Origin of the sequence: Amycolatopsis sp. NPDC052450 (genome assembly GCF_044547565.1) — a bacterium.
Taxonomy (GTDB): domain Bacteria; phylum Actinomycetota; class Actinomycetes; order Mycobacteriales; family Pseudonocardiaceae; genus Amycolatopsis.
Genome location: NZ_JBIUAQ010000009.1, coordinates 84450 through 140993, shown reverse-complemented (window position 1 = coordinate 140993; position 56544 = coordinate 84450). Strand labels below are relative to the sequence as shown.

The window sequence follows — 56544 nt, the reverse complement described above, 5'->3', positions numbered from 1 at the left end:
CTCGACGTCGTCCGCGATCTGGCAGGAGAAGGCGTCGCGGTCGGCGTGGTACTGCACGACCTCGACCACGCGGCGATCATCGCCGACGAGGTCGTGCTGCTGAGCGAGGGAACCATCGTGGCCACGGGTGACATCGGGCAGGTGCTCACTTCCGAGCACCTCTCCCGGGCCTACGGCGTCACCGTCCACGTCGCGAACGACCCGGTGACGGGCGCGATCCACTGCAGGCCACTCGGGCGGCATTCGCCCAGGCCCGCCTGAGAAATCCAGGAAGAACCATGCGTTTGTCAACCCCTGCCGTCCTCGTCACGGCGACGGCCTTGCTGCTGTCCGCCTGCGGCACCACCGAGAACACCGGGAACACCACTGCCGCGCCGAGCGACACCGCCGCCGCGAGCGGACCGGTCACGGTGACCGACTCGCGCGGCAAGGCCGTCAACCTCAAGGCCCCCGCCAAGCGGGTGGTCGCGCTCGAGTGGGGCGAAGCCGAAATGGTCGCTTCGCTCGGGGTCATGCCGGTCGGCGCCGCGGACGTCGCGGGCTACAACGTGTGGGACAAGGCCGCCCCGCTGACCGCCGAGGTCAAGGACGTCGGCAAGCGCAACGAGCCCAGCGTCGACGCCATCGTCGGGCTGAACCCCGACGTCGTCATCATGGCCGAGGAGCGCGACTCGACGCTGGTGCCGCAGATCGAGAAGTACGTGCCGGTCGTGGTCACCAAGTCCAGCGACGCGAGCCGCAACTTCGACCGTCTGCGCGAGGACTTCAAGCTGATCGCGAAGACGGTCGGCAAGGAGTCCGAGGCGGACAAGCAACTGTCCGAAATGGACGCCAAACTCGCCGAGGGCAAGAAGGCCGTCGAGGCCAAGGGCGCCGCGGGCACCCCGTTCCTGATGGCCGACGGCTACCTCGAAGGCAGCACCGTCAGCATCCGCCCGTTCGGCAAGGGCTCGCTGGTCTCCGACACCGCCGAAGCCGTCGGCCTGAAGAACGCCTGGACCGGCAAGGTCGACCCGCAGTGGGGTCTCGGCCAGACCGACGTCGAGGGCCTGACCGCGCTCACCGACCCGAAGACCGTGCTGTTCTACAGCGCGTCCGAGGAAGACGTCTTCACCACCGGGCTCGCGCAGAACGCCGTCTACCAGCGCCTGCCGTTCGTGGTGTCGAAGAAGATCCACAAGCTCGAAGCGGGCACGTGGACCTTCGGGGGGCCGAAGTCGATCATCATGACCGCCGACCAGATCGTGAAGGCAGTCACGACCTGATGCGTGCCCGCACCTTCGCGGTGTCGGCGGGGCTGGTGGCGCTCATCGTCGTCCTCGCCGGCGTCCACCTGACCCAGGGCACCTCGACGTCCGGTCCGCTGGACGTGGTGAAGGCGATCTTCGGCCAGGGTGACGCGCAGACCCTCGCGGTACTGGAGGGTTCGCGCGTCCCCCGGCTGCTCGCCGCGTTGCTGCTCGGGGTCGCGCTCGGTGTCGCGGGCGCGGGAATGCAGTCCGTGGCAAGGAATCCGCTCGCCTCGCCCGACACGCTCGCGGTCAACGCGGGCGCGCATTTCGCCGTGGTGGCCATTTCCGCGTTCGGGCTTTCGCTGCCACTCGTCCCGGTCGGCGGGGCGGCGTTCGCGGGCGGGCTCGCCGCGGCCGTCGTCGTGCTGGGCCTCGCGGGCGGCGGTTCGGCGAGTCCGCGGCTGGTGCTCGTCGGCTCGGCCGTGTTGCTGGCGCTCCAATCGGTGACCATCCTGCTGCTGCTCCTGTTCGAGCAGGAGACGTCCGGGCTGTTCGCCTGGGGCAGCGGTTCGCTCACCGTTTCCGATCTGCGGGCGACCGCCCAGATGACGCCGATCGTGGTGATCGCCGTGGTGGCGCTCATCGCGATGGGCCGCAAACTCGACGTCCTCGCCCTCGGCGACGACAACGCGACCGTGCTCGGACTGCGGGTGCGCCGGACGAGGGTCGGCGCGGTCGTGCTGACCGTCGCGCTGACCGCGGCGGCGGTGACCGTCGCCGGACCGGTCGGGTTCGTCGGGCTGAGCGCGCCGGTGATCACGCGGCTGCTGTTGCCGATCGCCAAACACCGCGCGCTGCTGCCGGTGTCCGGGCTGGTCGGCGTGGTGACGGTGCTCGGCGCCGACGTCGTCCTGCGGGCGATCATGGGGTCGGCCGCCGCCGTGCGGGTGCCGACCGGTGTGGTGACCACGATCGTCGGCGCCGTCGTGATGGTGTGGCTGGCGCGGCGCGGGCGGGGCAGCGGCTCACGTCGTCCCGCTCCGGCAGGACGGGTCGGGGTCGCCGGATCGACCCGGCGGCTCGTCGTGATCTCCGTCGTGCTGGTGGTGCTGCTCGCCGTCATCCCGCTGGTGGGCCTGATGCTGGGCGACCGGTTGGTGCTGCTCGGCGACCTGGCGAACTGGGTCACCGGCAACACCGGCACCGCCTTGACCTTCGTGCTGGACCAACGGCTGCCGCGGGTGCTGGCCGCGCTGCTCGCCGGCGCCGCGCTGGCGGTGTCGGGCTGCGGGATCCAGTCGGTCAGCCGCAACCCGCTCGCCGAACCCGGTCTGCTCGGCATCACCGCGGGCGCCGGGCTCGGCGCGATCACGCTGATCACCATCGTCCCCGCGGTCGGCGCCTGGTCGATCGCCGGAGCCGCCGGCGTCGGCGCGGCCGTCGTGTTCGCGCTGGTCTACGGGCTGGCCTGGCGGTCGGGGCTCGATTCGGACCGGCTGGTGATCATCGGCATCGCGGTCTGGTCGGCCGGGATGGCGCTGATCACGCTGCTGATCGTGGTCTCCGACCCGTGGAACTCGGCCAAGGCGCTGACCTGGCTTTCGGGGTCGACCTACGGCCGCACGCTGGAACAGGTCGCACCCGTGGCACTGGCGCTGCTCGCGCTGACGCCGTTGTTGTGGATCAAGCACCGCGAACTGGACCTGCACGCCCTCGACGAGGACACCCCGCGCGTGCTCGGGATGCGCATCGAGCGGTCGCGGCTGATCGTGCTGGCCGCCTCCGGGATCCTGGCGGCCACCGCCGTGTCCGCGATCGGCGTGGTCGTGTTCGTCGGGCTGGTCGCGCCGCATCTGGCGCGGTCGCTCGTCGGCGGACGGCACGGCCGGGTGATCCCGGTGGCCGCGGCGCTCGGCGCGCTGCTGGTGAGCGTCGCGGACACCCTCGGGCGAACGGTCATCGCACCGGCCCAGATCCCGGCGGGCCTGGTCATCGCGATGGTCGGGACGCCGTACTTCGTGCTGGTGCTCTGGAAGACCCGGCCCTAAAAGTCCGTGAAGGACTCCTTGAGGGACTCTGGGTCCCTCAAGGAGTCCTTCACGGAACTACAGGGTTGAGCTACAGGGTCTTCTGGAGGTGGGTGGCGAGGAGTTTCGTGAAGCGGGCGGGGTCGCCCAGTTCGCCGCCTTCGGCCAGCAGAGCCATGCCGTACAACAGCTCCGCGGTCTCGCCGAGCCCGTCGTTCTCCCCCTGCGAGGCGAAGGCGTCCCGCAGCCCGGCGACCAGCGGGTGGCCCGGGTTGAGTTCCAGGATCCGCTTGATCTGCGGCATTTCCTGGCCCATCGCGCGGTACATCTTCTCCAGCGTCGGGGTGACGTCGTTCGTGTCGCCGACGATGCAGGCGGGCGACGTCGTCAGCCGCGACGAGAGCCGCACCTCCTTGACCTGCTCGGAGAGAGTCTTCGTGAGCCAGGTCAGAAGCCCGGAGAACTCCTCCTTCTGCTCGTCGGTGGTGTCGGAGTCGAGTTCGACCTCGCCCTTCGCGACCGACTGGAACTGCTTCTCCTCGAAGCCCGGAACCGCGTCGACCCACATCTCGTCGATCGGGTCGGTGAGCACGAGCACCTCGTACCCCTTGGCCTGGAAGGCTTCCAGGTGCGGGGAGTTCTCGATGCTCTGCCGCGACTCGCCGGTCAGGTAGTAGATGTGCTCCTGGCCGTCCTTCATCCGCTCGACGTACTCGCGCAGCGACGTCAGCTTCTCCGGATCGTTCGTCGAGGCGAACGAGCAGATGTCGAGGATCGCGGTGCGGTTCTCGTGGTCGTCCAGCAGGCCTTCCTTGACGGCGCGGCCGAACTCCTTCCAGAACGTCTCGTACTTGTAGGGGTTCTCGGCCGCCATCAGGGTCTTGACGGTCGAGAGCACCTTCTTGACCAGGCGACGGCGGATCAGCTGGATCTGCCGGTCCTGCTGCAGGATCTCGCGCGACACGTTGAGCGAGAGGTCCTGCGCGTCGACGACGCCCTTCACGAAGCGCAGGTACTCCGGCATCAGCGCTTCGCAGTCGTCCATGATGAAGACGCGCTTCACGTACAACTGGACGCCGCGTTTGCGCTCCCGCATGAACAGGTCGAGCGGCGCGTGCCCCGGCAGGAACAGCAGTGCCTGGTACTCGAAGGTGCCCTCGGCCTGGAGCCGGATCGTCTCCAGCGGGTCGTTCCAGTCGTGCGCGACGTGCTTGTAGAACTCGTTGTACTCGTCTTCGGTGACGTCGCTGGAGGAGCGGGCCCACAGCGCCTTCATCGAGTTGACCGTGACGACTTCTTCGCCCTCGGTCATCCGGATCGGCCAGGTGATGAAGTCCGAGTACTTCTTGACGATCTGCTTGATCTTCGTGGCCGAGGTGTAGTCGAAAAGCTGGTCTTCGGCGTCCTCGGGCTTGAGGTGCAGTACGACCGACGTGCCCTGCGGCAGGTCCGGGACCGTCTCGATGGTGTACGTGCCTTCGCCCTCGGACTCCCATCGGACGCCTTCGTCCGATCCCGCGTGGCGCGTCAGCAGCGTGACCTTGTCGGCCACCATGAAGCTGGCGTAGAACCCGATGCCGAATTGGCCGATCAGGTCCTGGGAGGCCGCGGAATCCTTGGTTTCCTTCAGTTTCTTCAGGAATTCGGCGGTGCCGGATTTCGCGATCGTGCCGATCAGCGCCACGACGTCGTCCCGGCTCATCCCGATTCCGTTGTCGCGCACGGTCAGCGTGCGCTTTTCGGTGTCGGTCTCGATCTCGATGTGGAGATCGTCGGTATCCGCCTTCAGGTCCTTGTCGCGGAACGCTTCGAGGCGGAGTTTGTCCAGTGCGTCGGAGGCGTTGGACACCAGTTCCCGCAGGAACGTGTCCTTGTTCGAGTAGATCGAGTGGATCATCAGCTGAAGCAGCTGACGTGCCTCCGACTGGAACTCGAGTGTTTCGGCAGAGGTTGTCACGCGGCGATATTACCGAGCGCGTGGCCGGGTCAAGCCAGCCTCTGCCTGGCCACCTCGATCAGCCCGTCGCCGGTGGCCTGTTCGATCGTCGTGACGGCGGAGCGGCCGGCGGTCTCGACCGTGGCGACCACGTTGCCGAAATGCGGTCCCGACGTCTTCCGCCAGTCGACCGGCAGGGGTTCGACACCGCCCCGCGCCGCCCACCGGCGGGCGAGCGTGGCCAGCGAGGCCGACCAAGTGGCGCCGAACGCGAGCCGGAGCGGCCGCGGCATCGCGTTGTGCACCGGCGAGCAGGTCAGCTGGTACACCGCCGACGTCACGGGCTCGGGGTAGCGCGCCTCGGCGATGTAGGCGTGATGGACGTCGCCGGAGAGCACCGCGATGGTGGCGGGCGGATCCTCCCCACGCCCCTCTCGCGCGATCATAGCGGCAAGCCTGTCGAACGAGTCGCGGAACGACGCCCAGTGCTCGAGGTCGCCCGCCTGCCGGATCTTCTCCGCGAGCCTTCCTCGCCATCCGGGGCGCGTGCAGGCCCGTTCGTTGAGCGACTGGAGATGGGAAATGACCGGCGGCAGCAGCCACGGCAGCGAAGAGCCGATGAGCAGGTGGTCGCAGGCTTCGGCGGCGTTGTTTTCGATCCAGTCGAACTCGTCGTCGTCCACCATGCACCGGGCGCCGCCTGCCAGGATCCGGCCCGCCCGGCTGTCGATGACCAGCAGCCGCACCTTGCCGAAGTCGCGGCGGTAACTCCATCGCGCGCCCTTGGTGCCGTCGCGGTCGTCGTCGGCCTCGTCGGCGAACGCGACGAGCAGGTCGGCGTTGTCACCACCGGAGGTGAGGGCCTTCTGGAAGGTCGCGTCTTCGGCGAGTTCGGCGGGGCCGAGGTTCCCGAGATGCTGGTAGACCCAGTACGACATGATCGCCCCGCGCAGGCGCTCCTGCCACCACGGTTGCGCACGCATCTGCTCGCGCCAGGTGTGCGAGGTGTTCCAGTCGTCGCGGACGTCGTGGTCGTCGAAGATCATCGACGTGGGCACGGTGGAGAGCAGCCAGCGGATCACCGGCTCGCCCCAGGCTTCGAGGTAGAGGTGCGTGTACTCCTCGAAGTCCGTCACCTCGGTGCCGGGCGGCTTCGAGATGTCACGACGCCGGGAAAGCCATTCCTGCGTCTCGTCGGTGGTTTCGTCGGCGTAGACCTGATCCCCCAGCATCAGCAACGCCTGCGGCCACTCGGACTCCTCGCCGTCGGCCATCCGGCGGGCGTACGCGGCCAGCGCGTCCGGGCCGAAGGTGTCGCCGTCGTGCGGTTTGCGGCAGGAGCCGAACACGAGCCGGACCCGGGACTCGTTCCCGGGCAGGGTCCGGATGCGGCTCGGCGGGAACCCGGAATCCTCCGGAGGCCACACCTTTTCGCCGTCCACGCGCACGTCGTACTCGGTGCTGGTGCCGGGTTCGAGCCCGGTCAGCACGAGCAGGGCGTAGTGGTGACCCCGGATCTCGAACGTCCTCGCGGTCGTGCCGAGGACTTCGACCTCACTCGCGGTGCCGGTCTCGACCCACACCGTCGCCGACGTCTCGTCGACGTGGCGCAGCAACGGACCCAGTCGCAGACTCATTCCCCGAACGGTGCCACACCGGAGCCAAGATCGTGCGCTGAGCGGAGTCTCAGCCGAGCCGCGCGAAGATCGCCCGGATGTCGGCCAGCGCCTTTTCCCGTTCGGCGTCGTCGTCTTCGTACCAGCCGTCGGCGGCCCGGCTCCTCGACGATCGCCTCGGGGGTGAATTCCTCGCCGAACAGGTAGGGGCCGGCGCAGTAGGTGAACCCCGACTCGCTCAGCGGGTCCAGGCCTTCCCGGCGGCAGTGCTCCAGGAAGCCTTCGGCCTGTCGCCATCCCTTTCCGTCGAACCAGAACACGCCACCGGCGTAGTGGATCGCCGCCCCCGTCTCGGCATCGACGAGGTTCAGGGATTCGTAGTTCTCGGGGCGGTTTCGCACCAGCGCGACGAGGTTTTCGGGGACGCCGCCGTAGAGCGCCTCCTGCACCGAGTAGTCCTCCTCGGCGTACAGGTTCAAGTCCGACTCGTGGTCGAAGGTCAGCAGCAGCGCTTGCTTGTCCGGCGTGAAGTACCAGACCGCCGACTGCCCGCCACCGTCGTTCCAGGCGAACCGCTCGGCGCCGTCCACCGCGATCGGCGTGATCTCGGCGATCGCGTCGATCACCGCGGTCCGCCGCCGCACCTCTTCGAGGGATGTCGCACCGAGGGCCGCCCAGATCGCTTCGCTCACCGGCGAAGACTACCGGCCGGCGGGCCCCGTCCAGCCTTCGGGCACGTGCCCGATCCGGATGCGCTGCGGGTGGTCGCCGACCGGGACGGACTTGACCTTCGCACCGGTCGCGAAGTCGATCGCGGTCACCTGGTCCGACGCGCTTTCCGAGATGACGCAATGCTTTCCGTCACCGCTCACCGTCGCCCAGTACGGCTTCGCGGCCGTCACGAGCTGTGCCTCGCGCAGGCTCGCACGGTCCACAATGGTCGCGTAGTCGTCCATCGTCCCGGCGACGCACAGCTTGTCTCCCGCCGGGCTCATCGACAGCCCGTGGTGCCGCGAGTCGTTGACCCAGGTCGTGCGGTCCTCACTCGTGTTCGGGTTCTTCGGCAGCGTCTTCGACCGCGTGATCCGGTCGGTGGCGACGTCGTATTCGAGCAGGCCGTTGAAGAACGAGACCTGGAAGTACAGCTTCGACTCGTCGGGGGTGAACGCCACCGGCCGGACGGCGTCGGACAGATCGCCGCGCCCGAAAGCGTCCAGGCGCTGGCGCATGTCGATCACCTTGACCTGCTGGAAGGTCTTCGCGTCGACCACGGTGAGCTTCCGGTCGCCCTTGGTGAAGTCCTGCCACGGCGCGTCGAGCGCGGTGTTCACCTCGCCGATCGAGCTGTTCCAGAGGTACCGGCCGCCGTCGGTGTAGGTGTTCTCGTGCGGTTTGTCGCCGGTCTTGAACGAGCCGAGCTGCTTGCCGGTCTCGATGTCCAGCACGTGGACGGTGTTCGACGTCGAGGCCGAGACCGCGATGCTGCGGCCATCCGGCGACACCGCCATGTGGTCGGACCGGAAGCCGGACACCGGGAAGCGCCAGTTGACCCGGCCGGTGGCGAGGTCGATCGACACGACGTCGGCGAAACTCGGGCGGGACGCGACGACGGAACGGCCGTCCGGGGTCGTGTAGAGGTCGTCGACCAGTTGGTCGTGCCCCTCGCCGACGCCGTTGCGGATACCGAGGAAGAACGCGAGCTTGATCGGGTTCAGGTAGATCTCGGTGAGCCGCTCCTCCTTGTCCGGCACCATGTTCACGCGCGCGATCTTCGCGTAGTCGCCGGAGGGCCGGATGACGTCCGCGGTCCCCTCCCAGTTGTTGCCCACGAACAGGACCTGCCTCAGGGCCGCGCTCGCACCGGCGACGGGCACCGAGCCCAGCGCCGCGACGGCGAGGCAGGTCACGAGGACGGTGTTCAGCAACCGGCGTTTCCGCATCGGGCGCACCTTTCGGCGAGGGCCTGTTACCTTTCGGTAGCTCACAGGAAACCAACCGGCCGGACACCCTCGGTAGGGGCCGGTCGCCAAGGACCGCCGGCTTCGTTGTGCACCGGGCACAATCCGCGCGGGAAGGCGGTGGCGATGGCGCACCGGTCGCTCCACGACGTGCTGGCCGCGATGGCGGCCGACGCCGGCGTCGTCGACGAAGTGGTCCGCGCCGCCCGCACGGAGTCGCCGGAAGTGGCGCGGTTGCCGGTCGACGAGAACCGGCGGCACGTCGCGATCGTGCTCGCCGCCGGCCTCGCCTCCTTCGACCGGCCGGGTGGGGCCGGGGAGCAGGACTACGCCGCGGCCGCCGTCCTCGGCGCGGACCGGGCCACGCAGGGCGTGCCGCTCGCCGCGCTGCTGCGCGGGGTGCAGGCGGGCCGCAGCCGCGCGGTCGAGATCGCCGTCGAACGCGGCAAGGCGGCAGGCGTTCCGGACGACGTCATGCTGGCGGCGCTGGTGGACTTCGACCGGAACACCCGCGCGCTCGAACGCCAGGTGATCGCCGGCTACCACGAAGCCGAACTCGAACTCTCCCGGACGGTCCACGACAGCCGGGCCCGGCTGCTGCGGCGACTGCTGAGCGGGGACACGACGCCGCCTTCGGCCGAGGAGGTCGCGAGCACCGGGCTGAACCCGGGCGGCCGCTTCCACTGCCTGCTCTCCGACGTCGGCGATCCGTACCAGGCCATGGTCGTCGAGCGACGGCTCGGCGCGACGGGTGGCGTCTTCGGCCTGGTCGAGGGACGGCTGACCGGGCTGGCGCCGCGGCTGCCCACCGCGTCGGCGCTCGGGGACGACGTCCTCATGGTGGTCTCCCCCGCCGTCCCGCTCGCCGAGGTCCGCGCGATGCACGCGCTGTGCGTGATGGCGCTGCCGACTCGCTCCCGCGGTCTGCACGCGGTGGCCGATCTGGCCGTGGAGACCGCGCTCGCCGCCCAGCCGGGGCTCGCCGCGCTGCTCGAAGGCACCCTGCTGAGCGCGCTGACGCCAGGCGACCCCTTCCACGAGCAACTCGTCCAGACCGCGCTGGCCTACCTCGACCACGGACGGCGGCTCGACCAGACGGCCGCGGCACTGCACGTCCACGCGAACACCGTCAGGTACCGGCTTTCCCGGCTCGGCGAGATCACCGGGACGTCGCTCGACCCGCCGGAAGACGACGGCGGCACGCATGTGCGGCACACCGTCGGCTGGTGGTGGGCGCTGCGCACCTGGCGCTCGGGCTGAACCGCCGGGGTCCGCCATCCGTGTAACCCGATGAAGGCAGTCCACCCCGGAAGGAACCCGCCTTGTCGGTGTCACAAGAAGCGCGCGTGTCCCCGCCCGACCAGCAAGCCTCAGTTCGGGAGACACGCCCTTGTCGGCTTTGATCCGTCCCGCCCTGGCCGGCCTGCCCGGCGACCGGACGACAGCCCGCGAAATCGCGTCCAGCGCGGCGACGACGCTGTCCGCCGTCCTCGTGCTGTTCGCCTTGCTCGTGCCGAAGGACCTCGAGGGGCTGACGCCGGAGGCGTTCGTGCGGCTGCCGGTGGAGGCGCTGCTCGGGGTGGCGGTCGTGCTCATGCTGCGTGACGGCGCGAGGCGGATCGTCGCGGTGTCCGCCGGCGCGGTCCTCGGGCTCCTGACCGTGGTCAAGGCCATCGACATCGGCTTCGGGCTCGCGCTGAACCGGCGGTTCGACCCGGTGTTCGACTGGGGTGTGCTCGGCAACGGCGTCGATCTGCTCGGCACGTCGATCGGCCAGGCGGGCGCGATCGCGTCGTTCGCCGGGCTGACGCTGCTCGCCGTGGTCGTGATCGTGCTGATGGCGCTCGCCGTCCGGCGGCTGAGCCGGGTGGTGGCCGGGCGGCGCACCACGTCGACCAGGGTGACGGCCGTGTTCAGCGTGCTTTGGATGGTGTGCGCGGTCTCGGGCGCGCAACTCGCTCCGGGGCAGCCGCTCGCGTCGCGCAGCGCGGTCGCCTTCGCCTACGAAGACCTCCGCCAGGTCCGGGCCGGTATCCGCGACAGGGAGGCCTTCGCCGAGGAAGTCGCCGTCGACGCCTTCCGGGACACTCCGCCTTCCGGGCTGCTGAACGCGTTGCGCGGCAAGGACGTCCTGTTCACCTTCGTCGAGAGTTACGGGCGGGTGGCCGTCCAGGACTCCGACATCGCACCCAAGGTCGACGCGGTTCTCGACGCCGGGACCGCACGGCTGAAGAACGCCGGATACGGCTCGCGCAGCGCCTTCCTGACGTCGCCGACGACGAGCGCGGGAAGCTGGCTGGCGCACTCGACGTTCCAATCCGGCGTCTGGGTCGACAGCCAGCATCGGTACGACGACTTCGTGAAGACGGACCGATTCACCCTCGGCGGTGCGTTCAAACGCGCGGGCTGGGAGACGGTCGGTGTCGTCCCGGCGCATACCGAGGACTGGCCGGACGGCAAGGTCTACGGCTACGACCGCTACTACGACTCACGCGGCATCGGCTATCGCGGCCCGCCGTTCTCCTACGCCACGATGCCGGACCAGTTCACGCTTTCGGCTTTCCAGCGCGCCGAACGCGCGAGGCCGGACCGGCCGCCGCTGATGGCGGAGATCGACCTGGTCACCAGTCACTGGCCGTGGACGCCGCTCCCCCGGCTGGTCGACTGGACCGCCGTCGGCGACGGGTCGATCTACAATCCCATGCCCTCCCAAGGGAAAACGCCCGAAGAGGTGTTCACCGACCCGGCCAAGGTGCGCGGCGCGTACGGCGACTCGATCGTTTATTCGCTGAACTCGCTCATCTCGTACGTGGAGACGTACGGCGACGACGACCTCGTGCTCGTCTTCCTCGGCGACCACCAGCCGAATCCGATCGTCGCCGGCACGGGCGCGGATCGCGACGTGCCCATCACCGTGGTCACGCGGGACAAAGCGGTACTCGACAAGATCACCGGCTGGAACTGGCAGGACGGCCTGAACCCGGACCGGAACGCGCCGGTCTGGCGGATGGACGCGTTCCGGGACCGCTTCCTGACCACTTTCGCCCACTGAGTTCCCGCAATTCGTCACCTACTTGCGGTCGCGTCGCGGTACCGGTCGGCCAACTCCCGCAAGTAGGTGACTAATTGCGGGGGTTCGGTGACCTGGAAAGGGAAGTTGAGTAGTCCTAAGTGGACAGCCAGGGTCTCGATGGTGTCCGCGCCGGTGTGCAGGACGCACGTGTTCGCGTCGACGGCCTCCACCGTGCCGACGGCCGGGTTGATCCGCGCGGTCACCTCTTCGGCGGACGCGTGCACGGTGACGTCGGCCCGGTATCGCCACGCGGCGGACGAGACGCCGCGCCGCACCCGGTCCGTGACGTCCTCGGGCAGCTCACGCGCGGTGAACCGCGGACCCGTCGGGACGCGCGGCGTCAGCCTGTCGACGCGGAAGGTGCGCCAGTCGCCGCGGTCGAGATCCCACGCCACCAGGTACCAGCGGCGGCCCCAGTTCACGAGACGATAGGGCTCGACCTTCCGGACACTTTCCGAACCGTCGTGGGCGCGGTAGCCGAACCGCAGCACCTCGCGATCCCGGCAGCAGGCCGTCAGCACGGTGAGGGTCTCGGCGGCGACGCGCGGACCGGGCTCGTCCCTCGGCACCGGGATCGTGTACGCCTGCAAGGCGTTCACGCGTCGCCGCAACCGCGACGGCAGCACCTGCTCGAGTTTCGCGAGCGCGCGCAACGACGTCTCCTCCACGCCCGCGATGGTGCCGCCCGCCGCGGTGCGCAGGCCGATCGCGACCGCGACCGCCTCCTCGTCGTCCAGCAGCAACGGCGGCAGCTCGGCACCCGCGCCGAGCCGGTAGCCGCCGACCGAACCGCGGGTCGCGTTCACCGGATAGCCGAGCGCGCGCAGCCGCTCGACGTCGTTGCGGATCGTCCTGGCGCTGACCTCCAGGCGTTCCGCCAGTTCGGTGCCGGTCCAGTCACGGGGAGTCTGCAAGAGGGAGAGCAAACGGAGTAGTCGTGCCGAAGTTTCCAACATTTCTGCAGACTGCTCCTCCATTAGGAACGAGGTGTTCCTAATGGGACTCTACCTTGGTCTTATGAACGAGAACACGGAGATCAAGCCCTTCCGCATCGACGTCCCGCAGGCCGAACTGGACGACCTGGCCGACCGCCTTGCCCGCGTCCGCTGGGCGAACGAACTGCCCGCCGACCAGGTGACCGACGGGGTGCAGCGCGGACCGGTCACGCCGGGCTGGGAGTACGGCGTGCCGCTGGACTACGTGCGGCGTCTGGTCTCGTACTGGCGCGAGGGCTATGACTGGCGCAAGTGGGAGGCGAAGCTCAACGAGTACCCGCAGTTCACCACCGAGATCGACGGGCAGAACATCCACTTCTTGCACGTCCGCTCGCCGGAGCCGGACGCGACGCCGCTGATCCTCACGCACGGCTGGCCGAACTCGGTCTTCGAATACCTCGACCTGATCGACCGGCTGACCGACCCGCGTTCGAACGGTGGCGACGCGGCCGACGCGTTCCACGTCGTGATCCCGTCGCTGCCCGGGTTCGGCTTCTCCGGCCCGACGCGGGAGAAGGGCTGGAACCGGTACCGCACGGCTCAGGCTTGGGCCGAGCTGATGCGCCGTCTCGGCTACGAGCGTTACGGCACGCACGGGAACGACGCCGGTTCGTTCGTCGCCCCCGAGGTCGGCCGCGTCGACGCCGAGCACGTGATCGGCGTGCACGTCACACAGCTGTTCTCGTTCCCCAGCGGCGACCCGGCGGAGTTCGAAGGCATGACCGAGAAGGAACTGGAGTACATGCAGTTCCTCCAGACCTTCAACGACGACATGTCCGGCTACGCGAAACTCCAGGAAAGCGCCCCCCAGAACCTCGCGCACGCGCTCGCCGACTCGCCGACCGGGCAGCTGGCCTGGAGCGCGCAACTGCTGGCGGGCACGAGCGACGACCACGTGCTCACCAACGCCACCCTGTACTGGCTCACCAACACCGCGGCGTCGGCGGCGCGGTTCTACTACGAGGACAAACACACCGAGCACGCAGGCGAGCCGACGACCGCGCCGACCGGCCTCGCGAGTTTCGCCTACGACTTCCGGCCGCTGCGGCGCTTCGCCGAGCGCGACCACGCGAACATCGTTTCGTGGCAGGAATTCGACCGCGGCAGCCACTGGGCGACCCAGGACGCGCCGGACCTCCTGCTCGGCGACATCCGGGATTTCTTCCGCAAGCTGGCCTGAAAGCACGAGTGAGCGACGGGTCCAATGGGTCGCGAGTGGCGATTCGGGTTCTGGCGAGCCTCCTCTTAGGTACCTACTCCTTGACCTGCGGCGTTTCTTGCGTGATGCCGGGTTTGAAGTACATGAAGGACCCATTCCCTGCTCTTCAGCGCTTCCCACGGCCCGGCGTCGAACTCTCATGTCGTGAAGGGCCCCATTGAGACCTTCACCGTCTCCAAGGGGCCCTTCACGACATCCCCACGAACCGCGACCACTCACGCGAGCGCCCGACTGGAGTCCTGCACGTACCTGGGGAAGGCGTGAAGGCCGAGTTTCCTCCGCTGAGCCGAGGGAAGGGGGACTTCACGCGCAGCCGCTGTGCCTGCTGGTGCCTGGGGGTGACCGTGGCGATTACCGAATCCGAGGCCTGACATCAACCGCAGCCTCAACCACGTAGGTACCTAAGACACCCTTGGCCCTAACCCGAATCGCCACTCACGACCCGCTCGGCCTCACTCTGCCATGCGGTGCAGCAGGAAGATCCCGTTGAGCAGGGGCCGGTCGAGCCGCTGCCCGTCGGTAGCCATGTACTCGTCGAGGATGTCGAGGATGCGGTTGTCGAGTTCGGTGGCCTCCTCCGGCGAGAGGTGCAGCGCGAATCGCTCGACCACCCGCACCGAACCCGGACCCGCTTCGCGAAGTTCTTCCTGGAATGCCTCGATCGGCCCGAACCGGGTTTCTTCGTCCTCGTCGTTCAACGGCCCATCGAGCCACCAGCTCTTGCCGACGCTGCGGTAGGGCTTCTCGAGCGCCCCGCTCGCGCCGGTGCGCACGGGTGCCTGCTCCAGCAGGCCGGCCTCGGCGAGCTGCCGCACGTGGTAGAGCACCGTGCCGGGGTCCTTGCCGAGCCGGTCGGCGAGCTCCTTGTTGGTCAGCTCCCGCTCGCCGCAAAGCCGGAGAATGCGCAGCCGCAGGGGATGTCCGAGCGCTTTCGCCTCACGTGCCGTCGCCTCGCGCCGCCGGTCCGCGACCCTCGCGGCGACCTGATCGTCCATGACCGGAGCGTAGCCGACCGATGGAGAAGAGAAACATCGATGGAGTTTTCTCAATCGATGTGCGATTCTCGATCGATGACCTCGCTGGGGAGCGCCTACTGGCGGCTGTGGAGTGCGTCGAGCTTGTCGAATCTGGCCGACGGGATCGTCAAGATCGCGCTCGGCCTGGTAGCCGTCCAGCTCACCCGGTCGCCGGCACTCATCGCGGGGCTGGCGTTCGTGTCGTCCTTGCCGTGGCTGGTGTTCGCCCTGCACGCCGGGGTACTCACCGACCGCGTCGACCGCCGCCGCGCGATGCTCACCGCCAACGTGCTCCGCGCGGGCCTGCTCGCCGCGCTCGCCGTGGCGATCGCGGTGGATTTCAGGTCGATTTGGCTGCTCTACGTGGTCGCGCTCGGACTCGGGCTCGCCGAAACGGTCCACGACACGGCCGCGCAGGCGATCCTCCCTCAGATCGTCGGCCGCGACCGGCTGACGCGGGCCAACAGCCGCCTCTACGCCGCCGAACTCACCGCCAACGAGTTCGCCGGGCCACCGCTGGGTGGTTTCCTTGTCGCCGCGGGCGCCTTAGCCGCCTTCGCGACACCCTCGGCAATTTGGATTGTCGCGGTCTTCGCGCTCTTCTTCGTCCCGGGTTCGTTCCGCGCGGAGCGGACACGCGACACGACCGTGCGCGAAGATCTCGCTGAAGGACTGCGTTTCCTTTGGGAGAACCGGATTCTCCGCATTCTGGCGATCATGGTCGGCGGCTTCAACTTCGCCACAAGCGCCATGATCACGCTCTTCGTGCTCTACGCGGTGGGCCCCACTTCAGCGATGGGCCTGACGGAACAGGCCTACGGCTTCCTGCTGGCCACCATCGCCGTCGGCAGTCTCGCGGGGTCGTTCGTGGCGGAGCGGATCGAACTCACACTCGGCCGATCCCGCACCTTGGCCTTCAGTCTGCTCACCGGCGCCGCGCTCGTCGGAATTCCGGCGGTGACCACGAATCCTTACGTGATCGGCGCGGTGTTCTTCCTCGGTGGGACCGGAGTCGTGGTGTGGAACGTTGTCGTCGTATCGCTGCGACAGCGGCTCATCCCCGACCACCTGCTCGGCCGGGGCACCAGCGGCCACCGGCTCGTCGCGTGGGGTACCAAACCGCTGGGCGCGGCGGCGGCGGGACTGCTCGCGGAGGCTTTCGGGCTGCGGCCGGTGTTCGCGGGCGCGGCCGTCGTGATCCTGGCGCTCCTGCTGCTCACCCCTCGTGAGCGGTAAGGACGGTCAGAACCAGTGCGCGAGTGGCCGTCTCGCGTGACTGGACGGACGACACACGTGACTGGACGGACGACACGCGTGTTCAGGCGGACGACTCGCGTGTCGTCCGTCCAGTCACGCGTGTCGTCCGCCGGATCACGCGTGTCGTCCAGCCAGTCACGCGAAACGGCCACCTCGGCACAGCGCCGGCCTGAAGCGGTCAGCCGGGCAGCACCGACCGCACGGCTTCCGGGGTCCGCCCCACCACGGTCGTGCCGTCGTCGGCGGTGATGATCGGCCGCTGGATCAGCTTCGGATGGGCGACCAGTGCGTCGATCCACCGGTCGCGGTCGGCGGGGGTGCGTCCCCAGGTCTTCAGTTCGAGTTCCTTCGCGATCGGCTCGGCGGTGCGGGTGATGTCCCACGGTTCGAGCCCGAGCCGCTTGAGGACGGCCTTCAGTTCCTTCGCCGTCGGCGGCTCTTCGAGGTACTTCCGGACCGTGTACTCGGCACCCGCGTCGTCGAGCATCGACACCGCCGAACGGCATTTGGAGCACGCCGGGTTCACCCAGATCTCCATCCGAGGCCGTCTCCCTTCGAAAAGTGCTCAGTCGGTGAGCACTTTGCTTCCGATGATGGTCACAGACGTTACGGCGAAAGGAACCCGGCCATGGACGAGACCACCTTCAGTGCCACCGGCCCCGCCGAATGGCGCGCGTGGCTGGCCGAGAACGCCGGGACCGAGAAGGAGGTCTGGCTGGTCATCCGGCACAAGGGCAGCGGCGTCCCCAGCGTCCGGATCGAAGAGGCGATGGAGCAGGCCCTGTGCTTCGGCTGGATCGACGGGCTGCACCGCAAGCACGACGCCACGAGTTCGCGGTTGCGGTTCACGCCGCGCGATCCCCGGAGTTCGTGGAGCCGGGTCAACCGCGAGCGGGCCGCTCGCCTGATCGCCGACGGGCTGATGACCGAACGCGGGCAGGCGATGATCGACCTGGCCAAGGAGAAGGGCCGCTGGCAGGTCGTGCCGGACGGCGACGGCGTCCCCGAAGACCTGCGTGCCCGGCTCGAAGCCGACGAGGCGGCCCGCACCCATTTCGAGAAGTTCCCGCCGTCGTCGAAAAGGCTGATCCTGGAGTGGATCCTGACCGCGAAGAAGCCGGAGACCCGCGAGCGGCGGATCGCCAGGACCGTTGAACTCGCGGCCGTGAACGTCCGCGCCAATCACCCGGTCCGGTGACTCAGTTCGGTTCGCGCCGGGCGACGAGGAGGGCGATGTCGTCCTGCGCGGGCGTCGTGCCGACGAGCGCGGCCATCACCCGCGCGCAGACCACGCCGGGCTGTTCGGCGGTGACCACGTCGGCGAGCCGCCGCAGGCCGACGTCGATCAGGTGATCCCTGCGCTCCACGAGACCGTCGGTGTAGAAGGCGAGCACACCGCCGGGCGGCAGATCGAGCTCCACTGTCCGGCGCGACGGCCCGGTGACGCCGATCGGCGGATCGACCGGGACATCGACGAACGCCGAAGGTCCGCCGGGCGCCGCGAGCACCGGCGGCAGATGCCCGGCCAGCGAGACCGCGAACTTGTCCCGCGAAGCCGACACCAGCCCGTACACGACGGTGGCCAGCGCACCCGGCTCGAAATGCTGGACCTTGCGGTCCAGTTTGGACAGAACCTCGGCCGGATCGTCCGATTCGAGCGCGTAGGCGCGAAGCGCGCTGCGCAGCCGTCCCATGATCACGGCGGCGTTGAGGCCGTGCCCGGCGACGTCGCCCATCACGATGCCGAGGCGGTCGCCCGGCAGCGAGAACAGGTCGTACCAGTCGCCGCCGACCCCGGGCTCGGCACCCGGCACGTACCGCGCGGCGAAGCTCAAGCCGGGAACAGCGGGCAGCCGCGCCGGCAGCAGGCTCCGCTGGAGCGCCGCCGCGGCCGCCCGGTCGGAGGTGGAGTTCTCGATCTGCAACGCCAGCGCGAGCCGCCCGGCCACCAGCCGCAGCAGTTCGATATCGGTCTCGTCGAATTCGCGCGGCGTCACGGAACCGACGTGCAGCACGCCGATCAGCTCGTCCTCGGCCAGCATCGGCACCCCGAGCAGGGCGCGCAGCCCGCGTTCCCACAGGAGCGCGTTGACCACGGTGGTCGCGTCGACGTGGTCGAGGATCACCGGACGCCGTTCCGCGGCCACCCGGCCGGCGAAGCCCGCCCCGACGGGGACCCGGGCGTCCTGATAGACCTCCTCCTCGATACCCGACGCGGCGACGGCGTGCAGCAACTGCGCCTCCGGGTCGTGCCGGAGCACCGTGGCCGTGTCGACGCCGAGGACCTCGCGAACTCGCGTGAGGAGCGTGGCCATCACCTTCTCCTGGTCGAGGTGACCCAAGGTCGTATCGGTGATGGCTTCGAGCACCTGGAGGCGATCGTCGGTCGTCGGGGTCCCGGACATGCGAGGAGCCTATCCAGTCCGATGCCGCGATGTCGCCCAGCCCGCCGCCAGTTCGTCCAGGTCATCCGCCACTACGGCACTCGGCGGAATGGCGTCGCGCGGGACGCGGCAGGCGAGCGCCGTGCCGAGTCCCGCCATCCGGATGACGGTGTCGATCAGCGCCTCGGGCTCTTCCGGCCAAGTGAATCCCGGCTGCGCGATCAGCAGGCTCACGCAGCCGTGCATCGCCGACCAGAGACCCATCGCCAGGACTTCCGGTTCGCCGCGGAGGATCCCGGCCCGCACGCAGGCGGCGGTCGCGTCGGCGAGATACCGGAAACACGCGACCGCGCCGGGCGACGAGCCGCCGGAGGGACGCATCAGGAGCACCCGGTACTGCACCGGATGGTCCAGGGCGAACCGGGCGTACACCCGTGCGCACCGGCTGAGCGCGCGCAGGGGATCGGCGACCTCGGCGGCGTGATCGCGCATCCGGTGCCCGAGTTCGTCCCAAACCCGGAGACAGACCGCTTCGAGCAAGGCATCTCGGCTCGGGAAGTGCGCGTAGACCGACGGTGTGGAGACGCCGGTCCGGCGTGCGACGGCGCGAAGTGTGAGCGCCTCGTCGGTCCCCGCCTCGCCGAGCAGGGCGTCGGCGGCGGACAGGATCTCGCCCCGCAGCTTCTCTCCTTCACCCGGCCGCGCCTTCGTCCGCTTCGCGCCCATGCCGTGATGCTGCCAGCTTTGACTTGACACCGTCAACTTGACGGTGTCAGCTTTGGGTATGGCGCACTTCCAGACCGCGACCGCCCTGCTTCGCCGGGGCGAAGACCCGGTGTTCGACACCGAACTCGATCCACAGTGGACGATCGGGACGAAGCTGCACGGCGGCTACCTGCTCGCCGTGCTCGCCAAGGCCGCCGCCGAGGTCTCCTCGCATCCGCATCTGACCGCGATCAGCGGCTCGTTCTCGGTGGCGCCCGAGCCCGGTCCGGCGGTCGTCGAAGTCGAGGTGCTGCGCGAGGGCCGCGGCCTCACCCAGCTGCGCGCACGGCTGAGCCAGCACGGCGCGCCCTGCACCGAGGCCCTGATCACCCAGGGCGTCCTGACCGGCGGCGACGCGTGGTGGTCCGGCGTGGTCCCGGTCGAGATGCCACCGGAGCAGGATTGCCTGCCCGTACCCGCCGACGGCGGTGGCGGGTTCCGCATCGGCCTGATGGACGTCGTCGAGCAGCGCATCGACCCGGCCTCGGCGGGCTTCGCGGTGGGACAGCCGTCCCGGAAAGGCGTCATCTCGTCCTGGCTGCGGCTCGCCGACGGCACCGACTGGGATCCGGTGAGCCTGCTCGTGGCGCTCGACCCGGTGCCGCCGATCTCCTACGACCTCGGCATCGCGGGCTGGGCGCCGACCGTCCAGTTCACCGCGTACCTGCGCGGGCTCCCGGCACCCGGCCCGGTGCGGGTGCGGATGCGCGCGGGTGAGATCGGCGGCGACCGGATGGACGAAGTCGCGGAGCTTTGGGACGAAAAGAACAGGTTGATCGGACAGGCGACCCAAATCGCCGCCGTACGCGTCCCCTGAACCACCCGAAAGCAGGACCATGACGCGACGCCGGGAGTTAAGATCCGGCGTCGACGTCATTGTTCTGGGGGCAGAACCATGGAAGTGGAACCACGCCGCGCGGGTGAGAACGACTCCGCCGGCTCCGACTCCGGCGGAGCCGAGATCACCCGGCTCTGCCGGACCCTGGTGCCGCTGGCGGCCGCGGGCAAATACGCCGAAGCCGCGTCGACCTATCGGTGGGTGACCAGGGCCTCGTCCGGGGCGCCGCTCCGCTACGGCGACCACGCCCTGCGGCTGGAGTTCTGCGCCCTCACCGGCAACGAGCACCTCGGTCTCGATCTTCTGTCGCTTTTGGACGGTGTCGGCGACCATTCGGACGCCGTCGGCAGGCTCGAGTTCTTCGCCTCGGCGGCCTTGCTCACCCGCCGGTTGACGGAAACCGGATACGGCGAGATCCGGTTCGTTCTCAACGGTCCGTACGACGGCCTTTCCCTGAGCAGGCTGAACGTGCGGATGCGGGCGGCGGCGTTCGTCGAAGCGGAGGAACTCGACGGACGCGAGCACACCGGGTACTTCACCGCGCACGCCGAAGCGAAGATGGCCGCGAAACCGGTCGCGGAATTCGTCCCGCTCCTGCCTTCCGCGCTTCCCCGGGTCCCGATCCTGCCCCCGCCGGGCCTGTCCGCGGAGGAACTCGTCGTCCGGGCGGAAATCCACAACCACCGGTGCGAACCGGAAGAAGCGCGAGCCTGTCTCGCCGCGATCGAGGACGTCCCGGACGAGCTCGTCCCGCGGCTGACCGAACTGCGCGCGATCTTCTTCCAGGGCGACGACACCGAGGAAAGGCTGCGCGACGCGGCCGCCGGATTCCGGCGACAGGGTGACGAAAACCGGTTCCTGCTCAACCAATGCTGGCTCGGCCTGTGGCTCGTCTTCGACGATCAGGCCGAGACCGGGGTCGCGCTGACGACGGTGGCCGCGGCGCGGTTGCGCGCGGGGCCGGACGATCACGCCGCCTGCTGGGGCGAATACTGGCTGGCGCACGTCCTTTCCGGACAGGGCCGCACCGCCGAGGCGTACGAGGCCTTGCGAAGGGGAGCCGAACGCTCTCGCGAAACAGGCGATCCCTTGCTCCACGGCACCCTTCTGTGCCTTGAAGCGTCATTGCGGAACGGCGACGGCGAGGATCCGGTGACCACACTGGAACTCGCGCGGGCGGCGACGGACGCCTTCATCGTCGGGAACGTCGGAGAAAAGGCCGTCGAAGCCGTCGAACAGGCCCGGATCGCTTACGAGCGAACAGGATCACTCGACGAACTTGACGTCTTCGTGGAGCACCTGCTCGCGACGCTGCCCGTCGGCGGCCCGGAACGGTTGCGCGGACATCTCCGCCACCTCCGTGCGCTGTCCCTGATCGGCACCGGCCGGTTCGCCGAAGCCGTCGACGACGCGTACGCGGCCCTCGGTACCGCCGCGTCGAAAGGCAAGGACACCGCGGAACACTGGTACGTCCTCGTCACCGCGCTGCACGGCGCCGGACGCTTCGACGAGGTGCTCGACGTCGCGCCCCGCGCCATCTCACTGCTCGCCGCGTCACCGGACTGGGACCACCGCTGCCGGTGGATGTACGCCGACACCTACCGCGCGCTCGGCGAATCTTCCCGCGCCTTCAACGAATACGCCGTCCTCGCCGAGATCCTTGAGTCCTCGGGCGACACCGGGCACTCCTACATCTCGGTGAGCATGGCCGCCGCCGAACAACTCGACCTGCTCGGCTACGGCGCGAACGCCGCCGACTTCTACGCGCGGGCGGCCGACGCGGCGGTGGCGATCGGCGGCGGCTACGTGGCCGCCACCTGTCGTAACGCGGCGACGCTTTCCCGGCTGCGGTCCGGCGACCTCGACGCGGCGCTGACCGCGCTCGACGTCGCGGAAAACGCCGTCCACGCCGTGAAAACCGAGACCGCGCCCGCCAGGGACCATCTCATCGCGCAGCTCGACCACGTCGCCGCCCACGTGCTCAGCGCCGCGGGCCGGATCCGGGAAGCCGCCCGCCGCGCGCTGCGCGCCGCCGAAACGTTCCACCGGATAGGCGAAGCGGAATCCGCCCGCGACGTCGACCTGCTGCTCGAACAGATACTCCTCGGTGACCAAAAGTGACTCGCAATTAGTCCTCTGAATGCGGTTCGTGCTGGGTTGGTCCGTGAAGGACTCCTTGAGGGACTCTGGGTCCCTCAAGGAGTCCTTCACGGACGCGGAACACTCGATGCCAGCCCCAGTAGGCCCACCAGTCACAACGATGGCGCGTGAAGGCGACCAGGGCGCCGGTACCGAGAGGGCCGGTGGCCCCTTGCGGGTCGCCACGCCCCGGAGAAAGATCCCCGGCATGTCCGGAGGAATCAGCGGAACCCGCGGCCTGCCCCTCGGCTCGATCGTGCTGTGGGTCGTGCGCGTCGCGCTCGCGGCCGAGTTCCTCTACAGCGGCTACCTGCTGTTCGCGGGCGGCCACACCGAACAGACCTTCGCCGAAATCGGGCTCGGGCAGTGGCTCCGGTACGTCACCGGCGTGCTCGAGGTCGGCGGCGCGATCGGCCTGCTCGTCCCCCGCTTCGGCGGGCCGGCGGCGTTGCTGCTGGCGGGCGTCATGCTGGGCGCGAGCGTCACGGAGCTGTTCATCCTCGCCAACGGCGGCCCGGTCCTCCCGCTGATCCTGCTGATCGTCTCCGCGACGCTGGCGTGGTTCCTGCAAGATCAGACCCGCGCGCTCCTCGGCATCGAGCCGCCGGCCGAGGACGAGGACGACCGCTAGCCCCTCTCGGCGAACGCGCGGCCGTCTTCCTCCGAACGTCGCAACCACCTCCCGCCGAATGCACCGATCACCGGGACGGTCAACGAAAAACCGCATGTCAGCGCGCCTCGCGAGCACCTGACGAGGACGGCGAAATCCGATCATCAGCGTGATCATGCGCTCACTCAAGGTGAAAGATTGCGGCTCGTTTACAACGAACCGGCCACCTGCTTGACAGTCGGAGTGGTACGTACCACGCTGCCCGCATTGGTCTACACCATTTTGTGGGAGCCCGGCATCGTGGCCGGGCATCGAAAGGACGGCACGAGTGAAGCGCTGGCTCAAGATGACTGCGGGCGCCGCGGCCATCACCCTCGCGACGGCGGGCTGCGCCGGTTCCGGCAGTGGCGACAGCACGAATTCGAGCGCTCCGGCCTCGAACGGCACGCTCACGGTCTGGCTCATGACCGGGACCGCCCCCGAATCTCTGACGAACTCGCTCCACAAGGAATTCGAAGACGCCCACCCCGGCGTCAAGATCAAGTACGAGATCCAGCAGTGGAACGGCATCCAGCAGAAACTGACCACCTCGCTGGCCAGTGACAACCCGCCGGACGTGATCGAGCTGGGCAACACCCAGACGCCCGCGTTCGCCAACCAGAACGTGCTCGCCGACCTGAGCTCGAGTGTCGCCGACTTCAACGGCGCCCAGTGGCTCCAGGGCCTCAAGGCTTCGGGCGAGTACGACGGCAAGACCTACGGCGTCCCGTTCTACGCGGCCAACCGTGAGGTCATCTACCGCAAGGACATGTTCGAGCAGGCCGGTATCACCGCGACGCCGAAGACGCGCGCGGAATGGCTCGACGCGGTCACCAAGCTCAAGGCCAAGTTCGGCAGCGACCCCGAGTTCCAGGCCGTCTACCACCCCGGCCAGAACTGGTACGAGCTGCTGTCCTACATCTGGGACGAGGGCGGCGACATCGCCCAGGCCAACGGGAAGTCCTTCAAGTCCACCCTGGACACCCCGCAGGCCAAGGCCGGGCTCGAGTTCTACAAGCAGCTCACCGACGCTTCGGGCACCAAGGCGCCGAAGGACGCCGACGAGGCCACCCCGCAGCAGGCCGGTATCTACGGCGCGGGCAAGGTCGCGATGATGATCGGCGTGCCGGGCGAGGTCGACACCGCGGCCAAGACCGACCCGTCGATCAAGGAGAAGTCGGGCGCGTTCCCGATCCCGGGCAAGGCCGCCGGCAAGTCGGCCCCGGTCTTCCTCGGCGGTTCGAACCTGGTCATCCCGGCCAACAGCAAGAACGCGGCCGCGGCCAAGGACTACATCAAGCTGTTCTCCACCCCGAAGTACCAGACCGAGCTGGCCAAGGCCGGTTACGTCCCCGGTACCTCGACCGACGTGTCCGCGCTCGACGCGAACCCGCTCACCAAGGTCATGGCCGAGGCGTCCAAGAACGGCCGCGCCGTGCCGACCAGCCCCAAGTGGGGTGACGTCGAATCGGGCCAGAACCCGATCAAGGACATGCTGACCGCATACCTGACCGGAACGAAATCGCTCGACCAGGCGACCGCCGACGCCAACGCAGCGCTCGACAAGCTCATCGGCGGATGACCACGACCAAAGATGTGACGACGCCGGCGGGGTCCTCCCCGCCGGCTTCGCCGCGCATCAAGCCGCCGAAGTCCAATCGGCGCCTCCGTCTCGGCGAACGGACGGCGCCGTATCTGCTGATCCTCCCCGCGCTGGTCGCGATCCTGGTCCTGCTGGGCTGGCCGACCCTGCAGCTGATCGGGATCAGTTTCCGCAAGCTCGACCTCCGTGAGCTGGTCTCCGGAGAGATGGTCTGGGTCGGGTTCGAGAACTTCTCCGAGATCCTTTCCGACCCCGAATTCTGGGAGATCACCGTCCGCACGCTGGTGTTCACCGCCGCGGTCGTGATCACCACCCTGCTGCTCGCGCTGTTCATGGCGCTGCTGATGCGGCATCTCAACCCGGTCGTCCGGGTGGTCCTGCAGGTCGCGCTGATCCTCGCGTGGGCGACCCCGGTGCTCGCGACGACCACGGTCTTCCAGTGGATCTTCGATCAGCAGTACGGGATCCTGAACAAGACGCTCGCGAAACTCGGCTTCGACGGGTTCATCGGGCATTCCTGGTTCTCCACCGGGCCGAGCACGTTGACCGTCATCGGTCTGCTGGTCGTCTGGCAGGCCGTGCCGTTCGTGGCGTTCACCCTGTACGCCGGGCTTCTCGGTGTCCCGAAGGAGCAGTACGAGGCCGCGGGCATCGACGGCGCGAACGCCTGGCAGGCGTTCTGGGCGGTCAGCTGGCCCGCGATCCGGCCGATCCTGACCATGGTCACGTTCCTGTCGGTCCTGTGGGACTTCAAGCTGTTCGCCCAGGTGTGGGCGATCCGCCAGGGCGGGCCGGACGGCGCCAGCACGACACTGCCGGTCTACATGTACCTCAAGGGCCTCGCGGGCAACCACTTCGGCCTGGCGGCGACCGCCGCCCTGCTGATGATGCTCGTGCTGATCCTGCTCACCGCCCGGTACGTCCAGCTGCTGGTGCGCACGAAGGAGGCCGACCTGTCATGAAGAAGTCCCTGATCCAGCGGATCGGCCTCGGCACGTTCGGGGTGATCGTGGCCCTCCTGTTCGTCTTCCCGACGTACTGGATGGTCACGTCGTCGCTGAAGACGCCGGGCGAGGTCCTGTCACCGAACTACGACCTCGTCCCGCTCTCGGTGACGTTCGAAAACTTCGTCACGGCGCTGACGAAGCCCGGGTTCACCACCTATCTCGCCAACAGCCTGATCGTCACGATCGGCGCGGTGCTGTGCTCGCTCGTCGCGGGTGTACTGGCCGCGGTCACCTTGTCCCGGATGCGCTTCCGCGGGCGTAAGGGTTTCCTGATGCTGGTGCTGGTCGCGCAGCTCGCACCGTTCGAGGCGCTGCTGATCCCGATGTACCTGCTGATGCGGGACGCCGGGTTGCTCAACCAGCTGCCTTCGCTGCTGCTGGTGTACTTCGCGGCGACGCTGCCCTTCACGTGCTGGATGCTCTACGGCTTCGTCAACGGCATCCCGTACGACCTCGAAGAGGCCGCGATGATCGACGGGTGCAGCCGGGCGGGCGCGTTCCGCCGGGTGACGCTGCCGCTGCTCGCGCCGGGATTGGTGACCACGTCGGTGTTCAGCTTCATCACCGCGTGGAACGAGTTCCTGTTCGCGTTCGTGTTCATGCGCGACCAGGGCAAGCAGACGCTGCCGGTGTGGCTTTCGTCGTTCCGGACGGCGTTTTCCGTGGACTGGGGCGGCATCATGGCGGCGTCGGTGATCTACGCCGTGCCCGCGCTGGTGTTCTTCATCCTGGTCCAGCGCAAGCTCGTGTCCAACCTGACCGCAGGCGCAGTGAAGGGATAAGCGTTGTCTTCACCGGAAAAGTTGGCCGGATCCGTTCTCGTGTCGGGCTTCGACGGCACGACCGCACCGGACTGGCTGCGGCGCAAGGTGGCCGACGGCCTCGGCGGCGCGATCCTGTTCGGCCGCAACGTGGTCGACGACGAGCAGGTGGCCGCGCTCAGCGCGCAGCTGCGGGCGGAACGGCCCGACGTGCTCATCGGCATCGACGAGGAGGGCGGTGACGTCACCCGGCTCGACGTCGCCACCGGCTCGTTCGTCCCGGGACCGCTCGCACTCGGCGCCGCGGACGACGTCGAGCTGACGGCGTCGGTCGCCGCGGCGCTCGGCGAGCGGCTGGCCGCCTGCGGGGTCACGATCAACTTCGCCCCGTGCGCGGATCTGACCCTGGCGGCGGAGGACCCCTCGATCGGGGTCCGGGCGTTCGGTTCGGATCCGGTGAAGGCGTCGCCGCATGTCGCGGCGTACATCACCGGCCTGCAGAAGTACGGCGTCGCCGCGTCGGCCAAGCATTTCCCCGGGCACGGGGCGGCCACCGACGATTCACATCACGCGCTGCCGGTGCTGCCCCGGACCGAGGCGGAACTGCACGAGATCGAGCTCGTTCCGTTCAAGGCCGCGATCGCGGCCGGTGTGCGCTCGGTGATGACCGGGCACCTCGTCGTGCCCGCGTGGGGTGAACTGCCCGCGACGCTCAACCCGAAGGCACTCACCGACGTCCTGCGCGGCGAACTCGGCTTCACCGGCGCGGTGATCACCGACGCGCTCGACATGGGTGCGGTCGCGGGCGAACTCGGCAAGACCGAGGGCGTCGGCCGGGCGGCGGTGCGGGCGCTGATCGCCGGCGCCGACGCGCTTTGCCTGGGTGGCGTGTCGTTCGAAGAGGACGAGCTGAACCGGATCGCGGCTGTCATCGCGGCCGCGGTCGAAGCCGGCGAGCTGCCACTGGAGCGGCTGGCCGAGGCTTCGGAACGGGTCGCCGCGCTCGGCGCTCCCCCGGTGCCGACACCGATCTCGCCGGTCGACCACCGGCTCGGCCTGGAGGCGGCGCGCAAGGCGTTGCGGATCCAGGGTTCGCCGAAGCTCGCCGGGCCGCCGCTGGTGATCGACATCGAGACCGAGCCGATCATCGCGGCGGGCCCGATGCCGTGGGGGCTCGGCTCGCATCTGACCGGACTCGTGCCCGGCACGCGCGCGCTCAAGGTCACCGGGGACGAGATCGCGACCGCGATCGACGCCGTCCACGGTGCCCGCGACCTCGTCGTGGTGACGCGCGAGGCGCACCGGCACCCCGAGGTGCGCGAGTTCCTCGGCTGGCTCCGGGAGGCAGGCGTGGACTACATCCGGGTCGAGACCGGCGTGCCGGGACCGGACACCGGCGACGGGCCGCGGATCGACACCTTCAGCGGGTCCTACGTCAGTCTCCGCGCCGCCGCGGAGTACCTGGCCTGACCTGACCCTCACCCCCTGACGCAATTCGGCATCTGGTTGCGGTACTTGCACGCGCAAGGACCGCAAGCAGGTGCCGAATTGCGTTATTCGGTTGCGGTGCCGGAACCGGGGTGCTGTAGTCGCTGAAGATCGATCCCGGCCTAGGAGATGATCGTCTTGGTGTCACGGCTCGGAGTCAGGATCCCGCGCGAACTGCCCGCCGCCCGGCTGAAGAGCCTGGCCCGGCGAGCGGAATCGGAGGGTCTGGACGAGGTCTGGATCGTCGAGGACTGCTTCTACGCGGGCGGGATCGCGACGGCGTCGGCGGTGCTCGCGGCGACCGACAAGATCACCCTCGGCATCGGCATCATGCCCGCCGTGGCCAGGAATCCGGCCATCGCGGCGATGGAGATCGCGGCACTCGCGGAGCTGTATCCGGGACGCCTGATCGTCGGATTCGGGCACGGCGTGCCGAGCTGGATGCGGCAGATCGACGCGTGGCCGAAGTCGGCGCTGGCCGCCTTCGAAGAGACGCTGACGGTCATCCGGCGGTTGCTGGCCGGCGAGCGGGTTTCCTTCCAGGGCAAGGAGGTCCGGCTGGACGAGGTCGAGCTGGAGTTCCCGCCCGCGCTGCCGCCGAAGCTCATCGCCGGTGTCCGCGGCCCGAAGTCCCTTGCCGCGGCGGGCCGGGTGGCCGACGGGACGCTGCTCGCCGAACCGGCGACGCCGGAGTACGTCCGCGCGACGCGGGACCTCATCGGCGTCGAAAGCCATTCGATCGCCGTCTACAACTGGCTGGCGCTCGACGCCGATCCTGATCGGGCTCGTGAGCGCGCCCGGGCCGACGTCGCTTCCGCGATCGGGCCGAACTCGGGACCGGCGCTGGAACCGCTGGACTTCGGCGCCGAACTCCTGGCCGAGGTCAAGGCCGCCACCGATCGGGAAGACCTGGCGCGGCGGCTGCGACCGGAGTGGATCGACAGGCTGAGCATCAGCGGACCGCTCGACCGTTGTGTCGAACAGATCCGCGCGCTGTACGCGGCCGGGACCGAATCCGTCATCCTGCTCCCCCTGCTCGGCGAGCCGGAGGAGGAGTCCTTCGCCGCGGCCGGCCGGATCGCGTCGGCCCTACGGGGCTGACCCACCGCATTTATTGCGAGGAAAGGCGAACGTGGCGTGTTCCCGGGCGAGGTCAGTGGTGGGGCGAAGGCTCCCTTCGCTGCGTCTGATGCGGTGAAGGACGCCTTCGGACCTGGTTCGACGGCGGCAGCGACTCTCGAGTGAGCCCGCGACACTCCTTGACTATCCACAAAGGACGCTTTTCGGAGCGCGAATGCCCGATTTAGGCTATTTGCGCTGATTTCGCCTCACCCCTCAATAGTCCTCTGAATGCGTCCTGGGGTGGACTTCGAGGGCCTTGACGACGGCGACCATGTCCTCCTCGCCGAAACCGAGCCGCGCGGTCTCGGCGTAGAGGGCGCGGGACGCCTCGATCAGCGGCAACTCCAGGCCCGCTTCCCCGGCCGCCGCCGCGATCAGCTCGACATTGGCCAGGACGTTCGCGATCGAGGCCTGCGGCGCGAAGTCCTCCTCGACGAGTTTGGGGGCCTTGACCCGCAGGATCGGACTGGCCAGCTGCCCGGCACCGAGGACATCGGCGAGCAAACTCGGATCGAGCCCGTTCGCGCGGGCGAAGTGGAAGGTCTCGGCGAGGCCGGTCACGACGGCGGTCAGGTGCACGTTGACCGCCAGCTTCATCAGGAGCCCGTTGGGCACCGGCCCGCAGTCCACGGTTTCCCGGCACATCGGCCCGAACAGCTCCCGGACCTCCTCGATCGCGGCAGGATCGCCCGCGAGCATGGCGACCAGCTCACCCGCCTCCGCCGGGATCCGCGAACCGGAAACCGGTGCTTCCACGTACTTCGCCCCGGCCGCGAGGAGCTCGGACTCGAGTCCCCGCGAATGCTCCGGCGCCGTCGTTCCCATGTGGACGATCGTCCGGCCAGCCAGCGCGGACCGCCCGCGGTCGAGCACGGCGTCGACAGCGGCCGCGTCCTTCAGCATCAGGAACACGACTTCGCACCGTGCGAACAGTTCCGCCACGTCGTCGACGGCCTCGGCCACCTGGTCCGCTTTACCCGGGGTGCGATTCCACACGAGCAACGGGACCCCGGCCCGCGCCAGGTTCCGTGCCATCGGCTCGCCCATACTGCCCAGCCCGGCGAAACCGGCTCGCGAAGTACTCATGGACCCCACTGTGCGGTACGGCCGGGCGGTGACGTGGCCGATGAGTGTTTCCTGTCGGAAGTCGCGAGGATCGGACGGTTCGGCGCCGCGACCGGAGCGTGCCGGCGGCCACTCGGATCCCAGCGGCTCAGAAGGGGTGCTCCATCCACACGTTCGCCTCCACGTACACCCCGTGGTCCCGCTCGACGTTCGCGTGCACCGGCGCGATCCCGCCGGGGATCACGTTGTCGCCGTCGGCGAGTTTGACGCCGGTCCACTCGTGCCAGTCCGCGATCGAACCCGAAATGGTCACGGCGAACGGGCACACCTTGATCATCCGCGCGCCGAGCCGTTCGTGGGTGCGCAGCCAGCGGTCGGCGAACAGCCCGTCCTCGCGGCGCCGGACGGCGTACTCCTCCATCGGGACGTCCGGTTCGTCCTCCTTGCCGATCGGGCGAACGGACACGATCAGCCGTTTCAGCCCCGTCTCGGCCGCGCGCGCCTTGAGCGCCTTCAGCATCGGCGTGGACAGGCCGGTCCCGCGCATTCGGGGTGCCACAACGACTTCGAGGGCGCACAGGGTGTCCGGCGCGCGGCCGTCCATGAGGTCCTGCGCGGCCCACTGGATCGCCTCGTCCCAGCCGTGTGCCGGCAACTCGTGGCGGTCTTCGGCGGGATAGGTCAGCGGGACGGACAGCGCCCGCGCGATCGGTTCGCCGTCGTCGTCCAGCGCGATGAGGAAGTACCGGGCCCAATGGCGCAGGAACCGTTCCGGCGTGATCATCTTGCCGCTGAACCCGGCGTAGATGAACTCACCGCCGACGTCGCCGAGGTTCAGCGCGGGATCGAGCAGATCGGGACGGGACGCAAGATCGACGATTCGCATGCCGCCAAGTCAACCGAGCCGATCACCGGCCCGATAGCTGCTTCCGGGCGATGATCAAGCCAGCTGACGCGGCGTGGTCTGCAACCGGGACAGGACGTCGGTGAGCCTGCCCGCCGCGACGTCCCATTCCTCGAGGACGCTGCTCCGCGCGAGCGCCGACGTCCGCAGCGAATGGCGTAGTTCGGCGTCGAGCGACCAGCGCAGCAACGCCCTCGCGAGCGCCGACGGGTTGTTCGGCGGCACCAGCATGCCGGGGACTCCGCCGCCGGGCGCCGTGCCGAGCGCGTCGTGCGCGCCCGCGGTTTCGGTGGCCACCACGGGGATCCCGCGTGCCAGTGCCTCGGCGACGACCAGTCCGGAGGTGCCGCCGCGAGCGGGCAGCACGAGCAGATCGGCGCCGTCGTAGACCAGGTCGAGATCGTCCGGCGGCCGGATGAGGCTGATCCGGGAGCCGAGCCCGAGCCGCTCGACCGTCCAGCGCAGTTCGTCGACGTAGGCGGGATCGTGGTGCGTCGCCCCGGCGAACACGCATTTGAACGCCAGTTCGTCGATGGTCGAAAGCGCCCGGATGAGCACGTCCTGGCCGTGGCGCGCGGTCATGGGCGCGAGACACAGCAGCCGGGAGACGCCGTCCGCGCCCGCCGCGAGCGGGGCCGCGTCGGTTCCGGGAGTCGCGACGTAGACGCGGGTCGGGTCGAGGTCGTGCCGGTCGATCAGCTGCCGCGCGAGCCACGGCCCGGTGGCGACGATCATGCCCGCCAGCCGCAGGGTCTCCCGTTCGCACGCGTCGAGTTCGGCGGCCTGCGCCGGGTCGAGCGCGGGGTCGTCGGCGAGCGGCCGGTGGACCAGGACGGCCAGCCGCAGCCGCCGGGCGTGCGGCACCACGATCTCCGGGACCCCGCAGGCGACCGTGCCGTCGATCAGGACGACGGTGTCGTCGGGCAACGCGGCGAGCGAACGGGCCAGTCTCGACCTGGACAGCGGTCCCGGCATCGGCCATTCGCCGGCGATCGGCAGTTCCAGCAGCGGGAGGCCGGTGCCCGGCAGGTTCTGGCACATGCGGCGGTCGTATTCGCCGCCGGCATCCTCGACGTCCCCCGGCAGGACGAACACCACCGGCTCCGTGCCACGAACGGTTGAGGTGTACACGGTTTACCTCCAGATGCGGGCGCCTTATCAGGAGACACGGATACGGCGCCCGATCGGTTCAGAATTCGCGGCGCGAAGTTTTCACCCGCGCGCACGCGCGATCGCGGCCACGAGGTCGTCACGCAGTCCGGCGCCGACCGCGATGGTGGCCGCCGAGCGCACCGTGTGATCGCCGCCGTCCGCGTCGACCACCACTCCCCCGGCCTCGCGTACCAGCAGGACACCCGCCATCGTGTCCCACGGTTTGTTGGCGAGGATGACGCTCGCGTCGAGTTTGCCGTGCGCGACCCAGGCGAGGTCGATCGCCGCGGAGCCGAGGAACCGGACGCGCTGCACGCGGCCGCCGAGTTCGGCCAGCAACGCCAGCCGGACGCGGTTCTTGACCTCCGCGCCCTCGCCGACCGCGAAGTCTCCGATCGACACGATCGCGTCGGAAAGCTCAGTCGCCTTCGAGGCCGTGAGACGTTCTTCGCCCGCGTACGCGCCCTGGCCTTCGGCAGCGGTGTAGGTGACATCGAGGAACGGCAGGGAGATCGCCGCGACAGTGCTCTTCAGACCATCGACGAGGCCGAGCGAAACGCCGCACAGCGGGATCCCGCGCGCGAAGTTCGCCGTGCCGTCGACAGGATCGAGCGCCCACCACAGGTTCTCGTCGCCTTGGTGCCCGCGCTCCTCGCCGAGGATGCCGATCTCCGGCGTCTCCCGCGTCAGGAAGTCGCGGACGGCGTCCTCGACGGCCAGGTCGACGTCGGTCACCATGTCGCGATCACCTTTGGCGGCAACGGAAAACGACGTCATCGAGCGGATGATGCCGGTCGCCTTGGCGACGGCTTCGGCGGCGACGGACAACAATGCGGCGTGGTCGGTCATCTGGGTACCGTAACCGGAATGGACCTGTTCCCGACCGCCACGACGGCCGACGAAAACGCGCGAGACGCCGACGTCGCGGTGCTGCCGATCGGCGCTTTCGAACAGCACGGCGCGCACCTCCCGCTGACCACCGACACGGTGATCGCGACGACGATCGCCGACGCCGTCGCGGCCGCGTACCCGGTGCTGCGGCTCCCGCCGATCACGATCGGCTGTTCGCACGAACACGCGGACTGGCCGGGCACGGTCAGCGTTTCGGCCGCGACGCTGTACGCCGTGGTGAACGACGTCGCCGCCTCGCTGCGCCGGTCCGGGGTGCCGAAACTGGTGCTGGTGAACGCGCACGGCGGCAACTACGTCCTGTCCAACGTGGTACAGGAGTCGACGTCGCCGATGGCGCTCTTCCCCGGGGTCGAGGGCTGGCAGGCGGCGCACGACGCGGCCGGGCTGGAGACGTCGCTGGACAGCGACATGCACGCCGGAGAGCTGGAAACCTCCCTTCTGCTGCACGCCCATCCGTCACTGGTCCGGCCCGGATTCGCGGAGGCGGACCACCTCGCCGACGACAGGCGGCATCTGCTGACGCTGGGGCTTCGGCCGTATTCGGAGTCCGGTGTGGTGGGGCGGCCTTCGCTGGCGACGGCGGAGAAGGGACGGCTGGTGCTGGAGTCACTGGTGGGGACCTTCGGGGAGACCCTGGCCGCGCTGGGCTGAACCCCTCAGGAGCCCACCGACTCGATCGCGTCCAGATGCGGCAGGAAGTGGTGCATCCGTTCCTGTTTCGTCCGCAGGTAGCGCAGGTTCTCGTCGTTCGGCGTGACCAGCAACGGCACCCGCTCGCTGATCACGACCCCGTGCAGCTCCAGCTGGTCGACCTTCGCCGGGTTGTTGGACAGCAACCGCACCGATCGCACCCCGAGATCGGTCAGGATCTCCGCCGCCGCACGATAGTCGCGCGCGTCCACGGGCAGCCCCAGCGCGATGTTCGCCTCGACGGTGTCGAGCCCGTCTTCCTGCAGCCGCATCGCTTTCAGCTTCGCGAGCAGGCCGATCCCGCGTCCTTCATGGCCCTGGGCGTACACGAGGACTCCGGCGCCCTCCTCGACGATCGCGCGCAGCGCGGCGGCCAGCTGGTCGCCGCATTCGCAGTGCATCGAGCTGAACACGTCTCCGGTGAGACATTCCGAATGAACCCGCGCCAACGTGCCGGAAGCCGCGACGTCGCCGTGCACCAGCGCCATCTGCTCGGTGCCGTCGGCGTCCAGGTAACCGTAGGCGCGGAAAACGCCGTAACGGGTGGTCAGTCGGGTCTCCACGACTCTCTCGACGGTCATCGCGTTTCTCCTGTCTGTTCGGTGACTCATGACCGAGCGCGCGAGCAGAACGCCCGCACCGGGAAGGCTGGAGACGAGCGCGAGCACGCCGTAGACCACGGCCACGGTGACGCCCTGCGCCGAACCGAGGCCCGCCGCGCCGAACAGCAGCGCGCAAACGCCTTCGCGCGGGCCCCAGCCGCCGATGTTCAGCGGCAGCCCCATCGCGAGCAGGGCGAGGATCATCAGCGGCAGCAGGTCGCCGATCGGGGCGGTGACCCCGGCGGCGCGCGCGGCGACGACGAACAGGGCGAGATGCCCGGCAAGGGTGGCGAGCGAAAGCAGGCTCACGCCGGGCCAGGTCTCCTTGGTCAGGAGGCCCAGCCGGACGTCGGCGAGGGTGACGGCGAAGCCGCGGCGCCATTTCGATCCACTGTGGATCCACCGCTTTCCCGCCGTCATCCCGGTGGCGGCGGCCGTGAGGGCGAGCGCGACGACCACGATCCCGGCGACCGTGACGGCCCCGTCGATCGGCGGCGGCACCACGGAAGGCGTGCCGAGCACGACGGCGACCGAAGCGCCGATCACCACGATCTGCCCGGCCGTCCGCTCCAGCACCACCGCGCGGACGCCGCGCGGGACGTCGCCGGACTCGCGGCCGTGCTGCACGGCGCGGTTGACGTCGCCGAGCACCCCCGCCGGCAGGACTCCGTTGAGGAACAACGCGCGGTAGTACTCGCCGACGGCGTTCGGCAGCGACAACCGGAGACTCAGCCGCCGTGCGACCAGGCACCACCGCCACGCGCTGAAAACCGTGGTGGCGAAACCGATCCCGAGCGCGGCGGCGACACCGCCCGCGTCGACCTCACGCAGCCCGTCCAGGAACGCGCCCGTGCCCAGCTGCCAGACGAGCACGCCGAGGATGCCGAGCGCGCCGAGGATCCGGAGCCAGGGCCAGCACCGTTTCACGACGGCACCATCAGGAGATCTTCGTGCTGGATCATCGCGTTCAGTTCACCGGCCGCGCATTGCGCGAGCCGCCACCGCAGGTACGTCTCACCGTCCGCCGCCAGCTCCGGCCGCTGCTCGCAGGCGGCGCCGACCCAGCCGGTGAGCCACTCCGCGGTCAGCGCGGCCTGATCCGCCCCGAGCCGCCACGGGCTCGGCGCGCGCCGCACGGTGGCGCCGAGCCGTTCGAACACCCCGAAGGCGACGTCCACCGCGTCGGGGCCGAGCAGCCACCGGCCGTCGGTCACCCGGCGCTGATGGGCGTTGAAGGCATCGGAGATCTCGATGTCGAACTTGTCCTTGGGCGACAGCACCACTCGGCCGGAAACGCTCAAGGTGAACAGGACCGCGCACCCCGCCTCGACGCACGCCTCCGCCAACCGGGACATCTCTTCGGCGGTGAGCAGATCGAGCAGCGCCGACGCCGCCACGAGCGAGGTCCCGGCGAGGTCCTCCGCGCGTAACCCGGTGATGTCACGCTGTTCGGTGACGACGGTGACCTCGCTCCCGTCCAACGCGTGCTCCGGACGGCTGGTGCGGGCCAGCGCGTGGGTGAGCAGTTCGGGGTCGCGGTCGTGCAGGATCCAGCGCTGGCGGCCGGGCAGCCGCCTTGCCAGCCAGCGGCCGAGCGAACCGGTGCCGCAGCCGAGATCCCGGATGACGACCTCGTCCTGTTCGCGCAAGAACGCCCGGACCGGCTCGATCAACTCGGTCGCACGGGCCGAGGCGTCCGCGTCTTCACGCAGCCGAAGCCAGCTGGGGGCGTACTTGGTCATGCCGCCGTCCTTTCGTTCAGCAGCACGGCGGCGACACCGCGGGCCGTCTCGTCCCAGCCGGGCAGCGTCTCGCGGCGAAGGCGGGCGGAGGCGCGAAGACGGTCACGCAGATCGGGCTCGGTGAGCCAGCGGCGGAGGGCCGTGGCCAGCGCGTTGACGTCCTCGCCCGGGACGAGCATCCCGGGCACACTGCCGTCGGGCGACCGGCCGAGCGTGTCCGGGAGGGCGTCGACGGCGGTCGCCAGCACGGGAATGCCGTGCGCGAGCGCCTCGGTGACGACCATGCCGTAGGTCTCCGCGCGCGAGGGAAGCACGAGAAGGTCTGCGGCCGCGTACGTCGCTTCGAGCGCTTCGCCGGACCGCGGGCCGGTCAGGGTGAACCGATCGCCGAGGGAGTGTCGCCGCAGGCGTTCGACGTAGCGGGTTTCACGGCGGATGGCGCCGACGCATTCACAGTTCCACGGGAGATCCTTGAGTGACTTCAACGCGTCCGCGAGCAGGCCTTGGCCCTTGCGCGGCGTCACGTTGGCGACACAGATCAGTTGCGTCCCGTCCAGGCTCCCGGACGCCACGTCGGCCCTGTCGACCCCTGGCGGCACCGCGTGCACCCGGTGCGGCGCGAGGCCGTGATGCTCGATCAGCCGTCGCGCCGCCCACTCGCTGGTCGCGACCACGGCCTCGACCGCGCCGAGCGTCTCGGCCTCCAGCCGGTCCAGCTCGGCGGCGAGTGAAGGCGAAAGCCCCGTCTCGTCGGCCAGCGGCAGATGCACCAGCACCGCGATCGACAGCCGTTGCGCCGACGGCACGATCACCTCGGGCACCCCGCAGGCGACCAGTCCGTCGAGCAGGACCGCCGAACCGTCCGGCAGTTCCGCGAGCTTGCGCGCCAGTACCTTGCGCGCCTCGGTGTCGGGCCTCGGCCAGTTCCCGTGCACGGCGATCTCGCGGACCTCCACCCCCGCCGCGACGAGGCCGTCGCACAGGCGGCGGTCGTAGACGTTGCCGCCGCTGGGCGCGCTCACGTCGTCGATGTCGTTGGGCAGGACGACGTGGAGGCCACTCACAGCGCACGCTCGTAACTCGCCCACGCGACGTGGGATTCGTGCAGTGAGACGACGATCCCCTCGAGCCCGCGGGCGCCCTCGCCGAGCGCGCCCGCGTGGACGCGATCGGCGAGCCGGTCGGCGACGACCTTGGCGAGGAACTCGGTCGAGGTGTTGATCCCGGCGAATTCGGGCACGTCGTCGAGGTTGCGGTAGTTCAGGTCGGCCAGCACCGCTTTGAGCTCTTCGGTCGCCTTGCCGATGTCGACGACGATGTTGTCGGCGTCCAGCTCCGACCGGCGGAACGTCGCGTCCACCACGAAGGTGGCGCCGTGCAGTTTCTGCGCGGGTCCGAAGACCTCGCCGCGGAAGCTGTGGGCCACCATGACGTGGTCGCGGACGGTGATACTGAACAACGGACCTCCTGCGGTCGTGCCCTTAGCGCGTGTCCTCCAGCTGATAGGTGACACGGAGGCAGAGCGTTCCTGGTTCATTCCAGGCCAGACGCGGTAAGACGTCCGGCAGTTCATGGAACCGGCATTCCTCGCTGACCAGCACCTTAAAGACGGGGTCCGACAAAATCCGCAAAGCGAGGGCCAGGCGGTCGCCGTGGCTCCGGTTCAGGCGGCGGGACGGCGAGACCATGCCGACCTGGCTGCTGCGGATCGCCAGCCGTCGTGAATGGAAGTTCTCGCCGAGCGGGACACTGATCCGGCGGTCGCCGTACCAGCTCAGCTCGATCACCTCGCCCTCCGGCGCGAGCAGTTCCAGCGACCGCGCGAGCCCCGCCTCGCTCGCGCTGGCGTGCACGACGAGGTCGCAGTCGCCCAGCGCGTCCTCCGGTGTCGAGAAGTCGACACCGAGCGCTTCGGCGATCTTCGCGCGCTCCGGGTCGATGTCGATCAGCTGCACCCTGGTCGCCGGGAAGCCCGCCAGGAGTTTCGCGACGCTGCTGCCGACCATTCCGGCACCGACCACGGCGATCCGGTCGCCGAGTTTCGGCGCCGCGTCCCAGACCGCGTTGATCGCGGTCTCGATCGTGCCCGCGAGGATCGCGCGCTCCGGCGGCACCCCGCGCGGCACCGGCGTGACCGCGGCCGCCGGCACGACATAACGCGTCTGGTGCGGGTACAGGCAGAAGACGACCTGACCGACGAGTTCGGCGGGACCTTGTTCGACCACGCCGACGTTGAGGTACCCGTACTTCACGGGCCCCGGGAATTCGCCATCCTGGAAAGGCGCGCGCATGGCCGCACGTTGACTCGGCGGGACCTCACCGCGGAAGACGAGCGTCTCGGTGCCGCGGCTCACGCCCGTGCACAGGGTGCGGACCAGCACCTCGCCGTCGCCGACCGGAGGGAGCGTGACCGGCCTGAGCTCACCGTCACCGGAACCACTGAACCAGAAGGCGCGTTCCATCGTGTCCTCTCATGTCGGCCCCTTCGAGGGGGCCATCGTCACCATAACGAGGAGGCCTCGTGATCAACCCCGGAATTTTCCTGGGGGTCCTCGTCCAGCTGGCGCTGCTGGGGACGCTGGACGCCCTCGCCGGGCTGGGCACGCTGGGCTGGCTCACCGGCGCGGCCTACGGCCTCGCGGTGGGCGGATTCCTGACCTACGGCCTGAACCGGAGCACCGCGCGCTCCCTCGGCCCCGCCGACGCCGTGACCCTGGCACGCTCCGGTCTGGTCGGCTGCGTGACCGCGCTCGTCGTCGACACCGCCGGCCGGGAGATCGTCACGATGGTCGTCCTCGCGTCGGTCGCGCTCGCCCTGGACGCCGTCGACGGCCAGGTCGCGCGCCGCACCGGGACGACGTCCCCTCTCGGCGCGCGGTTCGACATGGAGGTCGACGCGTATCTGATCCTGATCCTGAGCGTGGTCGTCGCGCAGTCGCTGGGCCCGTGGGTGCTCACGATCGGCGCGATGCGCTACGTCTTCGTCGCCGCGAGCAGGCTGTGGCCGTGGCTGAACTCGCCGCTGCCGCCGAGCCTGGCACGCAAGACGGTCGCGGCCGTTCAAGGCATCGCGCTGGTCGCGGTGGCTTCGACGGTCCTGCCGTTCTGGGCCGGTTTCGTGGTCACACTGGGCGCGCTGGGGTTGCTGACGTGGTCGTTCGGGCGCGACACGTGGTGGCTGCTGGAGCAGCACGCCTTCGGTTCCGCTAGGCGGGTGACGGCCGACGCCGCGTGATCACGCGTATTGCGCTTCGCCGTTCCCGATCGACCAGTTGACCGGATCGGTCTCGGTGATCATCACGAGCACGTTCCGCGGCTCGGTCCCCGAGTACTCCTCGGCGAGTTCCGCGATCCGCCGGTACAGCGACTTCTTCTGCTCGTCGGTGCGCCCGTACCGCATGGTGATCGTGATGAACACAACCCCGTCGTCGCGACGGACCCCCAGGTAATCGTCGTATTTCAGGGTGCTCCGGCCGTTGAGGACCTGGAAGCGGTCGTCGGCCGGGATGCCGAGCGTCTCGACCATCGCGTCGTGGACGGCGTTGCCGAGGGCTTCGAGCTTGCCGGTCCCGATGGCGTCGATACGGACGAAGGGCATGTCAGTTCTCCTTGGTGGCGAGCAGGCCGAGGGCACCGTCGACGGCCTTCGCGAACACGTCCGGTGAGCCCGCGGCGCGGGCGAGGATGTAGCCGCCCTGCAACATCGCGACCAGCGCGGTCGCCGTGGCGAGCGGGTCGAGCGCCTGGTCGAGTTCGCCGGCCGCGCGCCCCTCGTCGAGCAGCCCGGCGAGGCGACCGGTCAGCCAGCCGAAGAACTCCTCGACCGGCTTGCGCAGATCCGCGTCGGCCATCACGTCGGGATCCTGGGCGAGCCTGCCGACCGGACACCCCTTGAGCACGGCGCGCTCGCGGCGTAGGTAGACGGTGATGCGCTCGACGATCGTGCCGGGGTCGGAGAACTCGGCCTCCGCCCTGGCGCGCAGGTCCTCGGCGCTGCGGCCGATCGCGGCGAGCGCGAGGTCGGACTTGCCCTGGAAGTGGTGGTACATGCTGCCCTGGCCGGCGCCGGACCGCTCCTGGATCGCCTTCGGGCTGGTGCCGACGTAACCGCGCTCCCACAGAAGCTCGCGAGTGCTCTCGATGAGCCGTTCCCTCTTGTCCACGTCCTGACCGTACATACCAGTAGGTACAGAGACAAGGTGACGCGGCGGGAGCAAGGGACCTTTGCTATCACTTTCGCGAGAACCCGCAGGTCAGCGGCCACTTTTCGCAGTTAGCCGACTAACTGCGGGCACCTCTGCGGGCGCCGGTCCGTGAATGCCTCCTTGAGGGACTCTGGGTCCCTCAAGGAGGCCTTCACGGACCACCGGATCGCCACACGCGCCCCAGTGACCTCAAGTTTCACACCCCAGGCGCGTGAAGGACCCCGCCCCAGTACATGAAGGGGGCCTTCCTTGCGCCTAGGTCAGGGTCCCGGCAAAGTCGGGAACTTGCAGGTCAGGCTGCTGTTCGTCGCCTGTGTGAGGCTGACAATGGAGGATTTGGGACGTTGAGTGTCCCAAATGCTCCATCGTCAGCGGGCACACCGGTTGCGGAGCATCCCTGAGTGGGGAGGATTTAGGACGTTCAACGTCCCAAATCCTCCCCACTCGGCCCTCGCGGGCGCTAGCGGTGTCAAGTCCAGATCACCAACAGCAGCACTGACCAGCAGCTCTGCGACTTTGCCGGGACCCTGCGCCTAGGTACATGAAGGCCCCCATCCTTGCGCCCAGGTACAGGAAGGACCCCTTCATGTACTTAAGCCGGCCTCAAGAGCGCGAGTCCTGCCCGAACCGCTCCCACTCCCGGTCCCACGCCGCGGACCGCGCCCGGTTCAGCAGCTGCCGCGCGAGCAGGTACCCCGCCGCCAGCAGCGTCACCGCGATCAGCCACACCCCGGCCCCGACGCCGATCCCCGTACTGGTCGCGTCGAGCGGCATCACCGGCGGATCGACCACGGCGTCGGACTCGTCGAGCCACACCGTCACCGCGTCGCCCGTCGAAGCGCCGAGGTCGGCGGTCACGCGCGCCTCCTGGAAGGTCCCGTCCGGCAGCGCCCAGCGAGCCGCGACCGAAGCCGTCTCGGCCGAAGGGATCCCGTCGAGGCCGACGCGGGCCGGTGGAGCGTCTTCGAGCAGGAACGCGGTCGTCGAATGACGCGTGGCCGTTTCGAGAGCCGAGCGAGCCATCATCGTCGCGTAGGCCTCCGAGCCGGCCGCGGCGGCCAGCGGCACACCGAGCAGCGCGGTCACCACGCCGCCGACGAGGATCGCCGCCTCGATCCGGTCCCAGCCGCGTGCGAGCGGATTCCGGCCGAGGTGGATCCGGCGCCACAGGAAGATCAGCGACACGACGGCCTCCTTCACCGGTCCCCCACCGACAAGGTTGCGCCGGGAAGAGCCGGAGCGACAGGAGGCTTTGGTCCTGTCAGCGGCGAGGAAGGTTCTCATCGGGGACCACGGAAACGGCGGCCGCCCGGTTCACCGCACGACGTGCTCGTACGCGGACTTCAGGGCGTCCACCGGACCCGGCGGCGCCACCAGCGGCCCTTTCGCCCAATCGCAGCCGAGTTCGTGCAGGACCTCCAGCTGCCGCGCGGTCTCGACCCCTTCGGCGACCACCACGAGGTCGACGGCGTGTGCCATCGCCATGATCCCGGCGACGATCGGCTCGGCGTCGCTCGACCTCCCGAGATCGGCGACGAACGACCGGTCGATCTCGACCACGTTCAGATCGAGGCGGCACAGCTGGGCGAGCGACGAATATCCGGCGCCGAACCGTTCCGCGGTCACCCGCACTCCGGTCTTCCGCAGCGCGTCGACGGCGTCGGCCGCGTCCTTCAACGCCGTCTCGTCGACGTCGAGGCTCAGGTCCTGCGGCACCAGTCCCGCGTCTTCCAGCGTGGTCTGAACCACTTGTAGCAACGTGGGATCGCCCAGTTGGCGGACCGACAGGCTCACATTCACATTACAGTGCACACCATGATCGGCACGCCATCGAGAGATCTCGCGGGCGGCCTTGGCGAGGACCTCCGCCCCGATGACCGTCAAAAGATCGCCGTCGTCGGCGATCTCGGCCAATTCCGCCGGATCGATCGGTCCCCGGACCGGGTGATTCCAACAGGACTTCGCCTTCACCGCGACCATGTCACCGGTCCGCAAATCGACGACGGGCTGATAAACGGTCTCGACCAGGCCGTCCGCGACGGCGTTCCGCAGATCCTGCTCCAAGGCGAAACGGTCCTGCACCCGTTTACGCATGATCGGCGCATAGAACGCATAACGGCCGGGGCCGAATGTCTTGGCCTGATACATCGCCAAATCGGCGTCTTCCAGCAATTCGTCGGCGCTGCGGGTATCGCCGGGTTCGGCGATCACTATTCCAATACTCGTATTGATATGCAGTTCGCGGCCGTGCACGGTGAGCGATTCGGCGAGCCGTCGCTGAAGGTGATCGGCCAGCGCCCGCACTTCGGCGGCTTCGGTATAACCGGTGGTGATGACCAGGAACTCGTCCCCGCCGAGCCGTCCGACCAGGTCCGAGGCGCCGGCGGCGGCCCTCAGCCGGTCGCCGACGATGCGCAGCACCTGGTCGCCGACGGTATGACCGAGCGAATCGTTGATGATCTTGAACTTGTCGAGATCGATGAACATCACGGTGGTCGTGCGCGCCGGATCGGCGATCGTGCGGCGCAGGCGGTCCAGCGCGAGCGTGCGGTTCGCGAGCCTGGTCAGCGGGTCGTGGGTGGCCTCGTAGGCCAGCCGTTCGCTGATCGCCCGCCGTTCGGTGATGTCGGCGAAGGACGTCAGCACCGAGGGCACGCTCTGGCCCGGCGCCATCAGCGGACCGGAGGTCAGCGAAAGCCACCGGTGCGCGCCGTCGCGCCGCCGGATCTGCAGGACCCGCCCGGTCTCGACCTTCCCGGACCGCCGCACCCGCGCGGACGGCAGGTCGTCGACGGGCACCGGGGCACCGTATTCGTCGTGCAGCCGCAGTGTCCGGCTCTCCAGGCCGACCAGCGCGCCCGGCGGCACACCGGCGATCCGGTGTGCGGCGGAGTTCGCCAGTTCGATCCGCCCGCTGGGGCCGACCAGCAGCACCCCCTCGTCGAGCGTTTCGACAACGGTGGCGAATTCGGCCTCGGCCCGGCGTTGCGCCGTCTCGTCGGCGCACAGCAGCACGTAACCGTCGAACATCTCGGCCGCCGAGACGCGCACCGCCAGCGCCGTGCCGTCGGCGCTGAAATGCGTCGCCTGCACGACACCGCCCGCGGCGACGACCTGCCGCGGGCTCATCGGCGCGCCGACGACCTCGGCCACCGGGACACCGATGACCTGGTCGAGGTCATGTCCGTAGACGGCCTCGGCCGCCGGGTTCCAGCTCGTCACCAGGCCGTCGGGCGAGGTCGCGATGATCGCGTCGCTCGCGTGGCCGACCAGCGCGGCTTGAAACCGGAGGCCCGACTCGGCCGCCTTCTGCGTGGTCAGGTCGCGCATGATCACCTGGTACGCGGGTTTACCCTCCCAGGTGGTCAGCACCGCCTGGGATTCGACGGTGACACCGCGGCCTTGAAGGGTCCGCAGCGTCATCTCGGTCGGTTCACTGAACGAGCCGGGCGAGTCCAGCGAACCGATCCGCGCCAGCAGCGCGTCCTGCGAGCCGGCGTCGACCAGATCCGTGATGTGCGTCCCGATGATCTCGGTCGACACCTTCGCGCCCACGAAGCGCATGGTGGCCGAGTTCACGAACACGACTTTGCCCCGTTGATGGACGCAGATCCCGTATGGGCTCGCTTCGACCATGGTGAGATATTGCGTTCCCAAAGCGCCGCCGTCGGACTTTTGCTCCAAAAGGCGGTACCCCTTGCCGAGAAAGGCGAGCGCGGGTTCACCGCGGTGATCCCTCTCGGCGGACAACTCGGTCAGCAGACGGACGAGCGACGCGTGCCGCTCGGTTTTTCCCACCGTGCGGGTCGCGGTGCCGTTCGCTGGCGAGGAATCCTGATCCGAGGGCCGGTGGGTGTCGGGAGTCCCACCGTCGAGATCGTCAGGATCCATCTGATCCAAACCCCCTACTCGACTGATGTAGCTTCCGATTAGATCACTAAATCGACGTAGCCGTCCCCCTCGGCCAGTTGATCGGTGCGGCCATTCCACCCCAGCGTTGACAGAATGTAGTTGAAGGGAAACACGTGCGGAGCAAAACAGACATCTGCGGCATCGGCGCCGTAACCGCCTACGGCTGGGGGCGCGAAGCACTGTGGGAGGGCCTCGCCAGCGGCGTCCCGTGCGCCCAATTCACCGACGGCTTCGGGGAAACCCCGGATCTGCCGGGCTGGGTCGCGCACGTCCCCGAGGGCGGCAAAGCGCGGGACGGCAGCCTGCACGCCCGTGCACTGCTCGCCGCGGCACGGGAAGCGATCGCGGACGCCGGCGCGCGGGGCTGGTCGCCAGGACGCCGGGTCGGCGTCATCTCCGGCGGCGTCCGCGAAGACCTGCGGACCTGGGACAGGCTCACCGAACTCGGCGAGCAACTCATGTACCGGCGCGAGTTCATCGGCATGATGCCCTCGACCCCGATCGCCACGCTCATGTCGGAGTTCGGCTTCCACGGCCCCTCGATGGCCACGTCCGCGATGTGCGCGACCGGCAGCGCCGCGGTGCTGACCGCGAAGATGTGGCTGGACGCGGGAATGGCCGACGACGTGGTGGTGGTCACCACCGATCTGTCCGCGACCAGGCCGATGGTGCGCAACTTCGTGCACTGCGGGGTGGCGATCACCGACGTGCCCCCGCTGGAGGCGTGCCGTCCTTTCCAAGAGGGCACAAGGGGTTTCACCTTCTCCGAGGCCGCGGTCGCGGTGGTGCTGACCCAGCGGAAGACCGACGCGTACGCGACCCTTCGGGGCGGCGCCATGACCCACGAGGCGCACAACGCGATGGCGCTCGACCCCGATCCGGCGAACGCGATCGCGGCGGTGACCGGGGCGCTGGAGAACTCCGGCGCCGCGCCGTCGGACGTCCGCTACCTGAACGCGCACGGAACGGGTACGAAACTCTGCCACCGTACGGAATCCCAGATCCTCGAAGCGGTCTTTCCCGGTGAGACCGAGATCTACTCGATCAAACCGCTGACCGGGCACAGCCAGTCGGGCAGCGCGCTGACCGAGATCGCGGCGATCTGCCTCGCGGCGGAACGGGATCTGGTCCCGGCGCCGAAACCGGTGGCGGAGGGGCATCCGCGGCTGATGGACGGGCCGTCCCGGCCGGAAAGCGGGCTCACCGTGAAGACGTCGATCGGGATGGGCGGCTACGTCGCGGCTGTCGTACTGGAGACCAGCTAGCGAGCAATTCGATAACACACGGTCTCAACGTCGTCACGAACCGTCATTTTCCATGCTCAGGTGGCCGATACTTCTCAGTAGCGAAAAGCACTGAGCACGGAGGCGACCATGAGCGCGCGAACGGCGTCCGACAATCTCGTCCACAACTACCTGTTCTTGCGGCGTGCCATAGGTTTCCTCGGGATCGGACTGCCCTTCGTGCTGATCTTCGGGAAGCTGCTCGTCGACGGCGGCGGCCTGCTCAACTCGATCAGCGGTTACTACTACTCGGGAATGCGCGACGTCTGGGTCGGCGTCATGTGCGCCATCGGCGTCTTCCTGTTGTCCTACCGGGGTTACGGCCGTGTCGACGACATCGCCGGGAACATCGCGGCGGTGGCCGCGGTCGGGGTGGCGCTCTTCCCCACCACCCCGTCGAACGGCGACCGCGCGGACGAGATCATCGGCATGCTGCACCTCGGTTTCGCCGCGGTCTTCTTCCTCACCTTGGCGTTCTTCTGCATCGTGCTGTTCACCAAGTCGGACAAGGAGATCCCCGGCGCCCGCAAACCCGAGCGGAACCGGCTCTACGTCGCGTCGGGCGTGATCATGCTGGTGTGCCTGGCGCTGATCGTGCTGTGCGGCCTCGTCTTCGACGCGGAGACCAGGTCCCTGTACCCGGCGCTGTGGCTGGAGTCGGTGGCGATCCTCGCGTTCGGCGTGGCGTGGCTCACCAAGGGCGGAACGCTGCTGCCGGACAAGACGGCGGTGCCGGGGACGCGGGTGACGGCCTGACCTGTGCCGATCAAGGTAAAGGAACCTTTATCCTCGGCCGGGTCGTTGAGGCCTTATGACCGATCGCATCGCATTCCAGCTCGGCCGCCGCGATCTGCTCGTGGTCGCCGGGATTCCCGGGGCGGGCAAGACCACCCTGCTGTCCCGGGCGGCGACCGGCGCGATACCGGTGCTCGATTCCGACCAGGTCCGCGCGCGGTTGCGCGAACGGCTGCCCGCCGTGCTGCCGTACCGGTGCTACCGGCCGCTGGTCCACCTGTGGCATCGCGCGCGGGTCGTCCGGTTCGCGCTGGCCGACGGCGGCCCGCTCGTCGTGCACGAGCCGTCGACCCGCGCGACCACCCGCGGGCTGCTGGCCCTGCTCGGCCTGCTGAGCCGCCGTCCCGTCCGGTTGCTGTGGCTCGACGTCGATCCGGAGGCCGCCCGCGCGGGCCAAGTCGCGCGCGGGCGGGTCATCCGGCGGCACTCGTTCGCCCGCCACGTCAAGAGAGCCGAGAAGGTACGCCGTGAACTGCGGGCCGGCTGGGTCCCGGCAGGCTGGCACGGCGCGCGGATGGTGACCAGGGAGGTCACCGGGGCGCTGCGGTTCGTCACCGAGGAGGAGCCTGGAAGAGACCACTCAGGCGACGTCCTGCTCCTCCGCGTCGAGCGGCCCAAGGCACCCGCGGTCCGCGCGAGCTAGCTGCTCCGGCTCGGGCTCCTCCACGGGGCCAGGGCGGTTCGGATGCGGGTTCAACGGCGTCCAGCGAATGCGTACCGGCATCGTCGTTCGTCCTTCCACTCCGCGAAGACCCTCTTGCACTGATACGGACGCGACGAGCGATCGGTTCAGATCCCCACGTAGTTCTCGGCGAAGAAGTCTTGGTGCGCACGGGAAACCCGCAGGCTCTCCAGCCGCGCGTCCCGCAGGGCCCGCTGGAAGACCGCCTCGTCGTCGTATCCCGCCGGGCCGTGCAGGAGATTGATCATCCAGAGCGAGAATTCCTGCGCGCGCCAGATCCGCGGCAGGCAGTCGGCGGAATACCGCTCGAGTGCCGTCGTGTCGCTCTCGGTGCAGGCTTCGATCAACGCGTCCGCGAGGATCTCGGCCTCCATCAGCGCGAGATTCGCGCCTTTCGCCGCGGCGGGACTGATCAGGCTCGCCGCGTCCCCCGCGAGGAACAGCTTTCCCCGCTGGATCGTGTCCATCACCCGCGAAGCCATGTCGACGATCCGGCGTTCGATGATGGCGCCGCGTTTGAGCTCGCCGTACCGGTCGGCACGCATCCGCAGGTGCAGTTCGTCCCAGATCCGGTCGTCCGGCCAGTTCTCCGGATCCTCGCCGCGCGGGACTTCGAGGTAGTACCGCGTCACCGTCGACGTCCTCGCCATATGCCCGGCGAATCCGCGTTCGTGAATGGCGTAACCGATCGCGGACATACTCGGGGGTGCTTCGGCGAGGATCGCGAGCCAGGAAATGTCGTGGTCTCGCCGGAAGACCCGTGCGGGCACCGATCTCAGCGAGACACCGCGCCTGCCGTCGCAGCCCGCGATGTACTTGGCACGCAACAGAAGATCATCGGCGATGACCGTCGCGTCCATCCCCGACACCGACGACGCCTCGGTGCCGAACCTGATCTCCCCGCCGCGCGCGAGGAATTCGGCGATCAGGTCCGTGACCAGGAACTGTTGCGGGTAAACGGTGTGCACCTCACCGTTCCCGAGTTCGCTGTACTTGAGCTCGAATTCGGCTTGATCATTACGGAACGCGCAGGTGTCGTGCCGGATCCCGTTCCTGAGCAGCCCACCGGCGAGCCCGTTCCCGGTGAGCACACGGACGCTGTTCGCGGCCAGAAATCCCGCTCTGGCCCGGTTTTCGACATGTTCCCGGCTTTGCCGTTCGAGGATCAGGCAGTCGATTCCGGCCGCCCTCAAAAGATTCCCCAGCACCAATCCGGCCGGACCCGCCCCCACGATCACTACATCGGCATCGATCTTTCCCACGAAAGCCCCCAGTACCTTCGCCCTCCCCCAGCGCGGTCCAAGGTACACAAAACGGGGTTCCGTCGTCGGCGTTCAGTCCTTCTTGGCACGCGAACGTGCCCGGCGTTTCCCTTCGTGCATCGCCACGACTCGCGCGATGGGGATCGTGTGCCCCTGTTCGACGAGATCCGCGGGCAGTGTCTGCGGCGCGGGCATCGAATCGGCCCACGGGTCCTTGTCCGCCAGGAGGCCGGGCGCCGTGTGGACGGTGAAGTCGGCGGGGACCACGTTTTCGAGGTCGTCCCAGGCCACCGGGAACGAAACCGTCAGTCCCGGACGCAGCCGCGGGCTGTACGCCGCGGCGACCGTGTTGCCGCCCGCCCGCGTCGAGTCGAGGAACACCTTTCCCTCGCGGTCTTCCACGATGTACGCGGTCGTCGCGAGAGACGGGTCGACCTGTTCCGCGCGGGCGGAGAGCGCGCGGGTCGCGGCGGCGACGTCTTCGAAACCTTGCCCCGGCGTCAGCGGGACGAAGATGTGCACTCCCTTGGAACCACTGGTCTTCACCGCCCCGGCGAGGCCGCAGTCGTCGAGGGCCTGGCGCACCAGCCAAGCGGCCTTCACGACGTGCGCGAAATCGTCGCCGGCGGGCGGGTCGAGGTCCAGTACGAGATGGGTCGGACCCGCGTCGGCGTCCGTGGTCATCAGCGTCGGGTGGTATTCGACGGCACGCTGGTTCGCGAACCACAGCAGGGTGCGGCGGTCGTCGCACAGGGCGTACGACACCTGCCGCTTCGACGTCTCCGCCCAGATCTCGGAGCGCTTCACCCAGTCGGGCGTGTATTTGGGCAGATTCTTCTGCATGAACGGGTCCTGGCCGCGCAGGATGCGGATCACCGAAAGCGGCCTGTGCGCCAGAACCGGGATGATGCGGTCCGCGACGGCGTCCAGATAGTCCACCAGGTCGCGTTTCGTCGCGCCCTCGAACAACGGCTGATCGAGATTGGTCAGCTTGACCCCGTCGCGTTCGTCATCGCTCATGGGGTGAGCCTGGCATAAAAGCCTCGTGAGCGTGCTGTCTGAAGTCCGTGAGGGGCTCCTTCCCTACTTTCAGGGTAGGCAAGGAGCCCCTCACGGACCTGCGATCACGACCCAGGCACCTAGCCGATGTTCGCGTCGATGCAGGCGTAGAACGCGTTCGCCGTGTCGTAGACGTTCCAGCGGGCGAGGATCTTGTGCCGCCCGCTCTGCTGCAGGTTCACACTGTGGGTGACCGTGGCGCCCGGCTGCGCGCCGTTGTCGTTGAAGCTGGCGACCTTGGCGCCGTCGACGAAGTACTCCCACGTGCTGGTGCGGTGGCGAGCCGTCAGCGTCCACCGGAACGTGGTGGTACGGCCGAGGGAATGCACCTTCCAGCCCTTGCTGTCGTCGTTGAGATCCGCGAAACGGCCGACACCGCCGTTACAGCTCATGAGCCCCTTGGGGCCCTCGACGCTTTGCGGTTCCCATTTGATGGAGCCACAGGAAACGGTGTTCTGGGCGCATTGCGCCTGCCTGCTCGCCGGCGAGGAAACGTAGCCGTGCGCGTTGGCGGTGCCCGCCGGGATCGCGACCAGCGCCGCCGGCACCATCGCCGCACCCGCCGCCAGGGTCAAAAGCCGTCGTTTGATGCTCATGCCTACCCCTTTCCCATCTCTGCACCCACCGCCTGCCCGATCGGGAACGTCCGCGGACTCGAGGTTCCTGGGCCACGGAGGGCGAAAACCACTGAAGGTTGGGACACATCCGCCCAAGCTCCGAGCAGGCGAATGTGGTCTAGACCATAATTGGTTCAGACGACTCGGTCAAGAGTAACCAACCGGGCACTTGGAGTCGTGAAGATCGAACAGGGGTTGTCAAGCCGGAGGATCAGCCCGCACCCAAACAGACGAACGGTCGCCGGAACGGATCAACGGCGATGGTGTCCGCCAAGGCGGTCGCCGGTCCTGCCCCTTCGGCAAGTCCGCGGTGGTAGTCGTCCATCGCGGCCGCCGCGGCCTCGTCACCGACTCGGCTCAACGGCGCGATCACCGTCCGCGAACCGCTCGCGAGCAACGCGCTGGCGAAACCGAGTACCTCGTCGCCGGGCCGGATCCGGTTCAGCGCCAGTTCGCACGCAGCGAAGACGACTTGCGACGGCGGCTGCGCGAGCCCGGCCATCTCGTGCGCGAAAAGTGTCCCGTCGGCCAGTTCGAGCCGGGAGAACAAGGCGTTCTCGGGCTCGTGCGCGCCGTGCGCGGCGATGTGCGCGAGCTTCGCGCCGTCCAGTGCGCGCAACACCGACGCCACGGTCGCGTCGGGTCCGGCCAAGGTGTGCGCGGTCCGGTAGTGCGTGGCGAGTTTGTCCAGCTCACCCCTGGTCCCGACCAGGCCGGGCCCGCGGACGAGGACGACCTTCCGGGCGCGTGACACCGTCGAGCGTTCCGCGCCCAGCCAGGCCGTCGCCGACGGGGCGACGACGATCGGCCGCGACCGCAACGCCGGCAACACGCCCCAGGGAACGGCGAACAACGGTCCGGTCGGCACGACGACAAGGCCCCGGTCACCGAGCAGGTGTTCCAGTGGCCGGATCAGCTGGACGTCGAGTCGTTCGGCCTGTTTCCGCGCCGAACCGAGCACCGACTGGACCAGTGGAGCGGGCAGCCGATCCGGCGCGAGGGCGTCGAGATCGACGTTCAACATGCGTGCGGCCTCCGCCGCCCGCTCCGCCGAGCCGAGCCGCACCAGCTCGCATCGCCCGTCGACGACGACCATCGCCACCAGGTCGTCCCCCGAGGACGCGAAACTCACCAGCGCGCGCTCGCCCAGCTCGCCGGCGACCTCGGCGAGCCGCGCGATCGGCCGCGGCCTGCCCCAGCGCCCGGTATGCCAGCCGAGCCGATGCGCCTCACGCAACCGCTCGGCGTGCTTCGCGCGCAACGCCGACGTCGGATACCCGTCGTGCTGCGCCTGGTGGATGGCCTGATCGAGCCCCCGCACCTCACCGACCCGCTCGGCGAGCTCCGGATCGCTCGCCACAACTGGTTCGTACCGGTAACTCTGCGCGCGAGTCCGCTCCGTCCAGCTGAACAGCCGGGCCGCGTCGGCACGCTCCAGCACGATCTTGACGGCGAGGTCGGCCAGCTCCCTGCCGTGCAACGCCGTCCCGGACACCAGTTCCAGGCCGCCCATCCGGTCGCGGACCCGGTCGAGTTCGGTGAGCCCGGCCCGGATCTCCGCCAGTGCCCTGGTCTTGTCCCCCTCGGCCACCGCGAGTTCCGCACGGCAAAGCCTGCGCAACATCCGATAATCGACGGAGGTCAACCGCCCCGGACGCGGAATCCGCTCGAGCAGCTCGGCGGCGCGTTTGCGTTTGCCCTTCCGCAGCTCGACCCGGACGGCCAGCATCCGCGCCAGCGCCGCCTGATCGGCGAGCCGCGGCATCGGCATCCCGTTCGCCGCACGCAACGCGCGCGAGGTCAGGCTGGGCGGGATCTCGTTGGTGCGCAAGGCATCCCGCACGTCGGCGCGAAGGCCGACGATGGTCGCGTTGGCGACACAGGTCTGGCAGCCCCAGCGCAGCGTCCGCCGCCGGGCCGAAGCGGCGTAGGTCCGCGCGAGCTCCAGGTCGTCGGTCATCAGCGCCGCGGACGCGCGGAACAGCTCCACCCCACCCAGATCCCTGGTGATGCTCCGCTGTTCCAGCATCACCGGCAGGATCTCGTCGAGATGGGCCCCGGCCTCCTCGGCGAGGCCCGCCGTCAACAACGCTTCGGCCCGCTCCCACCTCAGCAGCGACGGGATGTCCAGGTCGAGCGATCGGTAGATCCGCTCGCTCTCGTCGTAGAGCCTCAGCGCGGCGGGGACGTTCCCGACGCGGAGTTCCAGCGTGCCCAGCGGGCGGCGGACGTCCGCGGCCTGGACTCGCAGGCCGTTCCGTTCGGCGAGGTCGACGGCGCTGGCGAGGTCTCGCCTGGCCCGGCGGATGTCGCCGAGCCTGGTGTAGGCGAGCCCCCGGGTGGTCAGCGTGCCCAGATACGGGTCGAGCAACGCCGCGGGATCCTTTTCCATGGCGAGGATGGCCTCTTTGTGCGCCAGCGAGGAATCGAAATACGCGGTGCTTTCCTCGTTGCGTCCCACCGCCATGAGCAGGAGTCCGTAATTGTGGTCGAGCTGGCCGCGCAATTCCGCGTAAAGACGGGGCTCGTCCACCGCTTTGAGCAACAGGCGGACGTCGTCCAGGCCGGCGAGGCCCGAGGCCACGCCTCCGCTGGTCTCGGAACCCACGGTCGCGATACTGGAGGCCAGCCGGATCCGGGTGGCCAGCCAGTCGTGCCGCATCCGCTCGGCGACCGGATGGACCGAATCGAGTAAGGCCATCCCCCGGCGGAGCAGGAGAATGCCTTCGCGCTGGCGGGCCGAACACGCGGCATCGATGCCGGCACGCTGGAGTTCGCGCGCCTTGCGAATGACCTCGCCTTGATCGAGCTGTGTTACCACCACTGTTCTATGACAGCACACTCCGTAGCCGGGAGTCGCCCGCCACCGGTTCGAACCCGGGTGACGGGCGAAACCTCTTCAGCCAGGAGCGTTGCTCAGGGAGTGGGCGGCGGCGTCTGAGCGCATCCGCCCGGGCAGTCCCGGACTCGCTCGTTCTGATGCACGCAGTCCGCGGTGTGCTGATGTTCTCCCTGGTCGGGCTTGGGCTGAGCCGGGTCTAGCGGCTCCTCCTCGCCGATGGGGTCCTTGACGTCGGTAGGCGTCGACATTTGATCTCCTCCCCTGATGATCTTTCTTTGTCGTACCAGGCAGCCCCATTACGGCGGCCCCCTCTGTTCGCAGGCCCTCTTCCTGCGAACGGGGCAATAGTGCCACAACGGAGCAGTGATCGGGAGTTTTTACCTACACTGAGTCATCGGCGGCACCCATAAGAGGGACGCCTGGTTAGCAAGCCTTACGACTTCCGCCGAATGGCCCATCGAGGCTCGCGCCGCCTCCCGGAACGACGGCGAACCGGCGACATTTCACTGCGCCATCCGGCCTAAGATCCAAAACTTCTTGCGGCACAAGGGTTTTCGGCCGAGAACGCCGGGGAACCCATGGCCCGTCGGGGGTTGACCGGCAGAAATCCGGAGGAGATAACGATGCCCACGTGGTTGGTCATCATCATCGTCATCGCCGCGATCCTGGCGCTGGGAGCGGTGGTCTGGTTCGTCATCGCGGGACAACGCAGGCGTCGCTTGCAGGAGACGTTCGGCCCCGAATACGACCGGGCCGTCAAGGAACACGAAAACCCGCGAGAAGCGGAACGTGAGCTCTCGTCGCGGGTGAAACGCCATTCGGATCTCGACATCCGCCCGCTGCCCAAGTCCACAAAGGACCGCTACGCGCAGGAATGGGCGCTGATCCAGGAACAGTTCGTCGACCGCCCGTCCGGCGCCGTCGTCGAGGCGGACCGGGTACTGGTCTCCTTGATGGCCGAGCGCGGCTACCCGACCGAGGGTTACGACCAGCAGGTCGCGGATCTTTCCGTCCGGCACGCGAACGCGTTGCGGCACTACCGCGCCGGGCACGACACGCTGGAGCGCCACCGGGAATCGGAGATGTCCACAGAGGACATGCGTGAAGCGATGAAGCACTACCGCGAAGTGTTCGAAGATCTGTTGACAGACGCCGGCGAAGGAGCGGAAAGCCATGGAAAGCAGGCCACTGGAAACCGAGGGAACGGAACGGACCGACGAGGAACGGATCGCTGACGGCCGCGACGGAGACACCGGGCAGGCCTTGAGCACCGAGGACCTGGTGGCCACCGATTCCGGCCGCACCGACGATTCCGGAGGCACCACCGAAGACGAGGCGCAGACGTTGTTCGACAACGTCGACGTGGACCGGTTCCGCGAAAGCTGGCAGGACATCCAGACGGCCTTTGTGGACGATCCGCAACGGGCGGTCAAGGAGGCCGACGAACTCGTCGCCGTCGTGATCCAGAACCTGGCCACGACCTTCGCCGACCACAAGAAGGAACTGGAATCGGCGTGGAGCCAGGGTGAACCGGCCACCGAAGACCTCCGGATCGCGTTGCGGCGTTACCGGTCGTTCTTCAATCAGCTGCTGAGCGCGTAACCCCAAGCTCGTGAGTGGGGCCGGTTGGGAGGTGAAGGCGTCCTTCGCTGCATCCGATGCAGTGAAGGACGCCTTCACCCTGTGTCTACGGTGCTAGCCCGATCACCCCGGGGGCGGGCGGTGCTGAGCCGAGTTATTGAGGGGTAAGGCAAAGCTGGGAGGTTGCGAAAGCCACTTTCGCGACGCCTGGGGTCGCGAAAGTGGCTTTCGCGACACGGCCGCAAGCGAATCCCCGCGACCCGGCACCCCTCAAGAGAACCGTCCTTACCGCTCACGAGACTTACGCGCCGGTGGTCGACCCGGGCCGCACGATCATCAGCACCGTCACCACCACCCAGAGCAGATTGAACATCCCGGTGTACATCGCCACCCGCCCCGCCGTGAGCGGTTCCGCGGGCGGCTCGGCGTCCAGTGCGGCGAGGATCGCGTTCTGCCCCGGCAGGACCAGCAACGCCAGCACCCCGGCGGCCGCGGCGGTGAGCACGATCGACACGATCACCCACAGGTCGCCGAAGACCCGCATGCTGCCTGCCGTCGCCAGCCCGAAGAACGGCACCGCCACCCCGAAGACGGCGTAGACCCGGCAGATCCGGTTGAGCGCGCGCAGCACCGACAGGCCGGACCCCGGTTCGGCGAAGGCCTTCCGCGCGGCGGCGGGGAACATGCTCGCCGCGACGGTGACCGGACCGACCGCGATGACGGCGGCGAGCACGTGGAGGATCAGGAGGATTTTGGACACGCGCCCGAGCCTATGATCGTCGACCCGGGCTTCGATAGCGGCGTTTTCGACGGATATCACAGGATTCCGGCCACGCCCTACGTTCGATGACGTACGCCGAGTGCCGCCTGGGAACGGATGTGCCGAACGCCTCCCCCGGGACACCATTCGTCACCATGAACCTTCCCGTGGACACCGACGAACTCACGAAACGGTACGGCGAGCACCTCGCCGTCGACCGGATGAAACTGACCGTCCTTCCCGGCGAGATCTATGGCTTCCTCGGCCCGAACGGCGCGGGCAAGACGACGACGTTGCGGATGCTGCTGGGTCTCGTCCGGCCGACCTCCGGCAGCGTGCGGCTGTTCGGCAGGCCGCCCGGCGATCTCGACGGGGTCGGCGCGCTCATCGAATCGCCCGGCTTCTACCCGTACCTGTCCGGCTCGGACAATCTCAAGGTGCTGGCCCGGTACAGCGGAACCGATCCGCTTCGCGTCGGCGAAGTACTCGCGATGGTCGACCTCGCCGATCGCGGCAAGGACCGGTACTCGACCTACTCCCTCGGCATGAAGCAGCGGCTGGGTGTCGCGGCGGCACTGCTGAAGGATCCGCGGCTGCTGATCCTCGACGAGCCGACCAACGGGCTGGACCCGGCCGGGATGGCCGATATGCGGGTGCTGATCCGGCGGCTCGGCGCGGAAGGCTGCACCGTGCTGCTGTCGAGTCATCTGCTGGGCGAGGTCCAGCAGATCTGCGACCGCGTCGGCGTGGTCTCGCGCGGACGGCTGGTCGCGGAGAACACCGTCGCCGAACTCCGCGGCGGCACGGTGCTGCACATCGAGACCGACGAGAACCCGCGCGCCGCCGATCTCGTGCGGCGCTGGATCGGCGCCGAGAACGTGCGCGCGAGCGGGACGGGGCTCGATCTGACCGTGGCCCCGGAACGCGCGTCGTGGCTGAACCGCGAACTCGTCACGGAAGGGATCGCGGTGCGCGAACTGCACGTCCGCGAACGCGATCTGGAACAGGTGTTCTTCGAGCTCACCGGAGAGGTGGCGGATCATGTGGGGTAGCTGCACGGCCGAGCTGGCGAAACTCGTCCGGCGTCCGGCGAACTGGTTCATGCTGGGGATCGCGGTCGTACTCGGCCTGACCTTCACCTATCTGCTGCCGCTCGCGGGCGCGGCGGGTTCGCCGAGCGGGGCGCCGGGTACGGATCGCGGACTGGCCGCGACGGCGCCGTCGAATCTGGTCGGCAACGCGATCGGCGGGCTGCCGGTGTTCCTCGGGGCGATCCTGCTGGTGCTCGGCGTGCTGGCCGTCGGCACCGAATACGGCTGGGGCACGTGGAAGACCGTGCTGACACAGGGGCCTTCGCGGCTGACCGTCTACAGTGGAAAGTTGTTCGCGCTGGC

Annotated in this window: 52 protein-coding genes (2 of these 52 running past the window's edge); 25 read left to right on the top strand and 27 right to left on the bottom strand. The window is 68.9% G+C overall.

What is annotated here, in order from left to right:
• The 3 genes in view from ACIHAO_RS17800 to ACIHAO_RS17790 are tightly spaced (at most 17 nt apart) and all read left to right on the top strand, a layout consistent with a single transcriptional unit that may run on beyond the window.
• Window positions 1-261: the final stretch of an ABC transporter ATP-binding protein gene (locus ACIHAO_RS17800; RefSeq protein ID WP_396559042.1), read on the top strand. It extends 555 nt beyond the left edge of the window; 261 of the gene's 816 nt are visible here — the last part of the coding sequence; its start codon lies beyond the left edge, outside the window; it ends in the stop codon at window positions 259-261.
• Between the two features lie 17 nt (window positions 262-278).
• Complete coding sequence (locus ACIHAO_RS17795) at window positions 279-1265, top strand: ABC transporter substrate-binding protein (protein WP_396559040.1); 987 nt, start codon at window positions 279-281, stop codon at window positions 1263-1265.
• Window positions 1265-3280 carry an iron ABC transporter permease gene (locus ACIHAO_RS17790; RefSeq protein ID WP_396559038.1) on the top strand — a complete coding sequence of 672 codons (2016 nt, stop codon included), beginning with the start codon at window positions 1265-1267 and terminating at the stop codon, window positions 3278-3280. Before ACIHAO_RS17795 ends, ACIHAO_RS17790 begins: the two co-directional genes overlap by 1 nt.
• Before the next feature lie 70 nt (window positions 3281-3350).
• On the opposite strand, the gene htpG is transcribed toward ACIHAO_RS17790, so the two are convergent.
• From htpG to ACIHAO_RS17770, 4 genes are read right to left on the bottom strand one after another with little or no spacing between them, the layout of a single operon-like run.
• Entirely contained in the window at window positions 3351-5216 is a 1866-nt protein-coding gene (gene htpG, locus ACIHAO_RS17785; RefSeq protein WP_396559036.1) for a molecular chaperone HtpG, read from the bottom strand.
• A gap of 29 nt (window positions 5217-5245) precedes the next feature.
• On the bottom strand, window positions 5246-6832 hold the full coding sequence (locus tag ACIHAO_RS17780) for an alkaline phosphatase D family protein (RefSeq protein WP_396559034.1): 1587 nt from the start codon (window positions 6830-6832) through the stop codon (window positions 5246-5248).
• Window positions 6829-7503, bottom strand: a complete 675-nt coding sequence (locus ACIHAO_RS17775) for a hypothetical protein (protein ID WP_396559032.1) — start codon at window positions 7501-7503, stop codon at window positions 6829-6831. Before ACIHAO_RS17775 ends, ACIHAO_RS17780 begins: the two co-directional genes overlap by 4 nt.
• A gap of 9 nt (window positions 7504-7512) precedes the next feature.
• Entirely contained in the window at window positions 7513-8751 is a 1239-nt protein-coding gene (locus ACIHAO_RS17770; protein WP_396559030.1) for a YncE family protein, read from the bottom strand.
• Window positions 8752-8895: 144 nt separating this feature from the next.
• On the opposite strand from ACIHAO_RS17770, the gene ACIHAO_RS17765 reads away from it, so the two are divergent.
• Both ACIHAO_RS17765 and ACIHAO_RS17760 read left to right on the top strand, forming a co-directional pair.
• A complete protein-coding gene (locus ACIHAO_RS17765; RefSeq protein WP_396559028.1) occupies window positions 8896-10029 on the top strand; it encodes a PucR family transcriptional regulator in 1134 nt (377 codons plus the stop codon).
• 130 nt (window positions 10030-10159) lie between these two features.
• Window positions 10160-11821, top strand: coding sequence for a sulfatase (locus ACIHAO_RS17760; protein ID WP_396559026.1), 1662 nt, complete (start codon window positions 10160-10162; stop codon window positions 11819-11821).
• Between the two features lie 14 nt (window positions 11822-11835).
• On the opposite strand, the gene ACIHAO_RS17755 is transcribed toward ACIHAO_RS17760, so the two are convergent.
• Entirely contained in the window at window positions 11836-12798 is a 963-nt protein-coding gene (locus ACIHAO_RS17755) for a helix-turn-helix transcriptional regulator (RefSeq protein WP_396559024.1), read from the bottom strand.
• Between the two features lie 61 nt (window positions 12799-12859).
• On the opposite strand from ACIHAO_RS17755, the gene ACIHAO_RS17750 reads away from it, so the two are divergent.
• A complete protein-coding gene (locus tag ACIHAO_RS17750) occupies window positions 12860-14017 on the top strand; it encodes an epoxide hydrolase family protein (protein ID WP_396559022.1) in 1158 nt (385 codons plus the stop codon).
• 491 nt (window positions 14018-14508) lie between these two features.
• Here the strand turns inward: ACIHAO_RS17750 and ACIHAO_RS17745 are convergent, their stop codons facing one another.
• Window positions 14509-15051: an ArsR/SmtB family transcription factor gene (locus tag ACIHAO_RS17745; RefSeq protein ID WP_396559020.1), complete on the bottom strand. Its 543-nt coding sequence runs from the start codon at window positions 15049-15051 to the stop codon at window positions 14509-14511.
• Between the two features lie 75 nt (window positions 15052-15126).
• On the opposite strand from ACIHAO_RS17745, the gene ACIHAO_RS17740 reads away from it, so the two are divergent.
• On the top strand, window positions 15127-16308 hold the full coding sequence (locus ACIHAO_RS17740) for an MFS transporter (RefSeq protein ID WP_396559018.1): 1182 nt from the start codon (window positions 15127-15129) through the stop codon (window positions 16306-16308).
• 199 nt (window positions 16309-16507) lie between these two features.
• On the opposite strand, the gene ACIHAO_RS17735 is transcribed toward ACIHAO_RS17740, so the two are convergent.
• Entirely contained in the window at window positions 16508-16867 is a 360-nt protein-coding gene (locus ACIHAO_RS17735) for an arsenate reductase family protein (protein ID WP_396559016.1), read from the bottom strand.
• A gap of 90 nt (window positions 16868-16957) precedes the next feature.
• On the opposite strand from ACIHAO_RS17735, the gene ACIHAO_RS17730 reads away from it, so the two are divergent.
• Window positions 16958-17527 (top strand): YdeI family protein, encoded by a 570-nt coding sequence (locus ACIHAO_RS17730; protein ID WP_396559014.1) that lies wholly within the window; start codon window positions 16958-16960, stop codon window positions 17525-17527.
• Window position 17528: 1 nt separating this feature from the next.
• Here the strand turns inward: ACIHAO_RS17730 and ACIHAO_RS17725 are convergent, their stop codons facing one another.
• Window positions 17529-18734 carry a PP2C family protein-serine/threonine phosphatase gene (locus ACIHAO_RS17725; protein WP_396559012.1) on the bottom strand — a complete coding sequence of 402 codons (1206 nt, stop codon included), beginning with the start codon at window positions 18732-18734 and terminating at the stop codon, window positions 17529-17531.
• 9 nt (window positions 18735-18743) lie between these two features.
• The gene (locus tag ACIHAO_RS17720) at window positions 18744-19439 is read right to left on the bottom strand and encodes a TetR/AcrR family transcriptional regulator (protein WP_396559010.1); all 696 of its coding nucleotides are present in this window, start codon (window positions 19437-19439) and stop codon (window positions 18744-18746) included.
• A gap of 43 nt (window positions 19440-19482) precedes the next feature.
• On the opposite strand from ACIHAO_RS17720, the gene ACIHAO_RS17715 reads away from it, so the two are divergent.
• The 8 genes from ACIHAO_RS17715 (at window position 19483) to ACIHAO_RS17680 (ending at window position 29064) form a co-directional block, all read left to right on the top strand.
• Window positions 19483-20295 carry a thioesterase family protein gene (locus tag ACIHAO_RS17715; protein ID WP_396559008.1) on the top strand — a complete coding sequence of 271 codons (813 nt, stop codon included), beginning with the start codon at window positions 19483-19485 and terminating at the stop codon, window positions 20293-20295.
• A 78-nt stretch (window positions 20296-20373) separates the two neighbouring features.
• Entirely contained in the window at window positions 20374-22437 is a 2064-nt protein-coding gene (locus ACIHAO_RS17710) for a hypothetical protein (protein ID WP_396559006.1), read from the top strand.
• A gap of 226 nt (window positions 22438-22663) precedes the next feature.
• Window positions 22664-23086, top strand: a complete 423-nt coding sequence (locus ACIHAO_RS17705) for a DoxX family protein (RefSeq protein WP_396559004.1) — start codon at window positions 22664-22666, stop codon at window positions 23084-23086.
• Between the two features lie 307 nt (window positions 23087-23393).
• Window positions 23394-24686, top strand: coding sequence for an extracellular solute-binding protein (locus tag ACIHAO_RS17700; protein WP_396559002.1), 1293 nt, complete (start codon window positions 23394-23396; stop codon window positions 24684-24686).
• On the top strand, window positions 24683-25669 hold the full coding sequence (locus ACIHAO_RS17695) for a carbohydrate ABC transporter permease (protein WP_125789286.1): 987 nt from the start codon (window positions 24683-24685) through the stop codon (window positions 25667-25669). Before ACIHAO_RS17700 ends, ACIHAO_RS17695 begins: the two co-directional genes overlap by 4 nt.
• The gene (locus ACIHAO_RS17690) at window positions 25666-26496 is read left to right on the top strand and encodes a carbohydrate ABC transporter permease (protein ID WP_396559000.1); all 831 of its coding nucleotides are present in this window, start codon (window positions 25666-25668) and stop codon (window positions 26494-26496) included. Before ACIHAO_RS17695 ends, ACIHAO_RS17690 begins: the two co-directional genes overlap by 4 nt.
• Window positions 26497-26499: 3 nt before the next feature.
• Window positions 26500-27945: a glycoside hydrolase family 3 protein gene (locus ACIHAO_RS17685; protein WP_396558998.1), complete on the top strand. Its 1446-nt coding sequence runs from the start codon at window positions 26500-26502 to the stop codon at window positions 27943-27945.
• A gap of 147 nt (window positions 27946-28092) precedes the next feature.
• Window positions 28093-29064 carry an LLM class flavin-dependent oxidoreductase gene (locus ACIHAO_RS17680; protein ID WP_396558996.1) on the top strand — a complete coding sequence of 324 codons (972 nt, stop codon included), beginning with the start codon at window positions 28093-28095 and terminating at the stop codon, window positions 29062-29064.
• A gap of 234 nt (window positions 29065-29298) precedes the next feature.
• On the opposite strand, the gene ACIHAO_RS17675 is transcribed toward ACIHAO_RS17680, so the two are convergent.
• The 4 genes from ACIHAO_RS17675 to ACIHAO_RS17660 all read right to left on the bottom strand — a co-directional run bounded on the left by ACIHAO_RS17675 (window position 29299) and on the right by ACIHAO_RS17660 (window position 33055).
• The gene (locus ACIHAO_RS17675) at window positions 29299-30180 is read right to left on the bottom strand and encodes an NAD(P)-dependent oxidoreductase (protein ID WP_396558994.1); all 882 of its coding nucleotides are present in this window, start codon (window positions 30178-30180) and stop codon (window positions 29299-29301) included.
• A gap of 118 nt (window positions 30181-30298) precedes the next feature.
• Window positions 30299-31036 (bottom strand): GNAT family N-acetyltransferase, encoded by a 738-nt coding sequence (locus ACIHAO_RS17670; protein ID WP_396558992.1) that lies wholly within the window; start codon window positions 31034-31036, stop codon window positions 30299-30301.
• A 54-nt stretch (window positions 31037-31090) separates the two neighbouring features.
• On the bottom strand, window positions 31091-32185 hold the full coding sequence (locus ACIHAO_RS17665) for a glycosyltransferase family 4 protein (RefSeq protein ID WP_396558990.1): 1095 nt from the start codon (window positions 32183-32185) through the stop codon (window positions 31091-31093).
• A gap of 81 nt (window positions 32186-32266) precedes the next feature.
• Window positions 32267-33055, bottom strand: a complete 789-nt coding sequence (locus ACIHAO_RS17660; RefSeq protein WP_396558988.1) for an inositol monophosphatase family protein — start codon at window positions 33053-33055, stop codon at window positions 32267-32269.
• A gap of 18 nt (window positions 33056-33073) precedes the next feature.
• Here ACIHAO_RS17660 and ACIHAO_RS17655 point away from each other — a divergent pair, with 18 nt between their 5' ends.
• The gene (locus ACIHAO_RS17655) at window positions 33074-33769 is read left to right on the top strand and encodes a creatininase family protein (RefSeq protein ID WP_396558986.1); all 696 of its coding nucleotides are present in this window, start codon (window positions 33074-33076) and stop codon (window positions 33767-33769) included.
• Window positions 33770-33774: 5 nt separating this feature from the next.
• Here ACIHAO_RS17655 and ribA read toward each other — a convergent pair whose 3' ends face one another.
• Genes ribA through ACIHAO_RS17630 form a run of 5 tightly spaced genes read right to left on the bottom strand, consistent with a single transcriptional unit; the run spans window position 33775 to window position 38614 of the window.
• Window positions 33775-35337, bottom strand: a complete 1563-nt coding sequence (gene ribA, locus ACIHAO_RS17650; RefSeq protein ID WP_396558984.1) for a GTP cyclohydrolase II — start codon at window positions 35335-35337, stop codon at window positions 33775-33777.
• Complete coding sequence (locus ACIHAO_RS17645) at window positions 35334-36152, bottom strand: methyltransferase domain-containing protein (protein ID WP_396558982.1); 819 nt, start codon at window positions 36150-36152, stop codon at window positions 35334-35336. The genes ribA and ACIHAO_RS17645 overlap by 4 nt, the downstream gene beginning before the upstream one ends.
• Complete coding sequence (locus ACIHAO_RS17640; RefSeq protein WP_396558980.1) at window positions 36149-37216, bottom strand: glycosyltransferase family 4 protein; 1068 nt, start codon at window positions 37214-37216, stop codon at window positions 36149-36151. Before ACIHAO_RS17640 ends, ACIHAO_RS17645 begins: the two co-directional genes overlap by 4 nt.
• Window positions 37213-37611, bottom strand: a complete 399-nt coding sequence (locus tag ACIHAO_RS17635) for a 6-pyruvoyl trahydropterin synthase family protein (protein WP_396558978.1) — start codon at window positions 37609-37611, stop codon at window positions 37213-37215. Before ACIHAO_RS17635 ends, ACIHAO_RS17640 begins: the two co-directional genes overlap by 4 nt.
• A gap of 22 nt (window positions 37612-37633) precedes the next feature.
• Window positions 37634-38614 carry a zinc-binding alcohol dehydrogenase gene (locus ACIHAO_RS17630; protein WP_396558976.1) on the bottom strand — a complete coding sequence of 327 codons (981 nt, stop codon included), beginning with the start codon at window positions 38612-38614 and terminating at the stop codon, window positions 37634-37636.
• Window positions 38615-38673: 59 nt separating this feature from the next.
• On the opposite strand from ACIHAO_RS17630, the gene ACIHAO_RS17625 reads away from it, so the two are divergent.
• Complete coding sequence (locus tag ACIHAO_RS17625) at window positions 38674-39387, top strand: CDP-alcohol phosphatidyltransferase family protein (protein WP_396558974.1); 714 nt, start codon at window positions 38674-38676, stop codon at window positions 39385-39387.
• Here the strand turns inward: ACIHAO_RS17625 and ACIHAO_RS17620 are convergent, their stop codons facing one another.
• The 4 genes from ACIHAO_RS17620 to ACIHAO_RS17605 form a co-directional block, all read right to left on the bottom strand.
• Window positions 39388-39750: a tautomerase family protein gene (locus tag ACIHAO_RS17620; protein WP_396558972.1), complete on the bottom strand. Its 363-nt coding sequence runs from the start codon at window positions 39748-39750 to the stop codon at window positions 39388-39390.
• A gap of 1 nt (window position 39751) precedes the next feature.
• On the bottom strand, window positions 39752-40315 hold the full coding sequence (locus tag ACIHAO_RS17615; RefSeq protein ID WP_396558970.1) for a TetR/AcrR family transcriptional regulator: 564 nt from the start codon (window positions 40313-40315) through the stop codon (window positions 39752-39754).
• A gap of 645 nt (window positions 40316-40960) precedes the next feature.
• The gene (locus ACIHAO_RS17610; protein WP_396558968.1) at window positions 40961-41542 is read right to left on the bottom strand and encodes a hypothetical protein; all 582 of its coding nucleotides are present in this window, start codon (window positions 41540-41542) and stop codon (window positions 40961-40963) included.
• A 129-nt stretch (window positions 41543-41671) separates the two neighbouring features.
• A complete protein-coding gene (locus ACIHAO_RS17605) occupies window positions 41672-44248 on the bottom strand; it encodes an EAL domain-containing protein (RefSeq protein WP_396558966.1) in 2577 nt (858 codons plus the stop codon).
• 134 nt (window positions 44249-44382) lie between these two features.
• Between ACIHAO_RS17605 and ACIHAO_RS17600 the strand changes: the two genes are divergently transcribed.
• The 3 genes from ACIHAO_RS17600 (at window position 44383) to ACIHAO_RS17590 (ending at window position 46990) form a co-directional block, all read left to right on the top strand.
• Window positions 44383-45534: a beta-ketoacyl synthase N-terminal-like domain-containing protein gene (locus tag ACIHAO_RS17600; RefSeq protein ID WP_396558964.1), complete on the top strand. Its 1152-nt coding sequence runs from the start codon at window positions 44383-44385 to the stop codon at window positions 45532-45534.
• Between the two features lie 108 nt (window positions 45535-45642).
• Complete coding sequence (locus ACIHAO_RS17595) at window positions 45643-46308, top strand: DUF998 domain-containing protein (RefSeq protein WP_396558962.1); 666 nt, start codon at window positions 45643-45645, stop codon at window positions 46306-46308.
• Between the two features lie 55 nt (window positions 46309-46363).
• Window positions 46364-46990: an AAA family ATPase gene (locus ACIHAO_RS17590; RefSeq protein WP_396558960.1), complete on the top strand. Its 627-nt coding sequence runs from the start codon at window positions 46364-46366 to the stop codon at window positions 46988-46990.
• Between the two features lie 146 nt (window positions 46991-47136).
• Here ACIHAO_RS17590 and ACIHAO_RS17585 read toward each other — a convergent pair whose 3' ends face one another.
• The 4 genes from ACIHAO_RS17585 to ACIHAO_RS17570 form a co-directional block, all read right to left on the bottom strand.
• On the bottom strand, window positions 47137-48291 hold the full coding sequence (locus ACIHAO_RS17585) for a 4-hydroxybenzoate 3-monooxygenase (protein ID WP_396558958.1): 1155 nt from the start codon (window positions 48289-48291) through the stop codon (window positions 47137-47139).
• Window positions 48292-48363: 72 nt separating this feature from the next.
• Entirely contained in the window at window positions 48364-49311 is a 948-nt protein-coding gene (locus ACIHAO_RS17580) for a DNA polymerase domain-containing protein (protein WP_396558956.1), read from the bottom strand.
• Window positions 49312-49430: 119 nt separating this feature from the next.
• Window positions 49431-49946 (bottom strand): lytic polysaccharide monooxygenase auxiliary activity family 9 protein, encoded by a 516-nt coding sequence (locus ACIHAO_RS17575; RefSeq protein ID WP_396558954.1) that lies wholly within the window; start codon window positions 49944-49946, stop codon window positions 49431-49433.
• Between the two features lie 232 nt (window positions 49947-50178).
• Entirely contained in the window at window positions 50179-52791 is a 2613-nt protein-coding gene (locus ACIHAO_RS17570; protein ID WP_396558952.1) for a CHAT domain-containing protein, read from the bottom strand.
• A 641-nt stretch (window positions 52792-53432) separates the two neighbouring features.
• On the opposite strand from ACIHAO_RS17570, the gene ACIHAO_RS17565 reads away from it, so the two are divergent.
• Window positions 53433-54044, top strand: coding sequence for a hypothetical protein (locus ACIHAO_RS17565; RefSeq protein WP_396558950.1), 612 nt, complete (start codon window positions 53433-53435; stop codon window positions 54042-54044).
• The gene (locus ACIHAO_RS17560; protein ID WP_396558948.1) at window positions 53983-54411 is read left to right on the top strand and encodes a hypothetical protein; all 429 of its coding nucleotides are present in this window, start codon (window positions 53983-53985) and stop codon (window positions 54409-54411) included. The genes ACIHAO_RS17565 and ACIHAO_RS17560 overlap by 62 nt, the downstream gene beginning before the upstream one ends.
• A gap of 280 nt (window positions 54412-54691) precedes the next feature.
• Here ACIHAO_RS17560 and ACIHAO_RS17555 read toward each other — a convergent pair whose 3' ends face one another.
• Window positions 54692-55150, bottom strand: a complete 459-nt coding sequence (locus ACIHAO_RS17555) for a hypothetical protein (RefSeq protein WP_396558946.1) — start codon at window positions 55148-55150, stop codon at window positions 54692-54694.
• 155 nt (window positions 55151-55305) lie between these two features.
• Between ACIHAO_RS17555 and ACIHAO_RS17550 the strand changes: the two genes are divergently transcribed.
• Window positions 55306-56202, top strand: a complete 897-nt coding sequence (locus tag ACIHAO_RS17550; RefSeq protein ID WP_396558944.1) for an ABC transporter ATP-binding protein — start codon at window positions 55306-55308, stop codon at window positions 56200-56202.
• On the top strand, window positions 56192-56544 hold the beginning of the coding sequence (locus ACIHAO_RS17545) for an ABC transporter permease (protein ID WP_396558942.1). The gene runs 472 nt beyond the window's last position; 353 of the gene's 825 nt are visible here — the first part of the coding sequence; it begins with the start codon at window positions 56192-56194; its stop codon lies off the right edge, out of view. Before ACIHAO_RS17550 ends, ACIHAO_RS17545 begins: the two co-directional genes overlap by 11 nt.

Bases quoted from the DNA above. Each gene is read 5' to 3' on its own strand.
- ACIHAO_RS17795 (WP_396559040.1), top strand. From the start codon at position 279: ATGCGTTTGTCAACCCCTGCCGTCCTCGTCACGGCGACGGCCTTGCTG.
- ACIHAO_RS17790 (WP_396559038.1), top strand. From the start codon at position 1,265: ATGCGTGCCCGCACCTTCGCGGTGTCGGCGGGGCTGGTGGCGCTCATC.
- ACIHAO_RS17780 (WP_396559034.1), bottom strand. From the start codon at position 6,832: ATGAGTCTGCGACTGGGTCCGTTGCTGCGCCACGTCGACGAGACGTCG.
- ACIHAO_RS17770 (WP_396559030.1), bottom strand. From the start codon at position 8,751: ATGCGGAAACGCCGGTTGCTGAACACCGTCCTCGTGACCTGCCTCGCC.
- ACIHAO_RS17765 (WP_396559028.1), top strand. From the start codon at position 8,896: ATGGCGCACCGGTCGCTCCACGACGTGCTGGCCGCGATGGCGGCCGAC.
- ACIHAO_RS17755 (WP_396559024.1), bottom strand. From the start codon at position 12,798: ATGTTGGAAACTTCGGCACGACTACTCCGTTTGCTCTCCCTCTTGCAG.
- ACIHAO_RS17750 (WP_396559022.1), top strand. From the start codon at position 12,860: ATGAACGAGAACACGGAGATCAAGCCCTTCCGCATCGACGTCCCGCAG.
- ACIHAO_RS17745 (WP_396559020.1), bottom strand. From the start codon at position 15,051: ATGGACGATCAGGTCGCCGCGAGGGTCGCGGACCGGCGGCGCGAGGCG.
- ACIHAO_RS17740 (WP_396559018.1), top strand. From the start codon at position 15,127: ATGACCTCGCTGGGGAGCGCCTACTGGCGGCTGTGGAGTGCGTCGAGC.
- ACIHAO_RS17735 (WP_396559016.1), bottom strand. From the start codon at position 16,867: ATGGAGATCTGGGTGAACCCGGCGTGCTCCAAATGCCGTTCGGCGGTG.
- ACIHAO_RS17730 (WP_396559014.1), top strand. From the start codon at position 16,958: ATGGACGAGACCACCTTCAGTGCCACCGGCCCCGCCGAATGGCGCGCG.
- ACIHAO_RS17725 (WP_396559012.1), bottom strand. From the start codon at position 18,734: ATGTCCGGGACCCCGACGACCGACGATCGCCTCCAGGTGCTCGAAGCC.
- ACIHAO_RS17720 (WP_396559010.1), bottom strand. From the start codon at position 19,439: ATGGGCGCGAAGCGGACGAAGGCGCGGCCGGGTGAAGGAGAGAAGCTG.
- ACIHAO_RS17710 (WP_396559006.1), top strand. From the start codon at position 20,374: ATGGAAGTGGAACCACGCCGCGCGGGTGAGAACGACTCCGCCGGCTCC.
- ACIHAO_RS17705 (WP_396559004.1), top strand. From the start codon at position 22,664: ATGTCCGGAGGAATCAGCGGAACCCGCGGCCTGCCCCTCGGCTCGATC.
- ACIHAO_RS17695 (WP_125789286.1), top strand. From the start codon at position 24,683: ATGACCACGACCAAAGATGTGACGACGCCGGCGGGGTCCTCCCCGCCG.
- ACIHAO_RS17690 (WP_396559000.1), top strand. From the start codon at position 25,666: ATGAAGAAGTCCCTGATCCAGCGGATCGGCCTCGGCACGTTCGGGGTG.
- ACIHAO_RS17680 (WP_396558996.1), top strand. From the start codon at position 28,093: ATGATCGTCTTGGTGTCACGGCTCGGAGTCAGGATCCCGCGCGAACTG.
- ACIHAO_RS17670 (WP_396558992.1), bottom strand. From the start codon at position 31,036: ATGCGAATCGTCGATCTTGCGTCCCGTCCCGATCTGCTCGATCCCGCG.
- ACIHAO_RS17660 (WP_396558988.1), bottom strand. From the start codon at position 33,055: ATGACCGACCACGCCGCATTGTTGTCCGTCGCCGCCGAAGCCGTCGCC.
- ACIHAO_RS17655 (WP_396558986.1), top strand. From the start codon at position 33,074: ATGGACCTGTTCCCGACCGCCACGACGGCCGACGAAAACGCGCGAGAC.
- ACIHAO_RS17645 (WP_396558982.1), bottom strand. From the start codon at position 36,152: ATGACCAAGTACGCCCCCAGCTGGCTTCGGCTGCGTGAAGACGCGGAC.
- ACIHAO_RS17630 (WP_396558976.1), bottom strand. From the start codon at position 38,614: ATGGAACGCGCCTTCTGGTTCAGTGGTTCCGGTGACGGTGAGCTCAGG.
- ACIHAO_RS17620 (WP_396558972.1), bottom strand. From the start codon at position 39,750: ATGCCCTTCGTCCGTATCGACGCCATCGGGACCGGCAAGCTCGAAGCC.
- ACIHAO_RS17605 (WP_396558966.1), bottom strand. From the start codon at position 44,248: ATGGATCCTGACGATCTCGACGGTGGGACTCCCGACACCCACCGGCCC.
- ACIHAO_RS17595 (WP_396558962.1), top strand. From the start codon at position 45,643: ATGAGCGCGCGAACGGCGTCCGACAATCTCGTCCACAACTACCTGTTC.
- ACIHAO_RS17590 (WP_396558960.1), top strand. From the start codon at position 46,364: ATGACCGATCGCATCGCATTCCAGCTCGGCCGCCGCGATCTGCTCGTG.
- ACIHAO_RS17580 (WP_396558956.1), bottom strand. From the start codon at position 49,311: ATGAGCGATGACGAACGCGACGGGGTCAAGCTGACCAATCTCGATCAG.
- ACIHAO_RS17575 (WP_396558954.1), bottom strand. From the start codon at position 49,946: ATGAGCATCAAACGACGGCTTTTGACCCTGGCGGCGGGTGCGGCGATG.
- ACIHAO_RS17565 (WP_396558950.1), top strand. From the start codon at position 53,433: ATGCCCACGTGGTTGGTCATCATCATCGTCATCGCCGCGATCCTGGCG.
- ACIHAO_RS17560 (WP_396558948.1), top strand. From the start codon at position 53,983: ATGGAAAGCAGGCCACTGGAAACCGAGGGAACGGAACGGACCGACGAG.
- ACIHAO_RS17550 (WP_396558944.1), top strand. From the start codon at position 55,306: ATGAACCTTCCCGTGGACACCGACGAACTCACGAAACGGTACGGCGAG.